The 42,116-nt window shown below is 64.6% G+C and carries 44 protein-coding genes (1 of these 44 running past the window's edge); 18 read left to right on the forward strand and 26 right to left on the reverse strand.

Translation table 11 applies throughout. The features are described from left to right. The 3 genes from ACMV8A_RS05340 to ACMV8A_RS05350 form a co-directional block, all read left to right on the forward strand. A protein-coding gene (locus ACMV8A_RS05340; RefSeq protein WP_495324716.1) for a divergent polysaccharide deacetylase family protein crosses the window boundary here: on the forward strand, positions 1-690 show its 3' portion. Its footprint begins 105 nt before the window's first position; 690 of the gene's 795 nt are visible here — the last part of the coding sequence; its start codon lies beyond the left edge, outside the window; its stop codon occupies positions 688-690. Beyond that, positions 636-1,187, forward strand: coding sequence for a DJ-1 family glyoxalase III (locus ACMV8A_RS05345; RefSeq protein ID WP_495324717.1), 552 nt, complete (start codon positions 636-638; stop codon positions 1,185-1,187). Before ACMV8A_RS05340 ends, ACMV8A_RS05345 begins: the two co-directional genes overlap by 55 nt. A gap of 70 nt (positions 1,188-1,257) precedes the next feature. Further along, the gene (locus ACMV8A_RS05350) at positions 1,258-1,575 is read left to right on the forward strand and encodes a c-type cytochrome (protein ID WP_495324718.1); all 318 of its coding nucleotides are present in this window, start codon (positions 1,258-1,260) and stop codon (positions 1,573-1,575) included. 55 nt (positions 1,576-1,630) lie between these two features. Here ACMV8A_RS05350 and ACMV8A_RS05355 read toward each other — a convergent pair whose 3' ends face one another. The 11 genes from ACMV8A_RS05355 to ACMV8A_RS05405 form a co-directional block, all read right to left on the reverse strand. After that, entirely contained in the window at positions 1,631-2,191 is a 561-nt protein-coding gene (locus tag ACMV8A_RS05355; RefSeq protein ID WP_495324719.1) for a DUF3299 domain-containing protein, read from the reverse strand. Positions 2,192-2,193: 2 nt separating this feature from the next. Then, a complete protein-coding gene (locus tag ACMV8A_RS05360; RefSeq protein WP_495324720.1) occupies positions 2,194-3,450 on the reverse strand; it encodes an ABC transporter permease in 1,257 nt (418 codons plus the stop codon). A gap of 3 nt (positions 3,451-3,453) precedes the next feature. Beyond that, positions 3,454-4,152, reverse strand: coding sequence for an ABC transporter ATP-binding protein (locus ACMV8A_RS05365; protein ID WP_495324721.1), 699 nt, complete (start codon positions 4,150-4,152; stop codon positions 3,454-3,456). Positions 4,153-4,186: 34 nt separating this feature from the next. Beyond that, a complete protein-coding gene (locus ACMV8A_RS05370; RefSeq protein WP_495324722.1) occupies positions 4,187-4,768 on the reverse strand; it encodes a DUF2796 domain-containing protein in 582 nt (193 codons plus the stop codon). A 62-nt stretch (positions 4,769-4,830) separates the two neighbouring features. Next, positions 4,831-5,862 carry a hypothetical protein gene (locus ACMV8A_RS05375; RefSeq protein WP_495324723.1) on the reverse strand — a complete coding sequence of 344 codons (1,032 nt, stop codon included), beginning with the start codon at positions 5,860-5,862 and terminating at the stop codon, positions 4,831-4,833. Between the two features lie 198 nt (positions 5,863-6,060). After that, the gene (locus tag ACMV8A_RS05380; protein WP_495324725.1) at positions 6,061-8,697 is read right to left on the reverse strand and encodes a cation-translocating P-type ATPase; all 2,637 of its coding nucleotides are present in this window, start codon (positions 8,695-8,697) and stop codon (positions 6,061-6,063) included. A 57-nt stretch (positions 8,698-8,754) separates the two neighbouring features. Continuing rightward, on the reverse strand, positions 8,755-9,570 hold the full coding sequence (mutM, locus tag ACMV8A_RS05385; RefSeq protein WP_495324726.1) for a bifunctional DNA-formamidopyrimidine glycosylase/DNA-(apurinic or apyrimidinic site) lyase: 816 nt from the start codon (positions 9,568-9,570) through the stop codon (positions 8,755-8,757). Positions 9,571-9,595: 25 nt separating this feature from the next. After that, positions 9,596-10,447 (reverse strand): hypothetical protein, encoded by an 852-nt coding sequence (locus tag ACMV8A_RS05390; protein ID WP_495324727.1) that lies wholly within the window; start codon positions 10,445-10,447, stop codon positions 9,596-9,598. Positions 10,448-10,470: 23 nt separating this feature from the next. After that, on the reverse strand, positions 10,471-11,856 hold the full coding sequence (locus ACMV8A_RS05395) for a GldG family protein (RefSeq protein ID WP_495324728.1): 1,386 nt from the start codon (positions 11,854-11,856) through the stop codon (positions 10,471-10,473). Between the two features lie 9 nt (positions 11,857-11,865). Beyond that, the gene (locus tag ACMV8A_RS05400; RefSeq protein WP_495324730.1) at positions 11,866-12,627 is read right to left on the reverse strand and encodes an ABC transporter permease subunit; all 762 of its coding nucleotides are present in this window, start codon (positions 12,625-12,627) and stop codon (positions 11,866-11,868) included. Then, a complete protein-coding gene (locus ACMV8A_RS05405) occupies positions 12,624-13,562 on the reverse strand; it encodes an ABC transporter ATP-binding protein (RefSeq protein ID WP_495324731.1) in 939 nt (312 codons plus the stop codon). The genes ACMV8A_RS05400 and ACMV8A_RS05405 overlap by 4 nt, the downstream gene beginning before the upstream one ends. 145 nt (positions 13,563-13,707) lie before the next feature. Here ACMV8A_RS05405 and ACMV8A_RS05410 point away from each other — a divergent pair, with 145 nt between their 5' ends. Together ACMV8A_RS05410 and ACMV8A_RS05415 are read left to right on the forward strand one after the other, a co-directional pair. After that, positions 13,708-14,790, forward strand: a complete 1,083-nt coding sequence (locus ACMV8A_RS05410) for a GGDEF domain-containing protein (RefSeq protein WP_495324733.1) — start codon at positions 13,708-13,710, stop codon at positions 14,788-14,790. Positions 14,791-14,870: 80 nt separating this feature from the next. Continuing rightward, positions 14,871-16,835: a hydantoinase/oxoprolinase family protein gene (locus ACMV8A_RS05415; protein WP_495324734.1), complete on the forward strand. Its 1,965-nt coding sequence runs from the start codon at positions 14,871-14,873 to the stop codon at positions 16,833-16,835. A gap of 185 nt (positions 16,836-17,020) precedes the next feature. Here the strand turns inward: ACMV8A_RS05415 and ACMV8A_RS05420 are convergent, their stop codons facing one another. Continuing rightward, complete coding sequence (locus ACMV8A_RS05420; RefSeq protein WP_495324736.1) at positions 17,021-18,259, reverse strand: EAL and HDOD domain-containing protein; 1,239 nt, start codon at positions 18,257-18,259, stop codon at positions 17,021-17,023. 249 nt (positions 18,260-18,508) lie between these two features. Between ACMV8A_RS05420 and ACMV8A_RS05425 the strand changes: the two genes are divergently transcribed. Then, positions 18,509-19,678, forward strand: coding sequence for a DesA family fatty acid desaturase (locus tag ACMV8A_RS05425; protein ID WP_495324737.1), 1,170 nt, complete (start codon positions 18,509-18,511; stop codon positions 19,676-19,678). Between the two features lie 65 nt (positions 19,679-19,743). Here the strand turns inward: ACMV8A_RS05425 and rpmG are convergent, their stop codons facing one another. The 3 genes from rpmG to radC all read right to left on the reverse strand — a co-directional run bounded on the left by rpmG (position 19,744) and on the right by radC (position 20,906). Next, positions 19,744-19,911, reverse strand: coding sequence for a 50S ribosomal protein L33 (rpmG, locus tag ACMV8A_RS05430; protein WP_495324738.1), 168 nt, complete (start codon positions 19,909-19,911; stop codon positions 19,744-19,746). 11 nt (positions 19,912-19,922) lie between these two features. After that, on the reverse strand, positions 19,923-20,159 hold the full coding sequence (rpmB, locus tag ACMV8A_RS05435; protein WP_495324739.1) for a 50S ribosomal protein L28: 237 nt from the start codon (positions 20,157-20,159) through the stop codon (positions 19,923-19,925). Positions 20,160-20,231: 72 nt separating this feature from the next. After that, positions 20,232-20,906, reverse strand: a complete 675-nt coding sequence (gene radC, locus ACMV8A_RS05440; protein ID WP_495324741.1) for a RadC family protein — start codon at positions 20,904-20,906, stop codon at positions 20,232-20,234. A 132-nt stretch (positions 20,907-21,038) separates the two neighbouring features. On the opposite strand from radC, the gene coaBC reads away from it, so the two are divergent. From coaBC to slmA, 5 genes are all read left to right on the forward strand, one after another. Then, entirely contained in the window at positions 21,039-22,247 is a 1,209-nt protein-coding gene (gene coaBC, locus ACMV8A_RS05445) for a bifunctional phosphopantothenoylcysteine decarboxylase/phosphopantothenate--cysteine ligase CoaBC (protein ID WP_495324742.1), read from the forward strand. A 9-nt stretch (positions 22,248-22,256) separates the two neighbouring features. Then, positions 22,257-22,712 carry a dUTP diphosphatase gene (dut, locus tag ACMV8A_RS05450; protein WP_495324743.1) on the forward strand — a complete coding sequence of 152 codons (456 nt, stop codon included), beginning with the start codon at positions 22,257-22,259 and terminating at the stop codon, positions 22,710-22,712. 26 nt (positions 22,713-22,738) lie between these two features. Then, entirely contained in the window at positions 22,739-23,983 is a 1,245-nt protein-coding gene (locus tag ACMV8A_RS05455; protein WP_495324744.1) for a hypothetical protein, read from the forward strand. An 81-nt stretch (positions 23,984-24,064) separates the two neighbouring features. After that, entirely contained in the window at positions 24,065-24,952 is an 888-nt protein-coding gene (argB, locus tag ACMV8A_RS05460; RefSeq protein ID WP_495324745.1) for an acetylglutamate kinase, read from the forward strand. Continuing rightward, positions 24,952-25,536 (forward strand): nucleoid occlusion factor SlmA, encoded by a 585-nt coding sequence (slmA, locus tag ACMV8A_RS05465; RefSeq protein ID WP_495324746.1) that lies wholly within the window; start codon positions 24,952-24,954, stop codon positions 25,534-25,536. The genes argB and slmA overlap by 1 nt, the downstream gene beginning before the upstream one ends. A gap of 203 nt (positions 25,537-25,739) precedes the next feature. On the opposite strand, the gene ACMV8A_RS05470 is transcribed toward slmA, so the two are convergent. Beyond that, a complete protein-coding gene (locus ACMV8A_RS05470; protein ID WP_495324747.1) occupies positions 25,740-26,381 on the reverse strand; it encodes a DUF4124 domain-containing protein in 642 nt (213 codons plus the stop codon). 82 nt (positions 26,382-26,463) lie between these two features. Here ACMV8A_RS05470 and ACMV8A_RS05475 point away from each other — a divergent pair, with 82 nt between their 5' ends. Continuing rightward, positions 26,464-27,219, forward strand: coding sequence for a sulfite exporter TauE/SafE family protein (locus tag ACMV8A_RS05475; protein WP_495324748.1), 756 nt, complete (start codon positions 26,464-26,466; stop codon positions 27,217-27,219). Positions 27,220-27,411: 192 nt separating this feature from the next. Here ACMV8A_RS05475 and ACMV8A_RS05480 read toward each other — a convergent pair whose 3' ends face one another. Then, a complete protein-coding gene (locus ACMV8A_RS05480) occupies positions 27,412-27,666 on the reverse strand; it encodes a YkgJ family cysteine cluster protein (RefSeq protein ID WP_495324749.1) in 255 nt (84 codons plus the stop codon). 3 nt (positions 27,667-27,669) lie between these two features. After that, complete coding sequence (gene pyrE / locus ACMV8A_RS05485) at positions 27,670-28,314, reverse strand: orotate phosphoribosyltransferase (protein WP_495324750.1); 645 nt, start codon at positions 28,312-28,314, stop codon at positions 27,670-27,672. A gap of 176 nt (positions 28,315-28,490) precedes the next feature. Here pyrE and ACMV8A_RS05490 point away from each other — a divergent pair, with 176 nt between their 5' ends. Next, positions 28,491-29,228: a BPSS1780 family membrane protein gene (locus ACMV8A_RS05490; protein ID WP_495324751.1), complete on the forward strand. Its 738-nt coding sequence runs from the start codon at positions 28,491-28,493 to the stop codon at positions 29,226-29,228. A gap of 9 nt (positions 29,229-29,237) precedes the next feature. Beyond that, positions 29,238-30,017 (forward strand): exodeoxyribonuclease III, encoded by a 780-nt coding sequence (locus ACMV8A_RS05495; protein ID WP_495324752.1) that lies wholly within the window; start codon positions 29,238-29,240, stop codon positions 30,015-30,017. A gap of 103 nt (positions 30,018-30,120) precedes the next feature. On the opposite strand, the gene ACMV8A_RS05500 is transcribed toward ACMV8A_RS05495, so the two are convergent. Both ACMV8A_RS05500 and ACMV8A_RS05505 read right to left on the reverse strand, forming a co-directional pair. Continuing rightward, the gene (locus ACMV8A_RS05500) at positions 30,121-30,750 is read right to left on the reverse strand and encodes a ferritin family protein (protein WP_495324753.1); all 630 of its coding nucleotides are present in this window, start codon (positions 30,748-30,750) and stop codon (positions 30,121-30,123) included. Positions 30,751-30,839: 89 nt separating this feature from the next. Then, the gene (locus ACMV8A_RS05505) at positions 30,840-32,318 is read right to left on the reverse strand and encodes an MFS transporter (protein WP_495324754.1); all 1,479 of its coding nucleotides are present in this window, start codon (positions 32,316-32,318) and stop codon (positions 30,840-30,842) included. A 70-nt stretch (positions 32,319-32,388) separates the two neighbouring features. Here ACMV8A_RS05505 and ACMV8A_RS05510 point away from each other — a divergent pair, with 70 nt between their 5' ends. Next, positions 32,389-33,075, forward strand: a complete 687-nt coding sequence (locus ACMV8A_RS05510) for a sulfite exporter TauE/SafE family protein (protein WP_495324755.1) — start codon at positions 32,389-32,391, stop codon at positions 33,073-33,075. A gap of 81 nt (positions 33,076-33,156) precedes the next feature. Here the strand turns inward: ACMV8A_RS05510 and ACMV8A_RS05515 are convergent, their stop codons facing one another. The 5 genes from ACMV8A_RS05515 to ACMV8A_RS05535 all read right to left on the reverse strand — a co-directional run bounded on the left by ACMV8A_RS05515 (position 33,157) and on the right by ACMV8A_RS05535 (position 37,916). Beyond that, on the reverse strand, positions 33,157-35,127 hold the full coding sequence (locus tag ACMV8A_RS05515) for a dynamin family protein (protein WP_495324756.1): 1,971 nt from the start codon (positions 35,125-35,127) through the stop codon (positions 33,157-33,159). 120 nt (positions 35,128-35,247) lie between these two features. Then, positions 35,248-35,541 carry a DUF167 family protein gene (locus ACMV8A_RS05520; protein ID WP_495324757.1) on the reverse strand — a complete coding sequence of 98 codons (294 nt, stop codon included), beginning with the start codon at positions 35,539-35,541 and terminating at the stop codon, positions 35,248-35,250. Further along, positions 35,538-36,119 (reverse strand): YggT family protein, encoded by a 582-nt coding sequence (locus ACMV8A_RS05525; RefSeq protein WP_495324758.1) that lies wholly within the window; start codon positions 36,117-36,119, stop codon positions 35,538-35,540. Before ACMV8A_RS05525 ends, ACMV8A_RS05520 begins: the two co-directional genes overlap by 4 nt. Beyond that, the gene (proC, locus tag ACMV8A_RS05530; RefSeq protein ID WP_495324759.1) at positions 36,116-36,946 is read right to left on the reverse strand and encodes a pyrroline-5-carboxylate reductase; all 831 of its coding nucleotides are present in this window, start codon (positions 36,944-36,946) and stop codon (positions 36,116-36,118) included. The genes ACMV8A_RS05525 and proC overlap by 4 nt, the downstream gene beginning before the upstream one ends. A 265-nt stretch (positions 36,947-37,211) precedes the next feature. Next, positions 37,212-37,916: a YggS family pyridoxal phosphate-dependent enzyme gene (locus ACMV8A_RS05535; RefSeq protein ID WP_495324761.1), complete on the reverse strand. Its 705-nt coding sequence runs from the start codon at positions 37,914-37,916 to the stop codon at positions 37,212-37,214. Positions 37,917-38,004: 88 nt separating this feature from the next. On the opposite strand from ACMV8A_RS05535, the gene ACMV8A_RS05540 reads away from it, so the two are divergent. From ACMV8A_RS05540 to ACMV8A_RS05550, 3 genes are all read left to right on the forward strand, one after another. Beyond that, positions 38,005-39,042 (forward strand): type IV pilus twitching motility protein PilT, encoded by a 1,038-nt coding sequence (locus ACMV8A_RS05540; RefSeq protein WP_495324762.1) that lies wholly within the window; start codon positions 38,005-38,007, stop codon positions 39,040-39,042. 15 nt (positions 39,043-39,057) lie between these two features. Then, a complete protein-coding gene (locus tag ACMV8A_RS05545; protein ID WP_495324763.1) occupies positions 39,058-40,215 on the forward strand; it encodes a PilT/PilU family type 4a pilus ATPase in 1,158 nt (385 codons plus the stop codon). A gap of 92 nt (positions 40,216-40,307) precedes the next feature. After that, on the forward strand, positions 40,308-41,825 hold the full coding sequence (locus ACMV8A_RS05550; protein WP_495324764.1) for a hypothetical protein: 1,518 nt from the start codon (positions 40,308-40,310) through the stop codon (positions 41,823-41,825). Positions 41,826-41,848: 23 nt separating this feature from the next. Here the strand turns inward: ACMV8A_RS05550 and ACMV8A_RS05555 are convergent, their stop codons facing one another. Then, complete coding sequence (locus ACMV8A_RS05555) at positions 41,849-41,971, reverse strand: hypothetical protein (protein WP_495324765.1); 123 nt, start codon at positions 41,969-41,971, stop codon at positions 41,849-41,851. Positions 41,972-42,116 lie beyond the last annotated feature (145 nt).

Here is a 42,116-nt window from a genome sequence, read left to right on the forward strand (position 1 = left end):
TACGGCCGCCGTGCGCTGGAACTGCCGGGCGCGCTCACCTACTCCATCCTGCCGCATACCCCCTATGCCCGTCACTTCGCGCTCCTGGCCCACCGCCAGGGCCGTGAGGTGATGCTGCATCTGCCCATGCAGGCGGAGACCGGCAATCGCCTCGGGCCCGGCGGTGTCACTCTGGAGATGAGCGAGGAGGCGTTCCGCCGCACGGTGCGCGACAATCTCGCGGCGGTGCCCCATGTGCGCGGCATCAACAACCACATGGGCAGCCTGCTCACCCGTCATCCCGGCCACATGGACTGGCTGATGAGCGAGATGAATGCGCAGGGCGGACTATTCTTTGTGGACAGTGTGACCACCGTGCGCACGGTAGCGGCACACGTGGCGCTGGAGCATGGCCTGCCGACCACGCGGCGCGATGTCTTTCTCGACGCCGCCACGGACACCGACAGCATCCGCCGCCAGTTCGCCCGCCTGCTTGCGGTGGCGCAGCAACAGGGCAGCGCCCTGGCCATCGGTCACCCCTATCCGAGCACCCTGCAGGTGCTGAACGAGGTGCTGCCCCAGCTCGATGCGTTGGGCGTACGCCTGGTGCCGGTATCGCATTTGATCAACGCAAGACAGGAGAGGAATCCCCAACTATGGCGCGCGTCCTTGTCCCCCTCGCCCCCGGCTGCGAAGAGCTTGAAGCCGTAACCATCATCGATCTGCTGCGCCGTGCCGGAATCGAGGTCGTTTCTGCCGGCCTCGACGCCGGACCTGTCAAGGCCTCGCGCGGCGTGGTGTTGCTGGCCGACACCACGTTGGACGAGGCGCTCAAGCACGACTATGACATGGTGGTCCTGCCCGGCGGCGGCCCCGGCGCCGACCGGCTGGATCACGATCCACGCATCGAGTCCCTGCTGAAGAAGATGGCCGCCAGCGGTAAATACACCGCCGCCATCTGCGCCGCGCCCAAGGTGCTGGGGCGCCTCGGCCTGCTCGCCGGCAAGCGCGCCACCTCCTATCCTGGTTTCGTTGATAAGATGCGGCTGCCCGATGTCACCTACCTCAGCGATGCGGTGGTGCAGGACGGCAAGGTGATCACCTCGCGCGGCCCCGGCACCGCCATGGATTTTGCCCTGCACCTGGTTGCCGTGCTGGCGGGCAGTGCCAAGCGCGATGAGGTCGAGGCTGGATTGGTGCGCGGTTGATCGCGCCGCACGCTTTGCGTTTGGCAGCGCTTTGCGGTGAAATGAAGTTTCCGCTCAGAGGAGGACAATAATGAAAACTGCACTGCGTACGTTTAGCTTCATCTCCGCCCTGTTGCTCGCCGGCCCGGCCCTGGCCGATCAGGCCCTGGCTTTGCAGAATGGGTGCATGGGGTGCCACAAGCCGGAGGGCCCTTTGGTGGGGCCGGACTTCAAACAGATCGCCGCCCGCTACCGCGACAACCCCGATGCAGTGGAAGTGCTCACTGCGAAGGTGAAGGCCGGCAGCCAGCCGGGTGAGCCGCTGAACTGGGGCCAGATCATGATGCCGGCCAGCCCCGGCAATCCGGATGATATCCGCACCGTCATCCGCTGGATGTTGACGCACTAAGTGGCCCTAACCACCGGTAGGGTGGGCCAGGTGTCCGCCGGCCCATCCTGGCGGGTTAATCGTAGGGCTCGACCTTCAGCGCCTCGATGGTGTAACCCGCCTGCGCCATCGGCGTGCTGCGCGCCACGGCGCGCAGCTTGCCGGTGACCCACACCGTATCGAACAGCCCCCGCACTTCCCCGCCGCCGGGGATGGTGACGTATACCGTCTGGTTGGCTGGCGGCGGCGGCGCATGCACGCAGGCGCCGTAATACGGCACCAGGATGAAGGACTCCACCTTACGCCCATCGCCTTCCAGCGGCACCACGAAGCCCGGCAGCTTCACCAGCAAACCGTCCAGCGCCTTGATCACCGGCGCCTTGTCCCACTCCTGACGGATGCTCGCCATGGCCGCCGCCACGCGCGGGTCTTCGTCGTCCATCTCCTCCAGTCCCAGTCCGGCAAAGGCGGCTTCGGGTTGCCAGTCATCGGGTACCAGTTCGTACCACTCCAGCTGAAATGCGTGGCTGAGGTCGACGGCTGGCGTCGTCATCGTCGACGCTGGCGCCGGTTCGTCGCTGCATGCGCCGAGCAGCAGTGCCATGCACAGCAAGGCGATTAACGAAATCTGTTTCATGATCAAATGCGTACCGTCAGGCCGTCGGCCAGTGAATAGCGATAGGCGCGCCAGGCCGGAATGGCCCCCACCAAGGCGCCTGCGCCGGTGATGATAGCCAGCAAAACCCATTCGCGCAGCGCCAGCGGCGTGATGGCAAGATACAGCCCCCATTGCGCCTCGATGAGCGGGCGGCCCAGCCACAGCGCCGCATAGAGCAGCACCACGCCCAGCGCCGCGCCCAGCACGACCAGCAACAGGGCCTCGCTGATCAGCAGCGACGACACCTGCCAGGGACGTGCGCCGACCGCGCGCAGGATCGCCATTTCGCGTCGGCGCTCGTTGAGGCCGGAGAGGATGGCGGTGAGCATGCCCAGCAGACCCACGCCCACCACGCAGGCGGAGATGGCGAGCAGGGTGCGCTCCGCCACCCCCATCAGGTCCCACAGTTCCTGCAAGGCCACGCCGGGGATCACCGCGCTGAGCGGTTCACGCGGGTAGTCGTTGATCTCGCGCTGCAGGCGGAACACGGCGAGACGCGACTCCAGGCCGAGCAGCACGGCAGTGATGGTCTTCGGCGTCAGGTCCATGGCGCGCACGGTATCGGCCGACAACGCCTGGCGCGGCGCCGCGCCCCCTTCCCAGCCCACGTGCACCGCCTCGATGCCGGCGAGGCTGACGTGCACAGTACGATCCACCGGCGTGCCGGTCTTGCGCAGGATACCGACCACGCGAAACGGCAACGTGTCATGTTGCGCAAAGCTGACGCTGCCGGTGCCATGACTGATGACGATGGACTGCTCCAGCGCATAGCCCAACTGCTGTGCCACATCGAAACCGAGCACGGCGTCGAACAGATCGTCGAAGGGGCGGCCCGCGGTGAATTCGAGCGTGCGGCCACGCCCGTAGCGATAATGGGTGAAGTAGTCCGCCGTGGTGCCGAGCACGCGATAGCCGCGATGCGCATCGCCCAGCACCAGCGGTACGCTCCAGGCCACCGCCGGGTGACGCGCGATGTCCTGATAGCTGTCCCAGCGCATGGCGTTGGTGGGATTGCCGATGCGGAATACCGAGTACAGCAACAGTTGCACCGGACCGCTGCGCGCGCCCACCACCAGATCGGTACCGGAGAGGGTGTGGGCAAAGCTATTGCGCGCCTCCACGCGCAGGCGTTCCACGCCGAGCAGCAGCGCCGTGCTGAGGGCGATGGCGCACAGCGTCAGCAGCGCCGTGTAGCGGCGGTTCCACAGGCTGCGCAGGGTGAGGCTGAACACGGCCATGGTTTAGCTCGCCCCCGCCCGGTTGATTTCCAACAGGCACAGCGCGCGGTGAAACAGCGGCTCCAGCGCGCGATCATGGCTGACGAACACCAGTGTGCTGTCCTGCGCCGCACATTCGCCCAGCAGCAGCTCGACGAAGGCAGCGCGATGATCGGCATCCAGTGCCGAGGTGGGTTCATCGGCGATGATCAGTTCCGGCGCACCCAGCAACGCCCGTGCTGCAGCCACGCGTTGCTGCTGGCCCACGCTCAATTCGGTGACGGTGCGCTGCGGCAGGTCGCCGCCGAGACCGAGGTGGGCGAGCAGGCGCAGCGCCTCTGTTCGCGGCGCGCCGCGTGCGGCCACGCGTTGCGCCCGCGCGCTGGAAAAGCGGCAGGGCAGCAAGACGTTGTCCAGCACCGACAGATAGGGTATGAGGTTGAACATCTGGAAGATGTAGCCGATGTGATCGGCGCGGAAGGCATCACGTTGCACACCGCGCAAGGTGTGCAAGGCATGGCCCAGCACCTCGACAGTGCCGCGTTGCGGCACGCTCACGCCGCTGAGCAACGCCAGCAGTGTGCTCTTGCCGGCGCCGGAGGGGCCACGCAGAAACAAGCGCTCGCCGCGCGCCACCGTGAACTGCGCCATGTCCAGCACCAGCGGCCCCTGCGGGCGCCAGCGGAACTGTACGTCGGTGAGCTGGATGGCGGGTGCGCTCATGCGGTGGCCATTGCAGGAGGATTGTGCGCGGCTGTCATTGCCGCAGCCTCAGGTGCGGCGCCGCCGCGGTCACCTCGCCCGCACGCGCGCCGTCCGGCAGCACCGCCTGCCAGCGCAGCGTGCCGAGCGACTTGTAGTGCGCAAACAACTTCAGCTCGATCCGATCCAGCGCCTGCGGCTGACGGCAGGTGTAGCGGTAGACGGCGTGATACTCGGCGTGCACATGGGCGTCGTGTCCCTCGCTGCCGTGGGTGTGTGCATGGTCGTGATTATGCGTATGGCCGATGGCCTCCATCTGCTCGCCATCCACCTCCGCAGCCACCAGCTTGCAGCCGGCCGCTGCCGGCAGGACGAATTGCCGCTCGGCCTTGGTCAGCTCGGCCGCCACGCGCCGCACCGCCATGCGCTCCTTCACCGTCGCCGGCAGGTGTTCGAAGCCGACGATGTCGCCCGCCGGCACCAGCAGTTCCAGCATCAGTGCGTTGCCGTCCAGCACGACATTGAACTGGCCGACGCCGTGTTCATGCGGGCCGAGGGAGAGGCGCTGTGTTTCCGCCTGTGCCATCGTGGCGGTGAAGGCCAGCGCAAGAAAAACAAATCGTAAATACCGTGTCATGTGCCATCGTCCTGCAGGAAACGAACATCCGCTATGGACGCATGAGGCCCACCAAGGTTCCCTCATGCTCCTGCCTCGCCCAGGCAGGCCGCAACTGCGTCGCTGCTCAGGCTGTCATAGGCCGCGCGGTTGAAGGTGACGATGGCGCCGGCCATCTCCGACCAGGTGAAGCCGGAACTCCACGGCGGCGGCGCCACCTGGCCCTGCGGCCGGCGCGGAAACAGCCAGGCGTGGCCGGGGCGGTAGAGCAGGCTGTAGGGCGTGGCGCTGCGGTGCAGGGCGGCGATCGCCTGCCAGGCGGGGTCGCGCTCACGGAAGGCGTGGCACGGCGCCGGATAGGGAACGTCGCCGCCGTTATGATGCCAGCGCGCGTCCTCCACCGGCAGCGGTGCGCCGCCCACGTAAAGCTGAAAGTGCAGATGATTGACCGAGGCGAAGGCGCCGTAGCTGTTGTAGCCCAGGCCGGCGCCGGGCAGCGTCGCGCCCAACTGCTCCACCACCTGCCAGGCGTAGTCGTGATACTGCCGCTGCAAGTATTGCGGCAGGCACTGATCGCGCTCCGGCACCAGCAGGGTGTGCAGCTCGGCGAAGGGATACTTGTTGTAATACAGGTCGACGTCGCGCCCGCCCAGCTCGCCGCGCCAGAACACCTCGTGCTGCATGAACGGCTTGTTGAAGTGAAACGCCCGCTCCTCGAACGGTGCGCTGATCCCCTGCGGCGGCTGCTGGCTGATGCGCTTGGGGCGGAACGAGCGCAGATGGTTGAACTGCAAGTCCCACGGCCCCTCCCTGCGCGTCTCGGTGGCTTGCAAGGCCTCGAAGTCGATGGCGGCGATCTTGAGGAACACCAGCAGATCCTCTTCCACCTCGCTCAAGGGCAGGCCCGCGGCCAGCGCCTCGCGGAAGCGCGCCAGCAGCGTCGCATACTGCCCGCGCAGCTCCGGGCCCAGCGCCGCCAGCACCGGCGGGTCGAAGGTGGCGTTGGCCGCCACCAGGATGAAGGCGCCGAGCGACTGCTGCGCCAGCAAAGGCCGCAGGCCGATGATGAAGGCATCGCGCCATTGCGCGGGGGAGTGGAAGGGATTGGAGGTCATGGCGCGCCATGATACCCGACGGGCATGCCGCCGAACGAGTCCTGGGGAAGGTCTGAATAAGTCCATCCTGGACTTCTCAGCCCACGCGAATCGAAACATGTGATGTTCGATTCGCTTCATGTTCCAACGACTTATGGCCGTTGGAACATGGCGGCACATCTCTGTGCCGCGGAAGCTCTGAACTTATTCAGAGCTTACTTAGGCGAACAACCGTTGCAGCAGCTTGCGCGCCTCGTCCAGCAACAGGATCGAGGAGGCCACGGCGGCGGCGAGCAGCCAGTGCTCCCAGGCGAGGTCGGTGGTGCGGAACACCTGTTGCAGCGGCGCCCAGTGTACCACCAGGATTTGCATCAACAGCACGCCGGCCAGGGCCAGCCACAGCTTGCCGTTGCGGAAGAAATTGCCGTTGAAGGCGCTGCCGTATTCGGCGCGGGCGTTGAACACGTTGAACAGCTGGAACAGCACGAAGGTGGTGAAGCCCAGAGTGAGGGCGTAGCTGACGGCGTGGTGCTGAATGGACCAGTACAGCACGCCGAGGGTGCCGACGGTCATGGTGAGGCCGTAGGCGAGCAGGCGGCCGAAGCGGCGCACGGTGAGGATGCGCGCATCGCGCGGGCGCGGCGTTTCCTGCATCAGGCCGCGGCGTGCCGGTTCCAGGCCGAGGGTCATGGCCGGCGGGCCGTCCATGATGATGTTGATGAGCAGGATCTGGAGCGGTGTGAACGGCATCGGCAGCCCGGCCAGCGGCGCGCTGAACACGGTGAGGATGGCGCCGATGTTGGTGGAGAGTTGGAAGCGCACGAACTTGACGATATTGTCGTAGATGGTGCGTCCTTCCTTCACCGCGCCGACCAGGGTGGCGAAATTGTCGTCGGTGAGCACCATGTCGGCGGCTTCTTTGGTCACTTCGGTGCCGGTGCGGCCCATGGCGACGCCGATGTCGGCGTTTTTGATCGCCGGCGCGTCATTGACGCCATCGCCGGTCATGGCCACCACCTCGCCCCCTCCCTGCAATGCGCGCACGATCTGCACCTTGTGTTCCGGCGCCACGCGCGCAAACACGGAGGCGCGGCGGATGGCTGTCACCAGCGCCTCGCCCTGCAACTGATCCAGTTCTGCGCCGGTGATCACCTCACCGCGGAGACCTAGCTCGCGCGCCACGGCGCGGGCAGTGACGCGGTGATCGCCGGTGATCATCTTCACGTCTATGCCGGCGGAGGTACACAGCGTGATTGCCTCGCGTGCCTCGGGCCGTGGCGGATCGATGATGCCGATGAGGCCGACGAAGGTGAGGTCGCGGATGTATTGCTTCAAATCGTTGCCGGCGTTGAAGCGCGCCGCCGGTAGGCGGCCCCTGGCCACGGCGAGGACACGCATTGCTTCTGCGGCCAGCGCCTCGTTCTCTGTCGCCAGCGCCGCACGCTCCGCAGTCGCCAGCGCCGCGTCGCCGTCCGCCGTCAGCGTACGGCTGCAATAGTCCAGCAGCACGTCTGGCGCACCCTTGACCCAGATGTCGACCTGATCGCCCTCCAGATGGAAGGTGGCCATGAACTTGTGTGCCGAGTCGAAGGGCAGCTCGGCCAGGCGCGGGTAGCGCCGTGCCAGTCGCTCGACGTCGAGGCCCTGCGCGCTGGCCAGGGTGATCAGCGCGCCCTCGGTGGGATCGCCAATGACGCGGCCGTGATCCAGGCGGCTGTCGTTGCACAGCACTGCCGGCAGCAGCAGCTCATCGAGACGGTCGGCGTAATCATCTTTATCCAGCGCGATGCGGCGGCCACGGAAATACACCGCGCGGGCGCGCATCTGATTGAGGGTGAGGGTGCCGGTCTTGTCGGAACAGATCACCGTGGTACAGCCCAGCGTCTCCACGGCGGCGAGGCGTTTGACGATGGCGCGCTTCTTCGCCATGCGGTGCATGCCCACCGCCAGCGTCACCGTCACCACCGCCGGCAGACCCTCGGGAATGGCGGCCACCGCCAGGGCGATGGCGGTGAGGATGCTTTGCACCAGCGGCTGCTCGCGCAGCAGGCCGAGGATGAAGATCAGCAGCACCACGCTGCCGGCGATGAGGGCCAGGCGCTTGCCGACGTGATCGAGCTGCACCTGCAGTGGTGTCGGCTGCTCCTCTGCCGCCTCCATCAGCCCGGTGAGGCGGCCCATCTCCGTCTGCATGCCGGTGGCGGTGACCAGCAGCTCGATGCGGCCGCGTGTCATCACGGTGTTCATGTAGGCCATGTTGTCGCGTTCGGCCAGCGGCACGTCGGCGTGGGTCAGCGCCGCGCTGGACTTGCCCACCGGCAGCGACTCGCCGGTGAGCGCAGCCTCGCCCACCTCCGCATTGTGTGCCTGCACCACGCGGCCATCGGCGGGGACGCGATCGCCGGCCTCCAGCAGGACGAGGTCGCCGGGTACCAGTGCCTCGGCCGCGATCTCCATCACGTGGCCGTCGCGGCGCACGCGCGCCTGGCGCGACAGCATCTGGCGCAGCGCAGCGAGGGTCTGTTCGGCGCGGTATTCCTGATAGAAACCGAGCAGGGCATTGAGCAGCAGCACCACGAGGATCACCGCCGCATCCAGCAGTTCGCCGATGGCGGCGGCGAGCAGTGCGGCGCCGAACAGCACGACGATGAGCAGATTGCGGAACTGTGCCAGGAACAGGGCGACGGGTCCCGGCTTGGGCTTCTCGGCCAGGCGGTTGGGGCCGTGCTGTGCCAGCCGCGCCGCCGCCGCCCCGGCGGAGAGTCCGTGCATGGCGTCGCTGCCGAGCTGTGCTACCGCCTGCTCGGGGGTGAGCTGGTGCCAGACGACAGGTTCGCTGTGGCGGGGCTCGTTCATGCGGAAGTCACGCGGTTATGGTGTTGCACACGGTTTCGTGCCGCGTTGGCGCAAGGCTCAGCGCTGGCAGCGCGGGCAGTAATAGGTGGAGCGCTGGCCCTGGCGCGTTTGCTTGATGGTAGCACCGCAGGCGGTGCAGGGCGCGCCGGCGCGGCCGTAGACGCGCAGTTCCTGCGCGAAATAGCCCGGCTTGCCGTCGCTGCCGGTGAAATCGCGCAGCGTGGTGCCTCCCTGCTGGATGGCCTCGCGCAACACCGCGCGGATGGCGCTGACCAGGCGCGCGCAGCGCTCGCGCGACAGCGAGCCGGCGGCGCGTGAGGGGTGGATGCCGGCGCGGAACAGTGCCTCGCTGGCGTAGATGTTACCGACGCCGACGACCGTCTTGCTGTCCATGATGAAAAGTTTGATCGCCGTCTTGCGTTTGCGTGAGGCGCGATACAGATAGTCGGCGTCGAACTCCGCCTCCAACGGTTCGGGGCCGAGGTCGCGCAGCAGCTCGTGCTGCGCCGGGTCGTCCTTCGTCCACAGCACGGCGCCAAAACGGCGCGGGTCGGTCAGGCGCAGCGCCTGGCCGCCAGCGAGCACCAGGTCGAAGTGATCGTGCTTGCCTGCGGGTGTGGCGGCATCTACCAGACGCAGGCTGCCGGACATGCCCAGGTGCAGGATCAGCGTGCCATGCTCGAAGCGCAGCAGCAGATACTTGGCACGCCGTTCCACGGCCTGCACCACACGGCCGTGCAGCTTGCCGGCCAGGCCGCGAGGCACCGGCCAGCGCAACTGCGGGTGACGCACGACGACGGCGGCGACGGTGTGACCGGCGAGGTGCGGCGCGATGCCGCGGCGGGTGGTTTCGACTTCCGGAAGTTCGGGCATGGCTGCAACGGCGCGACCGCAGTGCCTAGTGATCGGCAGCCGGACTCGCCAGCTCCAGCAGCTCCTGGGCCTGGCTGGCGACGAGATGATAGGCCAGGCCAAGGTCGGGCCGCACCAACACCAGGTCCGGCTCGCGTGCGGCGATGATGAAACGCACGGGCTGTTCCTGGCCACTCAGATGCAGGTGGACCTCGTCGCCGTGCACCGCGTCCTTGTGCTCCTGCACCTCCAGCGCCTGTACGTTGAGCCAACGCTGCGCCAGCGCGGTGGCGGCGTCGGCGGACCACTGGTTTGGTTTCGGCTCCGGCAGCCAACTGCCCTCCTGGTTCACCAGGGTGAGCTGCGGCAGGTCGATGCGTTCCAGTGCCGTGCCCTCGTCCAGCAGACGCAGGCTGAGATAGCCGGTCCAGTGGCCGATGAGCTGGTAGTAGCGCAGATCGGGGATCAGGTGCAGGGTGTCGCCGACACGCACGTAGCGGCGGTTGTCCAGCGGCGTGCTGCCGCCGAAATCGATGAGCGTGTCATCGAGCCACAGCCGTGCCTTGGGCTCGGCCAGGCCGTAGGCGGCGAGATCAAGGCCGGCGATCGCCTGCTGGCTGAGGCTTTCGATGGTGGCGATGTTGGCGATGGTGTCGGCGCGGATGCTGTTGGCCGGTGCCGTGACGGGCGCGCTCAGTCGCCAGCGAGCCTCGCTGCGCACCATCTCCACGGTATCGTTCGGTCGCTCGATGCGGATGCGCTGCACCGTCGTGGGGTCCAGCGCGGTGATTTTCACCGGCGCCGGCGCTGCGTCCTTGCCCGGCTCCAGCCAGGCCAGCAGGCCGAGGCCCGCCACGGCCAGTAACAACACCAGATTGACCAGATTGCGTTTGTTCACGTCGAGACCCCAATGAAACGGGTTTAGCGTTTGCGGCGCTTGAGCCAGATCACCACACCGGCAACGACCAGGCCGCCGGGGATGATGATCAGGAAACTGAAACCGATGAGGCCGGAGAGCAGCGGCGTCAGTTCCAGGCGCGTGTCGGTCGCCGCCTTGGGCGGGATGTGCATCAGCGTGTCGTCGTGGCTGAGCCAGTTGATCAGGCGTTCGCCCAGCTCCAGGTTGGCGCCGTTGCCGAGATAGCTGTTGGCGAGGAAGTCGCCGTCGCCGATCACCACCACGCGTTGCTGCGGCGCGTCGTGTTCATCCGCGGCCGCATCGCCCTCGCCCGGCCGCGGCCGTTCCAGGGCGATGCCGACGTTGAGCGGACCCGGCACGTCGGCGCCGGCGTCGTAACGGATCGAGCCCTGCAAGGGGCCGGTCTCCGCCCAGCTGCGCGGCACGGTTTGCAGCAGCGGAGTGGCCTGCCACGGCTCATCCACCAGCGTGGCATCGAGGGCGGTGGCATAGGGGAATAGGGTGACGCTGGCCAGGCCCCGGGTGACCGCATGGGGCGGATAGTCCACCACCACCGAGAAGGCGGCGTTGTCGATGCCGAGCAGTTGGGTGGTGGGATCGACCACGGTGCCGGGATGGAACGACAAGCCCAGTTGTGCCGCCAGTGGATCAAGCTGGCGACGGCCGTCCGGCTCCGCCAGCCACAGCAGGTTGCCGCCCTGCTCCACGTAGTTCTGGATCAGGCGCACCTCGCCGGGGAACAGGTCCACCTGCGGGCTGGCGATGACCAGTAGCGCGGCATCGGCCGGAATGTCCGGCGTCGCCGTCAGATTGAGCCGCGTGATCAAGAAGCCCTTGTTGCGCAACTGCTCGCCGAAGGCGCCGTAGTCGTGATTGGCGCCACCGTCGGGATTGCGTTCGCCATGTCCCTCCAGGAACACCACCTTGCGCTCGCCGGCGCGCGCGAGCTTGTGCAGGGTGTTGGTGAGGGCCTGTTCGTTGATCTGCTGCACGTGCAGCTTGCGGCCCTGGTATTCGACGACCATCTCGCCGTCGAAGCTGATGCCCTCGGCGCGTACCCGTTCCGGCTCCATGTCCGGGTCGACGAAGCGCAGGTTGAGGTCGGCCTTGTGGCGCTGATAACGGCCGACCAGATCGCTGATCTGGCGTCGCGTTGCCACCAGCTCACTCTGGCGCGCAAAGGCCGTGATCTGGAGCGGGTCCTTCAGCTCCGCCAGCAGGGCGACACTGGCCGGCGCCAGCGTATGGCGGCCGGCGGCGGTCCAGTCGGCCTGGAAATGGTAGCGCGTGCTGAGCCAGGCGACGAGGCCCATGCCGGCGAGAAACAGCACGGCGAAGGTGGCGCCTTGCAGGCGCAGGATGCGGCGGTTCTTTTTGTTCGCTTCCATGGGGATGACTCAGTGTTGCAGCCGGTCGGCGTCGAGGCGCCGCACGGAGAAGACCAGAAATACGGCGATGAACAGCAGGTAGTACACCAGGTCGCTGCTGTCGAAGATGCCGCGCAGCAGCGCCTCGTAGTGCTGTTGCAGTGACAGCCAGGCAAACAGGCCGCGCGAGCCGGAATCGTCCACTGCGTTGCCGGCCAGGTTGATTACCCACAGCAGCAGCAGCGCGCCGAAGCTGGCCACCGCCGCCACCGTCGGTTGCGCGGTGAGGGTAGAGATGTACAGGCCCAGCGCGGCGAAGGCGGCCAGCATCAGGAACAGGCCGAGCAGGGCGCTGGCGAACTGGCCCAGGTCCAGGCTGCCGGCGAGCAGTAGCGACAGCGGCATCAGTGCGATGAGGCCGAGCATGATGGAAAGAAAGGCCATCACGCCGAGATACTTGCCGAGGATGATCTCGGTCATCGACACCGGCGCGGAGAACAGCAGCGGCAGCGTGCGCGCGCGGCGCTCGTCGCTCACCAGGCGCATGGTGATCAGCGGCACCACCAGCAGCATGACGATGCCGGCGCTGCCGAACAGCGGCGCGACGATCACCTCGGCGAGGCCGGGCGGCGCCTGCATCAGTGCGATCTGTGGTTGCAGGCGCACGTACTGATCGAGCTGCGACAGGAACAGCCAGGCGAGGATGAACTGCACCACGGCGAGGATGCTCCAGGCCAACGGCGAGAGAAACAGGGTGCGCAATTCGCGCGCGGCGATATGTCCGATCATCATGCCGCCTCCTCCATGGGTTCGTTGCGCGTCAAGTGCACGAAGATGTCCTCCAGCGAGGCGTGCTCCGGCGTCAGTTCCAGTAGCCCCCAGCCATGATGCACCGCGGCGGCGGCCACCGCCTCGGCCGGGTTCACCTCCGGCGCATGGTGCAGGCGGAAGCGGCCCTCCTCCAGCGGCTCCACTTCCTGCACGCCCTCAATGGCCTGCAGCTGGTCCACGTCGGGCGGGAAGCGCAGCGCGACGCGCAGCGCGGCGTTCTGCATGCGCCGGCTCAGGCCGTCGATGGTGTCGGTGAGCACCAGTTCGCCCTTGTTGATGATCTGCACGCGGTCACAGGTGGCCTGTACCTCGGGCAGGATGTGGGTGGAGAGGATCACGCTGTGTTCCGCCGACAGCTCACGGATCAGGGCGCGGATCTCGCGGATCTGGATCGGGTCGAGGCCCACGGTGGGTTCGTCGAGAATCACCACCGCCGGGGAGTGAATGATGGCCTGGGCGATGCCGACGCGCTGCTGGTAGCCCTTGGACAGATTGCCGATCAGGCGGCGGCCCACGTCGGCCAGGCCGCAGCGTTCGCGTGCGCTGCCCACTGCCGCGCGCACGCGCGGGCCGGGAATGCGGTTGAGGCGCGCGCAATAGGTGAGGTATTCGTCCACCGTCAGCTCGCGGTACAGCGGCGGCTGTTCCGGCAGGTAGCCCAGCGCCGCCTTGGCGCGCAGCGGTTCGTCGAGCAGGTCGATGCCGTTGATCAGCACGCGGCCCTCGCTGGGGGCGAGGTTGCCGGTGATCATCTGCATGGTGGTGGACTTGCCGGCGCCGTTGGGGCCGAGGAAGCCGAGCACCTCGCCGCGCCGGACCTGGAAGCTGAGGTCGTGCACGGCGCGGTGGGTGCCGTAGTAACGGGTCAGGTGCTGAACATCGATCAGGGTATCCATATCCATGGTTTCTTGGTCGGTTATTGCTTTATCGCAGAATTAGTTTATCATTCCGCGCGGTTATTCGGTCCAGCCAAACACAGGCGGCTGCATTTTGCTGCCAAAGACACTATAAACGGGCCGTAAGTTCACACCACAATACGCCATGAAACAAGAAACCGTAGCCACCACGGAGGGGACCGGGGTCATTTGTGCGCGCTATGGCTTTGATGCCGCGGCGCGCGCGCATCGGCTGGCGCTGTTGGAACTGGGCGAGGCCGACCACGTCTGGGCAAAGCGCCTGCAGCAGGAGGTGATCGCGCCGCAGGTCGACGCGTTGGTGGAGCGGTTCTACGCTTTCCAGCAGCAGTTCCCCGAGATCATGCAGGCCATCGGCAACCGCGACAACCTGGTGCATCTGAAAGATACCCAGCGTCGTTATCTGCTCAGCCTGGGAGCCGACTTTACCAGCGAGACTTACTTCGGTGAGCGTCTGCGCGTCGGTGAGATACATGCCCAACGCAATATTGCCCTCTCCCTGTATCAGGCATCCTACCGTCATCTGCAACAGCTGTTGATCGATGCCATCCCCGCCGCCATTGCGCCCGGCGGTGCCGATCACCTGGCCTTGTGCCGCTTCATCAGCAAGATCACGGCCTTCGATATGACCCTGGCCATCGAAACCTATCATTCCGTGCGCGTGTCGACCCTGCGTGAAGCCGTGGACAACCTGCAACACGAACACTGGCGCCTGCATGAAAAGGTGGGGCGTGACGCCCTCACCGGCCTGGCCAATCGCGAGGCGGTGCTGAATGAACTGGATGCAGCGCTGGCGACGGTGGGCGAACGCAACACCAATCTGTGCCTGATCATGGCCGACGTGGATCATTTCAAGCACATCAACGACACCTACGGCCATCTCGCCGGCGACAAGGTGTTGCAATGCATCGCTGCGAAGTTGCAGCAGTTGTTGCGCGAGTTCGACATCGTCGGCCGTTTCGGCGGCGAAGAGTTCATCATCATGCTGGAAGACACGCCGCTGCCCATCGCCCGCAAGGTGGCCGAGCGTCTGCGCAGTGGCGTGGAACACGAGCTGGTGCAGTGTGATGAGCAGAATATCCGCCTCACCATCAGCCTGGGGCTGACCCAGGCGGCGGCACGCGATGATGTGCGCGGCCTGATCCGCCGCGCCGACGATGCGCTGTACCAGGCCAAGGAAGAAGGCCGCAATCGGGTGGTCGTGATCTGAGCGCGACTCTCCGCGGGCGCAAAAACGGCGTCGGCGCCGTACAATAGGCCGCGTTGTCACTGTACGGACCTCTCCTCACCATGCTGTTCCTCGGCGTCGATACCGGCGGCACCTTTACCGACTTCGTGCTCTACGACGACGGCGCGCTGCGCATCCACAAGGTGCTATCCACCCCGGACGCGCCGGAGCGCGCCATCCTGCAGGGGATCCATGAACTGGGCTTGCTGGGTCGTCTGCACGAACTGCATCTGGTGCACGGCTCCACGGTCGCCACCAACGCCGCCCTGGAGGGCAAGGGCGTGCGCACCGTCTACATCGGCAACCGCGGCCTCAAGGATCTGCTCACCCTCGGCCGTCAGGCACGTGCCGAGCTGTACAACCTGCAACCCGCCCCGCTGCCGCCGCCGGTGCCGGCCGAACTGTGCGTGGAGACCGGTGGCCGCCTGGCGGCGGACGGCAGCGTGGTCGAAGACCTCACCGACGATGACCTCGCCGCCCTGCGCCGCACCCTTGAGCGGCTGGCGCCGCGCGCCGTGGCCATCAACCTGCTCTACTCCTGGCGCGACGACCGCTTCGAGCGCGCCATCGAGCAGGTGCTGACACAGGATTTGTTCATCTCCCGTTCCTCCGCCGTGCTGCCGGAGATCCGCGAATACGAGCGCGGCATCGCCACCTGGCTCAATGCCTGGGTGGGGCCGCTGGTGGAAGGCTATCTGCATCGGTTGAAGAGCGCCTTGCCGCAGGCACAGGTGGCGGTGATGCAAAGCTCCGGCGAGACGGTGGACGCAGCGCAGGCCGGCCGCCAGGCGGTGCGCATGCTGTTGTCGGGGCCGGCCGGCGGCCTGGTGGGGGCGCGCTTCGTGGCCGCGCAGGCCGAGCGCGGGCAACTGCTCACCTTCGACATGGGCGGCACCTCCACCGATGTGGCGCTCATCGATGGCGAATTGCGCCTCACCAACGAGGGGCGCATCGGTCCCTGGCCGGTGGCGGTGGCGCAGGTGGACATGCACACCATCGGCGCCGGCGGCGGTTCGCTGGCCTGGATCGACGGCGGCGGCCTGTTGCAGGTGGGGCCGCAGTCGGCCGGCGCCGACCCGGGCCCGGCGTGTTATGGCCGCGGCGGCACCCAGGCGACGGTGACCGATGCCAATCTGGTGCTGGGGCGGCTGTTGCCACAGGCCTTTCTTGGCGGCGGCATGCGCCTCGATACGCAGGCGGCACAGGCGGCGCTGTCGCGGCTGGGTGAGGCGTTGGGCCTCTGCGCCGAAGAGGCCGCCGCCGGTATCGTGCGCCTGGCCGACGAACACATGGTGCGGGCATTGCGCGTGATGTCGGTGCAGCGCGGCGTCGATCCGCGCATGCTGACCCTCGTGTCCTTCGGCGGCGCCGGCGGCCTGCACGTCTGTGCCCTGGCCGAGAGCCTGGGCATGCGCCAGGCCCTGGTTCCGGTGCATGCCGGTGTGCTGTCGGCGCTGGGCATGCTCGCCGCACCGCGCGGCCGCCAGCTGTCGCGCACCGTCACCGGCCTGCTGTCGGACATGGATGCCGGTGCGCTGGAGCAGCACTACACCGAACTGGCGCGCGATGGTGAACAGGCGCTGGTGGCGGAGGGGGTGGCGGCAGAAACCCTGCAGGCGCAGCGCAGCCTGGATCTGCGCTACCGGGGCCAGTCCTACACGCTGAATATTCCGTGGCGCGACGGCGCCGACGCCATCGAGGCCTTTCACCTGGCCCACCAGGCGCGTTTCGGCCATCGCCTCGCCCTGCCGGTGGAACTGGTGAATGTGCGGCTGGTTCTCACGGCCCCGGCATTGGCGCTGCGTTTGCAGGCGACACCCCATATGGCGGCAGAGGCCGTGGGCCGCAGCGCGCTCTACGGCATCGGCGAGGAGGCCACGGTGTGGCAGCGGGAGACCTTGGCGGCCGGACAGGTCATCGACGGGCCGGCATTGATCACCGAGCGGGTGTCCACCACCTATCTGGCGCCGGGCTGGCGTTGCCGGGTGGACGCGGTGGGCAATCTGGTGCTGGATTATCGCGGTTAAGGAAGCTCTGAATAAGTTCAGAGCTTCCGCGGCACAGGGATGTGCCGCCATGTTCCGACGACGATAAGTCGTTGGAAAATGAAGCGAATCGAAAATCACACTTTTCGATTCGCGTGGGCTGAGAAGTCCAGGATGGACTTATTCAGACCTTCCTTAAGGAAGCGCTGAATCAGTTCAGACCCTTCTTAACCAGCACGCGCATCGCCCAGGCTGGTGGCGTCCTTGCTCATCACCGTAGTGAGGCTGTCGCCAGCCCAGCGCACCGCATCGAGATAGGCCTGGCGGTAGGTTATGCTATCGAGGCTGTTGCATAATCGATCCCAGGCACCCCACTCGTACAGCAGCACCTGTTCGAGCACGTGGCCCAGATGGCCATCGCGCGTGCGCAGCGCCGCCTTGACCTCCTCCACCAGCGGCAACTGATCCAGCACCTCCTCCATCGACTGATCCATCAACGCATCCATGGCCGAGAGCAGGCCGACGGTGAAGAAGCGATCCAGGCCGTCGTGACGGTGTGCGGCGCCGAGCAGTTCGCACATGCGCGCGCGCACCAGGGCGGTCACCATCAGTTCACGCGGCTTGTCATCGAGGCGGGTGAACAGGATCAGGGTGATCCAGTTCTTGATGGTGTTGGCACCGATGATCACCAGCGCGCGGCGCAGTGACTCTACCTTGCGGCGAATGGCAACACACGGTGAGTTGACGTAGCGCAGCAGACGGTAGGTGAGCGCTGCATCCTGGGCCACCAGCTTTTCGAGCTTGTTGATGTCGGTTTCGGGGCGCTGCAATTCCGACAACAGGTTCATCAGCACCAGGCGATTGACCGGGCGGCTGCGGCCGCGCACCACATTGGGTTTGCAGAAAAAGTAACCCTGGAAGTAATCGAAGCCGAGTTGTTTGCAGCGTTCGAAATCTTCATGGCTTTCCACCTTCTCTGCCAGAAGACGCACCTTGCGTTGTTTCAGGTGTGTCACCCGTTCGCTCAATATAGCGGAATCGACACCGAGCACATCGAACTTGATGATGTGGGCGAGATCCAGCAGCGGCTCCAGTTCGGGGCGGTAGATGAAATCATCCAGCGCAATGATGTAACCGTTCTGCGCCAGCCGGCGCAGCGCATCGATCACAGCGGCATCGGGTTCGATGTCTTCCAATATCTCGAGCACCACGCGCTTGTGGGAAAACGGCAAGGGCTTGTCGCCGACGAGAAAACTGCGGCTGAGATTGATGAAGGCCGGATAGCGGCCGGAGATATTCTCCAGCCCCAGTTCCAGAAAGGCATTGAGGATCACCTCACCGGTGGCCTGGTCGCCATCGAGGAATTGCGCCTGGTTGTGCAGGCTGCTGCGGTACAGCAACTCGTAGCCGATGACTTCGAGTTTGCGGTTATAGATTGGCTGACGTCCGACGAAAATTTCTTCCATGTCTCTGACCGTCCATGCTGCCTTGCCTGGTCATGCGGCGCCGCCGCACAGCGGCAGCGACGGAGGCACACTATACCCACTTTCCATAAACGGGTACAAACCACGCGGCCAGTAAAAACCCTGGATATTGCCAGAGATATGGCGCACAACAATTACGCTGACTAGGCTTGCAACATTTTGGTTGCCGCACGTTCCAATGTGTGTGACGGCACCTTGTTCGTCCTTGTCATTCTTGAGGTTTTTCCCTGTATGAGTACGGGTTTGCTGAACCTGGGTACGTTCGGCGTCGTGGTCTATACGCTGCTGCTGACCCATATCACCATCGCGGCCGTCACCATCTTTCTGCACCGCCACCAGGCCCACCGCGCCCTGACGTTGCACCCCTTGGTGAGTCACTTCTTCCGTTTCTGGCTCTGGCTGACCACCGGCATGGTGACGCGTCAGTGGGTGGCGGTGCACCGCAAGCACCACGCCAAATGCGAAACGACGGACGACCCGCACAGTCCGCAGGTGCTCAGCCTGAAAAAGGTATTGCTGGAGGGCGCCGAGCTGTACCGGCGCGAGGCTGACAACCAGGCCACCCTGACCGTCTACGGCAAGGGCACGCCGGACGATGTCCTCGAGCGCCGCCTGTATAGCCGCCATCCCTATGCGGGCATCGTGCTGATGCTGGGAGTGAATGTGCTGCTGCTCGGACCCATCGGCCTTACCGTGTGGGCGGTGCAGATGATCTGGATCCCGCTGTTTGCCGCCGGCATCATCAACGGCGTCGGCCACTCTTTCGGTTACCGCACCTACGCCAGCCCCGATGCGGCCACCAATATCGTGCCCTGGGGCATCCTCATCGGCGGCGAGGAGCTGCACAACAATCACCACGCCTACCCCGGTTCGGCGAAGCTCTCAAGCCAGCCGTGGGAGTTCGACATCGGCTGGTTCTATATCCGTACCCTGGAGCGGCTGGGCCTGGCCCGGGTGAACAAGGTCGCGCCGGCGCCGGCCCGTCTGCTGGGCGTGGCCGCCCAGCCGGGGCTGGATACGCTGCGCGCCCTGGCCGTACATCGCATGCAGGTGCTGGGGCGTTACCGCCGGGTGATCAAGGCGGCCTGCCGGGCCGAACGGCGCCGCCTGGGGCGCGCGGGCGGCTGGCTGCGCCAGGCCCGTGCCCTGCTGCTGCGTGACGATACGCTCAACGACAGTTCGGCCCGGTGGCGCCTGCAACAGGTGCTGGCGCGCAGCGAGGCGCTGGCGACGGTATACCGGTTCCGTGAGCGTTTGCAGGAGATTTGGCAGAACGCCGCAGGCAGCCAGGACAAGGCCCTGGTGGCCCTGGAGCAGTGGCGGCGCGAGGCCGAGGCCTCGGGGGTGGCGGCCCTGCAGGAGTTTGCCCGCCGTCTGGGCGGCTGGCATACCGCCGGCTGAGGGGCAGCCCCCAAACAAAAAGCCCGGCATGAGCCGGGCTTCTTGTTTCGGAGGCGAGGAAGCGCTTACTTAATCTTCGCTTCCTTGTACGTCACATGCTTGCGGGCGACGGGATCGAACTTCTTGATCTCCATCTTCTCGGGCATGGTGCGCTTGTTCTTGGTGGTGGTGTAGAAATGACCGGTATCCGCGGTGGACACCAGCTTGATCTTGTCACGTGCGCCCTTGGCCATGGTTTATCTCCTTAGACCTTTTCGCCGGCGGCGCGCAGCTCGGCCAGAACGGCGTCGATGCCCTTCTTGTCGATGGTGCGCATGGCCTTGGTGGAAACACGCAGGCGGACGAAGCGGTTTTCGCTCTCAACCCAGAAGCGGTGGCTCTGCAGGTTGGGCAGGAAGCGACGGCGCGTCTTGTTGTTGGCGTGCGAAACGTTGTTACCGGACATCGGGCCCTTGCCCGTGACCTTGCATACTCTGGACATGTTTGTTGCCTCCGAACGGAATTCTTTCCCGCCTCCCGGCGAGGAGCCGCGTTTTATACCAGATACCGTGCCTCAGATCAAACCCCGTTCTGCCAGGGACACGATTTCGCCATCGCCGACGATGAGGTGATCCAGTACCCGAATCTCCACCAGGGCCAGCGCCTCGCGCAGACGGCGGGTGATGGATTCGTCGGCCCGGCTCGGCTCCGCCACGCCGGAGGGGTGGTTGTGGGCCAGGATCAGGGCGGCGGCATTATGGCTCAGCGCGCGTTTGACCACCTCGCGTGGATGCACCGAGGCGCCGTCGATGGTACCACTGAACAGTTCCTCGAAGGCGATGACGCGGTGACGGTTGTCCAGGAACAGGGCGGCGAACACCTCGTGGCCGTAACCGCGCAGACGTGCGCTGAGGTAGCGGCGGGTATCATCCGGCGAGGTGAGGGCATCGCCCCTTTGCAGCGTGGCGTACAGGTGGCGCCGCCCCAGCTCCAGCGTGGCCTGTAGCTGCACATACTTGGCCTCGCCCAGGCCCTTGTGGCGGCAGAAATTTTTGCAATCCGCCGCGAGCAGCGGGCGCAGGCCGCCGAAGTCGCTGATCAGCTGCCGCGCCAGGTCCACCGCGCTCATGCCCACCACCCCGGTGCGCAGAAAGATCGCCAGCAATTCGGCGTCGGACAGGGCCTCGGCACCCCGCTGCAACAGTTTTTCCCGTGGCCGTTCGGCCGCCGGCCAGTCCCTGATGGTCATGGTTTACCTCCATGTAAAACCTTGCGAGACACCAGAGATACTCGAGGCCCGGGGCAGGATGCAAGGGGTGGGCGGTGCAACGGGTGCGTCCCTCATATCTTGTCCCGCCTGCCTTTTGTATACTTCACGGCCATGAACGGGTTAGTGAACAGACACATACTCCTCGGCGTGACCGGCGGAATTGCCGCCTACAAGGCCGCCGAGCTGGTGCGACTGCTGCGCCGTGCCGGGGCGGAGGTGCGGGTGGTCATGACCCGCGGCGCCACGGAGTTTGTCACCCCCCTCACCTTCCAGGCCCTGTCCGGCCATCCGGTGCGCACGGAGCTGTTCGATGCCGCCGCGGAGGCCGGCATAGATCATATCGAGCTGGCGCGCTGGGCCGACCTCATCCTGGTGGCGCCCGCCAGCGCCGATTTTCTTGCCCGCCTCGTTGCCGGCCGCGCCGACGACCTGCTCACCACCCTGTGTCTGGCCACCGCCGCCCCCCTGGCCCTGGCCCCGGCCATGAACCAGCAGATGTGGCAGGCCCCGGTGACCCAGGAGAATGTGCAGCGCCTCATCGCCCGCGGTGTGCATGTGTTTGGCCCCGGGTGCGGCGAGCAGGCCTGCGGCGAGGTGGGGCCGGGGCGGATGCTGGAGTCGGCCGAACTGGCGCGCCTGGCGGGCGAGTTGTTTGCCTCCGGCCCCCTGAGCGGCGTGCGTGCCCTGGTTACCGCCGGGCCGACACGCGAGGCCATCGACCCGGTACGGTTCATCGGCAACCGCAGTTCCGGCAAGATGGGGTTCGCCGTGGCCGCGGCCCTGGCGACGGCCGGGGCCGAGGTGGTGCTGGTGGCCGGGCCGGTGGCCTTGCCGACCCCGCCGGGCGTGCGCCGCATCGATGTGGAGAGCGCCGCCGAGATGCTGGCGGCGGTGGAGCAGGAGCAGTTCGATCTGTTGGTGGCGGCGGCAGCGGTGGCCGATTACCGCCCGGCGGCGGCGGCACACACCAAGATCAAGAAGGAACAGGCAGCGATCACCGTCGAATTGACACGTAACCCGGATATTCTGGCCACGATCAGTGCGGCGCGGCCGGCCGTATTCACGGTGGGTTTTGCAGCCGAAACCGATGACCTGGAGCGTTATGCGCGCGGCAAGCTGGCGCAAAAGCGGCTGGATATGATCGCCGCCAACTGGGTTGGTGCCGGGCGTGGTTTTGAGACCGATGACAATGCCTTGCAGGTATTCTGGGCGGATGGTGGCGCAACCCTGGACGAGGCGCCCAAGGCCGATCTGGCGCGGCAGCTGGTCACCCTGGTGGTGGAGCGTTATGCTGCCAGTGGTAAGAAACAGAAGGGATAGGCGACGAATATGCGAAAAATTGAACTTAAAATTCTCGATCCACGCATCGGCAGCGAGTTTCCCCTCCCCGCCTACGCCACCGATGGTTCCGCTGGACTCGACCTGCGCGCCTGCGTCGATGCTCCGCTGGAGGTGAGGCCGGGCGAGTCCCACCTGATACCCACCGGCATTGCCATCCATATCGGCGACCCGGGCTTGGCCGCGGTGCTGCTGCCGCGTTCTGGCTTAGGCCATAAAAAGGGTATCGTGCTGGGGAATCTGGTTGGTCTCATCGACAGCGACTACCAAGGCCAGATTTTCGTCTCCTGTTGGAACCGCTCCAGCGATTCCTTTACCATCAATGCCGGCGAGCGCATCGCACAAATGATGTTCATCCCCGTGGTCCAGGCGGCCTTCGAGGTGGTGGACGACTTCGAGGCGAGCGCGCGTGGCAGTGGCGGTTTTGGCCATACCGGCCATAATTGAGCCGGCATACCAGGGAACCAGGCGCCGTGAAATCACTCTTCAAAAAATTCCGCAAAGACACCGACGAGGACGTTGTTCCGGTACCTGCCGGTGTAGCCCAGGAACCCAAAAAGCCAACCCGTGGCTTGAACGTCCGTGTGCTGGTGATGCCGCTGCTGGTCACCGGTATGGCGGTGATGATCGTGGTAGCGGCGCTGACCTATTTTCAGTTCGCCCTGGTGGGCCAGGAGCGGCGCGATGCCCTGACCCACGGCCGTGCGGATCGTATAGCGGACCATTTGGCGGGGCGTTTGCAGGGCTATACCGATGTCATCGCCGCCACCGGGCGGGCGCCGGCCGTCGTTGCCGCCCTGGCGACCGGTGACCAGGCCGCGCTGGACGAACAGGTCCGGCGCTTGCGTGAATTGTTCCCCTCCGTGTTGCGCATACGCTTTATCGCCGTCGGTGACGAACGGTTGGACGAGACCGCCGTTCCCCCCTTGAGTTATGCCTGCCTGGAGCTGGCTAGGATGGCCGAAGCCGGCCAGCTGCCGCCGGTGGAGGCGCACCTGTACGGCACCAAGGTGCAACATATCGATATGTTGCGGCCGGTGGTCGGGCCGCAGGGCATGGTTGGCAGCCTGATGGTTACCCTGGATGTGGCGGTGCTGCGCGAATGGCTGCGGCCATTGGTGCCGGCCGATGGCGGCTATGTGGAACTGCGTCAGTCCGTGGACGGCAAGCACCTGCTGCTCGGCGCGGCCGGTGACGCCAATCTGCAGGGCACCCCGGCGACTTATTCCGTGGCTGTCGCGGGCACTGCCTGGAACCTCATCTATTGGGCACCGGAGAGTATGCCGGCGGTGAGTGCCGTACAGCAGACTGCCTTTCTCACGGTATTCGGCGTCGGTCTGGCGGTATTGCTGGTGGCCTTCATTCTTTTCACCGCCGTGGCCGGCCGCATCGTCCGTGGTGACTTGGTGGCGGTGGTGAAGCAGGCGGTGGAGATGTGGAGCGGCCGGCGCCAGCACAACTTCGATGTCCGTCTGGCGGAGTCGCTGGACGTGCTGACGGCGCTGGAGCAGCACTTGGGCACCCTGCAGCCCAAAGCGGTACAACCGGATGCGGCCAAGGCTGCCGCCATGCAGAAGGACAACGGCATCATCGTCGATGAGCCGCCGGAAGGTGAGGACATGCCGTCCTCGTTGCTGTTTATGTCCCAGGACGCCGTGCAGGTGGAAGAGCTGGGTCCGACCGGCAGCAACAACGGCGGTAAAAGCGGAAAGAATTAAAATAGTCCCGCTGTTGCCGGGCAGTTCGGCGACGGCGGAAATTACAAACCATACAGCCCCCTGACCCGAACCTGAACTTCCATGACCCTGGACATCACTGCTGCGATGAACAACGCGCGTGTTCTCGCCGAAGCCCTGCCCTATATCCGCCGCTTCGCCGGCAAGACCATCGTCATCAAGTATGGCGGCAACGCCATGACCGAGGAGCGCCTCAAGCACGGCTTCGCCCAGGACGTGGTGCTGATGAAGCTGGTGGGCATGAATCCGGTGGTGGTGCATGGTGGCGGCCCGCAGATCAATGATCTGTTGAAGCGCATCGGCAAGCAGGGCGAGTTCATCCAGGGCATGCGCGTCACCGACCGCGAAACCATGGATGTGGTGGAGATGGTACTCGGTGGTCTGGTGAACAAAGAGATCGTCAATCTGATCAATCAGCATGGCGGTCGTGCCGTCGGCCTTACCGGCAAGGACGGTGGCCTGATCAAGGCGAAGAAGCTGCTGATGAAGAGCCGCGACAAGCAGGATGAGTTGATCGACCTCGGCCTAGTGGGCGAAGTGACGGCGATCGATCCGGCCCTGGTGGCCCTGCTTGATACCGAGGATTTCATCCCGGTGATCGCGCCGGTCGGTGTGGGCGAGGATGGCCAGTCCTACAACATCAACGCCGACCTGGTGGCGGGCAAGCTGGCGGAGACGCTGAAGGCGGAAAAGCTGATCCTGCTCACCAACACCACCGGCGTGCTGGACAAGGACGGCAACCTGCTCACTGGGCTCACCGCCACCCGCGTCGACGAGCTGATCGCCGATGGCACCATCAGCGGTGGCATGATCCCCAAGATCGATATGGCGCTGGAGGCGGTGAAGAACGGCGTCAAGTCCAGCCACATCATCGACGGCCGTGTTGAACATGCATTGCTGCTGGAAATCTTCACCGACGCCGGCGTTGGCACCCTGATCAGGAACGGATGATGAGTAACGACAAACCGTCGCGCCGCCAGCAGATCCTGGAGGCGCTGGCCCACGAACTGGAAACCAGCCCTGGTGAGCGCATCACCACCGCCAGCCTGGCGCGCGCCGTCGGCGTATCGGAAGCGGCGCTGTATCGTCACTTCCCCAGCAAGGCGAAGATGTTCGAGGGGTTGATCGAGTTTCTGGAGGACACGGTATTTGGTTTGATCAATCGTATCCTGGCCGATGAAAAGGATGTGGTGGCGCGTTGCGAAAAGATCATGGCGGTGTTGCTCGGCTTCTCGGCACGCAACCCCGGTATCACCCGCATCCTGGTGGGTGACGCGCTGGTGGGTGAGACGGAGCGCCTGCGCGTGCGTGTCGGCCAGTTTTACGACCGCATCGAAACTCAGTTCAAGCAGGTGTTGCGCGAAGGCGAGCTGGCCGGGCGCCTGCCTGCCGGTGCGCCGGCAGCGGCGATGGCGAGCCTGCTGGTGGCGGCGGCCCATGGCCGCATGGCGCAATTCGTGCGCAGCGGCTTCAAGCGCTCACCGCTGGAGCTGTGGGAGCAGCAGTGGCCGTTGTTGGCGCGTGGCCTGTTTTAAGGAAGCGCTGGATAAGTTCAGGGCTTCCGCGGCACAGGGATGTGCCGCCATGTTCCAACGACCATAAATCGTTGGAACATGAAGCGAATCGGAAACAACATTTTTCGATTCGCGTGGGTTGAGAAGCCCGGGATGGACTTGTTCAGACCTTCCTTAAAGAGACGTAATCAGCCGATCGGTCGTTGGGTCCGACACATTGCGCTTCAGCGCGGCCGCGTGCTCTTGAGTTCGCGGTAGCGCTGCAGGTCGCCCTCATATTTCTGCAGCAGTTGTTCCTTTTCCTGCTGTTTGTCTTCGATGTAATTCTTCTTGTCGTCGATCTGCTTTTCCAGCGAGGCCATGTCGCCCTTGAGCTCCTCAGGAATCGGGTTGCCGGCGCGCTCCAGTCCGGCGGCACGGCGTTTCAATTCGTCCAGTTTGCGATTGAGCGATGTGATGGTGGCGCCAGTGATCTCGATGGTGGCATCGATGGCACCGCTGGCGCGGTCGCGCGAAGCCAGCAGTTCCTGTTCCGTGGTGAAGGTAGACAGCAGCATGCGATCATAGGCGGCCTGCTCCTGTCGGCGTTTCTGCTCTTCTGCAACGCGCCGTTCTTCGGCCTCCTTGGCCGCACGCTCCTGTTCCAGCTCCTCCGCCGTCTTGGCGCGCTCCTTCACCTCCACGGTGATGCCGCGCGGGTTTACCGTGCGTGTTTCCTGCTGTGCATACTCCGGCGGGACCACGTTGCCACACTCGCGTACGCCGTCCTTGTTGGTCCAGCACTTGATGGCCGCCAGGGCGCTGCCGGGCAGCGCCAGGCTCAGGGCAACGAACAGCGCCGGCAGGCGCGGAGCACGGAAAGACATGGTAGTAATTCTCCTGGTAGCCGCAAGCAACATATGTCTACAGTATACTGCCACACCCCCATAGCGTCATTTGAACTCCGTCGTGGATCTGTCCGCTCACCTGCTGCTGTTCGTTATCTCCTTCATCGCCAACGCCTTTTCCGCCTTCGCCGGCGGCGGCGCGGGGTTGCTGCAACTGCCGGTGCTGATCTTCCTCGGCTTGCCCTTTGCCATTGCCCTGGCCACCCACAAAATCGCCAGCGTCGCGCTGGGGGTCGGCGCCACCCTGCGTCATCTGCGCAGCTCGCACCTGGAGCGGCGCTTCGTGCTGTTCATTCTTGGCTGCGGCCTGCCCGGTGTGGTCATCGGTGCCAGCCTGATCCTGCGCGTACCGGATCGCAGCGCCCAGGTGGCCCTGGGTCTGCTCACCATCGGCCTGGGCGTGTATTCGGCGCTGAAGCGGGAGCTGGGGCAGGAGTACGCGCCGCGCCACCGCGGCGGTACCGCACTGTGGCTGGGCGGCCTGGGACTGTTCGCCATCGGCGTGCTCAACGGTTCGCTCACCTCCGGCACCGGCCTGTTCGTGACTCTGTGGCTGGTGCGTTGGTTCGGCCTCGACTACCAGCGGGCCGTGGCCTATACGCTGGTGCTGGTGGGGGTGTTCTGGAACGGCGCCGGTGCTCTGGTGCTGGGCACTCTGGGAGAGGTGCGTTGGGACTGGCTGCCGGCCTTGCTGCTGGGGTCGTTGCTGGGCGGTTACATCGGCGCCCACCTGGCCATCGCCAAGGGTAACCGCTGGATCAAGCGGGTGTTTGAGGGGGTGACGGTGCTGGTGGGGTTGAAGCTGTTGCTTGGTTAAACGGCGGAACACCGTCGAGTCCGCAAATGAACGCGAATAGGCGCAGATTTAAGCAGCAACCCAAGGCCGTGGGGTTGCTGCACCGACCCGCCTTCCGAGTGAGCGGGTTGTCCAGTGTGCCGCCACGAATATTCGCGTCTATTTGCGTTCATTTGCGGACCGGTTGCACTTCCGGTCGCGGCGGAGCGGCTCCTAGCGGGCTGTGAGGCGCTCCAGCTCGGTGAGCAGGTACAGTGCTGCTGCAGTGCTGTCGCCGCAGGCGTCGGGGTGGGGCGGAAAGCCGCCACACACAGCGGGCCGCAGCGGCGAGCCGAACAGGTGACAGCGGTTGTCACTGTCCAACTGGGTGCAACGCACCCCGGCGGGTTTGCCGCCGGGCATGCCGGGGATGGGCGAGGAAATGGACGGTGCGATGCAGCAGGCGCCGCAGCCGGGGCGGCATTCCACGCGTTATTTCACCCCGTATTCGGCGCGGTAGGCGCGCACCGCGTCCAGGTGCTGGCCGAGGGCCGCATCGCCTTCCAGGAACTGCATCAGGTCGGCCAGGGTGATGATGCTGACCACCTGCATGCCGAAGTTCTGTTCCACCTCCTGAATGGCCGACAGTTCGCCTTTGCCGCGCTCCTGGCGATCCAGGGCGATGACCACGCCCGCAGCCTGGGCGCCGGCCTTGTCGATGATCTCCATGGATTCACGGATGGCGGTGCCGGCGGTGATCACGTCGTCGATGATCAGGATGCGGCCCTGGAGCGGCGCACCGACGATATTGCCGCCTTCGCCGTGGTCCTTGGCCTCCTTACGGTTGAAGCACCAGGGCACGTTGCGGCCGTGGTGCTCGGCCAGGGCGATGGCGGCGGCACTGGCCAGCGGGATGCCCTTGTAGGCGGGGCCGAACAGGGTGTCGAAGGCGATGCCGGAATCCTGGATCGCGGCGGCGTAATAGCGGCCGAGACGGGCCAATTGCATGCCGGTGTTGAACAGGCCGGCGTTGAAGAAATAGGGGCTGATGCGGCCTGACTTGAGGGTGAACTGGCCGAAGCGCAGCACCTGATTGTCGATGGCAAACTGAATGAATTCGCGCTTGTAATCCTGCATGACGCTCACCGGACGGGTAGGGGGCGCGTATTTTAACCCGTTTGGCCCCGGTCGTGTCTCCCCCCAAGGGCTGGTGCGGATCGTGCTGAACTGGAGGATAGGCGGCGCGGGCTGTCATTGTCAGGGCGGGTTGCTATGCTTCGCCGCAGCAACGACCACACTCCAGGGAGGCAGGTATGCAGACGCAGAGCGTAAATTTCGACAAGGGGTTGGCTTGGTATGGCGCCGGCTGGGCAATCTTCATGCGCAATCCTGGCATGTGGATCGTATTCATGATCCTGCTGTTCGTCATCGCCATCGTGCTCAATTTGGTGCCGGTGCTAGGATCGCTGTTGTTTGCGTTGATCATGCCCGGCCTGCTTGGTGGTGTGCTGTATGCGGCGCACGAGGCGGCGGAGCAGCGTGAAATGGACATCAGCCACCTGTTCATCGCCTTCAAGGAAGACGAGACCCGCAATGCGGTACTGGTGCTGGGTGCCGTGATGCTCGGTGCCAATATCCTGTTCATGCTCATCACCCTGATACTCATCGGCAGTAGCATGGGCATGGCCGGCATGATGCAGGGCAATGGCCACGACGCGATGGCGGCAGGTGTGGGTGTGGGTATATTGCTGGCGCTGCTGTTGCTGTCCGTGCTGGGGTTGTTGCTGTCCATGGCGTTTTTCTACGCTGTGCCGCTGGTGATGTTTGGCGCGGTCAAGCCGGTGGACGCGATGAAGAAGAGTTTCAATGCCTGCCTTGCCAACATCCTGCCGCTGTTGTTGTTCGGAGTGGTTTACATCGTGCTGGCCTTGATCGCTGTCATCCCCTTTGGCCTGGGCCTGCTGGTGTTGCTGCCTGTGACTGTGGGTGCGATCTACGCCAGCCACTGTGACGTATTTTCGCCGGCGTCTTCGCTTTCGACTTTTTCATAGAGAGGTTACATGCGCATCATTACCGCCAACCTGAACGGTATCCGCTCCGCCAGCAGCAAGGGATTTTTCGAGTGGATGACGGCGCAGCAGCCCGATGTGGTCTGCGTGCAGGAGACCAAGGCCCAGGAGCATCAACTCGATGTGGCGGCGCATTACCCGCAGGGCTATCACGCCCACTTCGTCGATGCGCAGAAGAAGGGGTACAGCGGTGTTGCCATTTACAGCCGGCGCAAACCGGATCGGGTGCTCACGGCGCTGGGGGCCGGCTTCGAGGACATGGACGCGGAGGGGCGCTATATCCAGGCCGATTTTGGCACACTCAGTATCGTGTCCCTGTATCTGCCGTCCGGTTCATCGGGTGAGGAGCGGCAGCAGGTGAAGTTCAGTTTTCTGGATCGTTTCGGGCAGCGCCTGCAGCAGATGCGGCAGCAGCCGCGTGAGTGGGTCATCTGCGGCGACCTCAATATCGTGCACAAGGAGATCGACATCAAGAACTGGAAGGGCAACCAGAAGAACTCCGGCTGTCTGCCCGAGGAGCGTGCCTGGCTGGATCAGGTGTTCGGGCCGTGGGATTTCGTCGATGCCTTCCGCGTGGTCGACCCGCGCGCCGAGCAATATACCTGGTGGTCCAACCGCGGTCAGGCCTGGGCCAAGAATGTGGGTTGGCGCATCGACTATCAGGTGATCACGCCGGGCCTGCGCGACAAGGTGCGTGCTGCCGAGATCTATAAGACCCAGCGCTTTTCCGATCACGCGCCCCTCACCATCGATTACGACTACCCGTTGTAGACCCTGAAAAGAATCAGCCCCCGCTCCGCTGGCCGGCGGGCGGGGGCTGGAAGGCCTGAGGGGCCTTCAGGGGACGTCCACCAGGGGACGTAGTGAAACCGGTTCAGGCGGCGAGTTGCCGGCGCAGGCGCGCGATGCGTGCCGGTACCGAGCTTGCATGATTGCCGGCATGGTGCAGTGCGTCGGCAAAGGGTTCCGTCGCCTCGACCAGCGCCTGATTCAGCAGCTTGTCGAAGATGGCGTTGATCTCGCTGCGCTCCAGCTCTTCGGTCAGCTGCAGGGCCTGATCCAACGATAGCGTATGCAGCTCGGTGCGCAAGTGGCGCAGGCGCCGCAATAAGGCTTTGATCTCGGCGTCCTGCAGCCGCGGCACGAAGTGGAGGGTGGTGCCGAGCATGATGGTGTAACGGCACAGCTGCATCAGGCGGGCATGTTCCTCCTCTTCCTCACTCAAATCCCGAAACAGTGCCGCGGCCTCCGGTTCGAAGGCGAAACGCTGGGCCAGCGCAGCGTAGAAGCGGGCCATACGCAATTCCAGCAGGGCGGCCAGACGGTAGGCGCGGCCCAGCTCACCGGGCATGGGATAGCCGTGTGCAGTGAAATGTTCGGTGAGCAGTTGCAGCAGGCTGGTCCTCTGCTGGAGCAGCGCGGCTATAAACACGCCGGCGCCATAGGTGCGCAGGGTATGGGCTGGATGTTGCAGGCAGTGATCGCGTCCGGTCAGCAGGGGCATGGCGGATTCCTCGCTTGCGTTTGTAGCGAATGTTAGTCCGCTGCGGGGAGAATGCCAGGGAAAATACTTCGATTAGTGACGATCGCGCGTTAACTTGCCTTACCGCAATTTTTTGCCGCCGCATAGGTGAGCATGCGCGCCACCCAGGGCAATAGCAGGAAGGCAGGGAAGCCGAGGAAGAAGGTGAGCAGGAAGTAGTCGGCATAGCCCATGGTTTCCGCGCCGAAGCCGCCGGCCCAGCCGGCCACCGAGCGGCTCAGGGCAAACACCGAGGACAGCAGGGCGTACTCGGTGGCGGAGTGGCGTTTGTCGACGATGGCCATGAGGAAGGCGAGGAAGGCGGCGGTGCCAAGGCCGCCGGTGAAGGACTCCAGTCCGCTGGCGGTATACATCAACATCTGATGCTGCAGCGGAATCAGCGCGGTATCGGTACCCAGGGGGATGACCGAGGCGGCCCAGGCATAACCGAGGTTGGAGAACGCCTGGCACAGGCCCAGCACCCACAGGGCGCGAAAAATGCCGACGCGATCGGTGAACCAGCCACCGGCAACGCCACCGGCGATGGACAGGATCAGCCCCAGGTTCACCGATACCAGGCCGATCTGGCTGGCGGAGAAGCCCGCGTCCACCCAGAACGGCTTGACCATGAAGCCCATGGCGGCGTCGCCCAGCTTGAAGATCAGGATGAAGCCGATGATCGGCAGCATGTGGGGCCGGGCCAGCATCGCCAGCAGGGTGCCGAACATCGGTCCCTCGGTGAGGGCGCGGGCGCTGCCGTTGCCGTTGCGCTGGTGACGTACCAGGCTAATGAGCCAGAGCAGTGTCGCCGCGCCGAAGGCGTAAAGCCAGAACTGCTCATGGTATTGCGACCAGCGCGTGGTGCGATCGATGAGCCACAGCGTGCCGAGCAGGAACAGCAGCGCGCCGGCGAAGGGCAGGGGGTGAACCAACAGGCCGCGCAGTTCGGCGCGCAGGGTCAGACCATGCACCCGTTCCACCACCCGCTCCTTGGGGGCGCGCAGGCAGGCGAAGGCGAGCAGAACGAACAACAAGGCCGCAGCGATATAGGTTCCGGTCCAGCCGATGTAGTCGCTCAGGATCAGCACGAAGCCGGCTGCCAGCATGCCGACGCGGTAGAAGCCGATGCGCAGGCCATTGGCCAGGCCCAGTTCGCGCTTGTCCAGCAGCTCGATGGTGTAGCCGTCGATGGCGATGTCGTTGGTGGCGGACAGCAGCGTGAATACGCCGATGGCAATCCAGGTCCAGGGGCCGAAGCCGGCGTGGATCGCCATGGCCAGCATCACCGTACCCATGCCGAGGTCCACCAAGGCCATCCAGCGGCGGTGGTGGCGGTAGTGATCCACGGCCGGCGCCCAGAGGAATTTGAGGGTCCAGGCCAGGCCGAGCAGGCTGAGAAACCCGATTTCGGACAGGTTCACGCCCTGTTGGCGAAAGTGTACCGGGAACACGTCGAAGAACACGCCGAGCGGAAAACCCTCGGCAAAGTACAGCACGCCCACCCAGAACATCTTGGATTTGAGCAGAGTGGGTTTATTTTCCGCTGGCATGGTGTTGGGGCAGGAATGATGAAGAGGCTATGATACACGCCTGAACCTTCTGTTGCCGGACGCACCGCCCATGCATGCCGAGATTTCCTATATCGCCGCCTTCTTTGTCGGACTGTTCGGCGGCGTACATTGCGTCGGCATGTGCGGCGGTATCGTCGGCGCCCTCTCCTTCGGTCTGCCGGAGACAGTACGCGGCCGCGCCACGCAATTTCTGCCCTACCTGTTCGGCTATAACGGCGGCCGCTTGCTCAGCTATGCGGTTGCCGGCGCATTGATGGGCGGTGTCGGCATGCTGGCCGCCAACATGGGCGCATTGCATGAAATCCGCGTCGGTATGCTGGTGCTGGCCGGCCTGTTCCTGGTGGCCATGGGGCTGTATCTGGGGGGCTGGTGGTTCGGCCTGGCCAAGGTGGAGCGCGCCGGTCATTTGGTGTGGCGTTTTCTGGAGCCCATCGGCCGCCGTTTCATCCCGGTGCGCTCGCCGCTCAACGCCTTGGCGCTGGGCCTGGTGTGGGGCTGGCTGCCCTGTGGTCTGGTCTACAGCACCCTGATTTGGTCGATCTCGTCCGGCAGCCCGCTGGACGGCGCCCTGCTCATGCTGGCCTTCGGTGTCGGCACCCTGCCCAACCTGCTCACCATGGGGCTGGTTGCCGGCAAGCTCGCCGCCTGGCTGCGCCTGATGTGGGTGCGGCGCACGGCCGGTGCCCTGGTAATGGGATTCGGGATCTACATGCTGGTGGAAGCGGCGCTGATATAACCCGAAAAACCTGGGTGAGCTCTCGCCAGGCTTGTCTGGCGAGAGTAACAGCTGTTACTGGAGGTTCAGCGTGAGTCCGGCTCAACTGGCCTTGGCGGCCGGCTCGGTTTCCTCAACCAGTTCCAGCGGCTGATTGATGGTGTTGAGGATGCTGCGCACCTCGGCGTACTGCTTCAGCAGCGAGGCATTGGATTTTTCCAGCTCCTCGATACGCGATTGCAGTGTGTCGCGCGAATCGTTGATCTTGCGCAGATTCTCCAGGCGCTGCTCCATGGTCTCCTTGTGTTCCTTGATTTGCTTGACCAGGGGCGACATCACCGCCTTGCTCCAGGCTTCGGCATCGCGCTGTGCCTTGAAGAAGATGTTGCGCGCGTGGCTGACCAGGGAGATGAAGAATTTCTTGATGACGTAGTGCTGCTCGGTCATCGTCGTCACCGGGCTGGTGCGAAACGCCTCGGCTTCCTGATACAGCTGCTGGAATTCCTGCTTGTACTTGGTGAGCGAATACAGTGCCGGCTTGATTTCGGCGATGCCGTGCTCCTGGTGGAAGGTGCGGTAGATGGTAATCACCAGGCGGTTGAGCTGATCGGCAAATTCCGACACCTCCGACAGGCGTGAGTTGATGCCGTCGAAGAAGGTCTTCATGCCGGCCTTGAGACCGTGGGTGGTCCAGCTGTCGGACATGGTCTTGCGCGTGTCTGCCACCAGCTGATCCAGCGAGGCGAGATTGATGGTGTCGCTCAGCTTTTTCGACTGCTCCTGGATGATGCGCTTGTTGGCCTGGAAGCTTTCCACATTCTTGTAGTAGGCCACCTGCTCATCGCGCGTCTTCTTCATCAGCAGTTCGATGACTTCGTTGTTCTTGCCGGACAGTCCCTTCAACTCATCCAGCTGCTTGCGCGCCGAGGCCAGACGGGTGGCGAGGATGTCGTGCGACTCCTTCACCATGGCGCCGATGCTGCTGAGGATGTGCTCGCGCACCAGGCTTTGCTTGTAGGGCAGCACTTCGCCGGCGAGGATGTTTTCCAGCGCCAGGATATTGCTGCGTGCCAGCAGATCCTTGTCGTGACGGATCTTGGCCAGCAGCCCCTTCTGCGCCGAAGCTGGGTAAATTTGATCGGCCTCGATGCCCAGGGTCTGGGCGGCGCGCTGACACTGATCCTTCACGGTCTTTTCGATATGGGCCGGGCTCTTCAGTTCATCCCACAGGGTGTCGACCTTGTTCAATACCACGAACAGGCCCTTCTTGTGACCGCTGCGCAGCGGCTTCACGTTGTGCTGCCACATCTCCAGGTCGGACTTGGTGACGCCGGTGTCGGCGGCCAGCACGAATACCACGGCCTGGGCGTTGGGCAGCATGTTGAGGGTCAGTTCCGGTTCGGAACCGAGGGCGTTGAGGCCCGGCGTGTCGAGGATCACCAGCCCCTGCTTGAGCAGCGGGTGTGGGAAGCTGATCAGGGCATGGCGCCACAGGGGGATGTCGATCTTGTCCGGCAGCTTGCCGTTTTTCATGTGCATGTGCGCATCGGCGTCGCTGTACAGCCCCAGCTTGCGCGCCTCGTCCAGGGTGGCCTGCTTGACCTTGACGATCTCCTGGAAGGCCTCGGCCATGTTGTCGGGCGAGGACAGGTCCAGCTCGATGTGGGTCCAGTTGATGGGTTCCAGCTTGTATTCGGCGATGGAGGTGTCGCTAAGACGCGTCTCGATGGGCAACAGGCGCACATAGGCCTTGTCGCTGTTGCTGTCCCAGAACAGTTCGGTGGGGCACATGGTGGTGCGGCCGGCCTCGGAGGGCAGCAGGCGACGATCGTATTCGGAGAAGAAGATGGCGTTGATGAGCTCGGTCTTGCCGCGGGCGAACTCCGCCACGAAGGCGATGGTCAGGCGGTCGGCGCGCAGCGCCTCCAGGACCTCGTAGATGCGCAGCTCATCTTCGGCCTCGCCCATCTTGTTGCCGTCCAGCCAGCGCTGATAGCGCTCGATACCGGCGAGCAGCGCGGTTTTCCACTGGCCATAGGCCTGCATTTGTCGGTCGAAGCGTTGGTTCGCCATGGTGGTCTTCTGTCCTTATTGTCCGCCCGGAAGACGGTCGCTTGTCCTAGCTGGGCGCTTGGAGACACTTATCGTATGACCAATATATCGAAAATTCTAGCAATGACAATGAGTAGTGGCTCAAATTGCAGGTTGAATCATAGCTTCGGGGGGGAGGCGGTGGGGGGTATCGATGCGCAGCTGTTTGCTGCGGGCGCTGTCGCCGCTGACCAGGGTGACCTGGCTGCGGGACACGTCGAAGGCGTCGGCGAGGAATTTGACCAAATGGGCATTGGCCTGGCCTTCCACCGGCGGGGCGGTGATGCGGATCTTCAGGGCATCGCCGTGGGGGCCGACGATCTCGTCCCGGCTGGCGCGCGGTTGCAGGCGGACGGTGAGCAGCAGAGCCGTCCCCTGCCAGCGGTACCAGCTCATTGCGCCAGCGGTCCGGCCCCGGTCAGCATGCCGAACAGCGGCATCACCAGCATGCGGATCACCTGCAGGCCGAGGATGGCCACCAGGGGCGACAGGTCGAAGCCGCTGACCGGCGGGATGAGGCGGCGTACCGGCCGCAGCACCGGCTCGGTGAGGCTGAACAGTACCGAGGTCACCGGGTTGTAGGTGCCGGGGGTGATCCAGCTGAGGATGGCCTGGATCAGGATGGCGAAGATGAACACGCTGAAGGCCAGGTCCACCAACTGCGCCACGGCAATGATGACCAGGTTGAGCGGGTCGATGCCGCGGCCACCGAGCATGAAGATCAGCCAGACCGACAGCATTTGCAGCAGCAGCATCAGTACCACGGAGGCGATATCCACGCCGGCCCAGCCGGGAATGATGCGGCGCAGGGGACGCAGGGCCGGGGTGGTGATCTTGACGATGAACTGGCTCAGCGGGTTGTAGAAGTCGGCCCGGGTGAGCTGCAGCAGAAAGCGCAGCATCACCGCCAGGATGTACAGGCTGACCACGGTGGAGATCAGAAAGGTCAGCGGCGAGGAGAGATAGCCGTTCATTGCGCACCTCCCAGCAGGGTCGCCAGTTCCTGGGAGCGGTCACGGGCGCCGCTGAGTGCCTGGGCAAACAGTCCCTCCAGCCCCCCTTGTTGCAGGATGCCGATGGCACGTTCGGTGGTGCCGCCGGGGGAGGTGACCTGGCGGCGCAACACGGCGGCGTCCTCGCGCGACTCCAGTGCCATCTTGGCGGCGCCGAAGGCAGTCTGCAGGGTGAGCAGGCGGGCCATGTCGGCCGTCAGCCCGAGCTGGACGCCGGCCTGCTGCATGGCCTCCATGACCAGGAAGAAATAGGCCGGGCCGCTGCCGGACAGGGCCGTAACGGCATCCATCTGGCCTTCATCTTCCAGCCACAGGGTCAGTCCCACGGCGCGCATGATGCCCTCGGCCAGTTCGCGCTGCACCTTGTTTACCCGCGGGGTGGCAAACAGGGCGGTGGCGCCGCTCTGCACCAGGGCCGGGGTGTTGGGCATGGTGCGCACCAGGGCCAGCTCGCCCCCCAGCCAGCGTTGCAGGGCCTCCAGGCGCAGACCGGCGGCGATGGAAATGACCAGCGGCTTGCGTTGTTGCACCCGCGGGGCGATGGCAGCGCAGACCGCCTGCATCTGCTGGGGTTTGACTGCCAGCACCAGGGCGTCCATGGCCGCCGCGAGCTCGGTGTTGTCGGCGGTGATGTGTACCCCGAACTGGGCCGCGAGGGCCGCGCGCCGCTCCGCATCGGGTTCCGCCACCCACAGCCGATGCGGCGCCACGCCGTCGGCCACCAGGCCGCCGATGAGGCTGCGCGCCATATTGCCGCCGCCGATGAATCCGATATTCGCGTCTTTCATGGTCGAAGAATCCGTGCCTGGGCCGAAAGGCCACAGAGTATACCGTCGAAACCCTTGCACCGCAGAGGCTAAGGAAGCTCTGAATAAGTTCAGAGCTTCCGCGGCACAGGGATGTGCCGCCATTTTCCAACGACGATAAGTCGTTGGAAAATGAAGCGAATCGAAAATCATACTTTTCGATTCGCGTGGGCTGAGAAGTCCAGGATGGACTTATTCAGACCTTCCCTAAGGAGAACACCTGCTACCCGTCTGTGACGGGAGCAGATTACCGTTTTGCCGGCCGCGCGCCGAAGATGGCGCTGCCGATCCGTACCAGGGTGGCCCCCTCGGCGATGGCGGCCTCCAGGTCGTCACTCATGCCCATGGAAAGGGTGTCCAGAGCCAGACCGCTGGCATTGAGCTGTTCCAGCGCCTGGCGCAGGCGGCGAAAGGGTAGGCGCTGCTGCTCCAGCCCCGTGGCGGGGGCCGGGATGGCCATCAGGCCACGCAGTCGCAGTCCCGGCAGGGCGGCCACCGCCCGCGCCAGGGCCGGCAACTCTTCCAGACGGCAACCGGACTTGCTCGCCTCGGCGCTGATGTTCACCTGCAGGCAGACGTTGAGCGGCGGCAAGCCCGCCGGTCTTTGGGCGGACAGCCGTTCGGCCAGCTTGAGGCGGTCGACACTGTGTACCCAGGCAAAATGTTCCGCCACCGGCCGCGTCTTGTTGCTTTGCAACGGGCCGATGAAGTGCCACTCCAGGTCGAGGTCGGCGAGGGCGGCCATCTTGACCAGCGCCTCCTGGAGATAGTTTTCGCCAAAGCGGCGCTGGCCGGCGGCGGCGGCCGCACGGACCACATCCGCCGGCTGGGTCTTGCTCACCGCCAGCAGCGTGACCGCGCCGGCGGCGCGGTCGTGGCGTGCGGCGGCGGTGCGGATGGCGTCGTGTACGGCGGCCAGCCGGGCAGAAAGATTGTCAAGGTTGTGTGTCATGCGCGGGCGTTATACTTTAGTCGCATCCGGCGCCCGAACCACACCGCAAGCGGGCGAATAACGACGATATTTCTGGTGGGGGAACAATATGGATATTACCGAACTTCTCGCCTTCGGGGTCAAGAACGGCGCGTCAGACCTGCATCTCTCCGCCGGTCTGCCGCCGATGATCCGCGTCGATGGCGACGTACGCCGCATCAACGTGCCGCCGCTGGAGCACAAGACGGTGCACGGCATGGTGTACGACATCATGAACGACAAGCAGCGCAAGGACTTCGAGGAATTCCTCGAAACCGACTTCTCGTTCGAGATCAAGGGCCTTGCCCGCTTCCGCGTCAACGCCTTCAACCAGAATCGTGGCGCCGGCGCGGTGTTCCGTACCATTCCCTCCAAGATCCTCAGCCTGGAAGAACTGAACTGCCCGCCCATCTTCAAGGAGATATCCGACAACCCGCGCGGCATCGTGCTGGTCACCGGCCCCACCGGTTCGGGTAAATCGACCACCCTGGCAGCCATGGTCGACTACAAGAACAACATCGAATACGGCCACATCCTCACCATCGAAGACCCGATCGAATTCGTGCACGAATCGAAAAAGTGCCTGGTCAACCAGCGCGAGGTGCACCGCGATACCCTCGGCTTCAACGAGGCCCTGCGCTCGGCGCTGCGTGAAGACCCGGACATCATCCTGGTGGGTGAGTTGCGCGACCTGGAAACCATCCGCCTGGCGCTGACCGCCGCCGAGACCGGCCACCTGGTGTTCGGCACCCTGCATACCAGTTCCGCGGCCAAGACCATCGACCGTATCATCGACGTGTTCCCGGCAGCGGAAAAGGACATGGTGCGTTCCATGCTGTCGGAGTCGCTGCGCGCGGTCATCTCGCAGACGCTGTTGAAGAAGGTGGGCGGCGGCCGTGTGGCGGCGCACGAAATCATGATCGGCACCCCCGCCATCCGCAACCTGATCCGCGAGGACAAGGTGGCGCAGATGTATTCTGCCATCCAGACCGGTCAGCAGTTCGGCATGCAGACGCTCGACCAGTGCCTGACCGATCTGGTGCAGCGCGGCCTGGTCAGCAAGCAGGAAGCGCGCCTGCGCGCCGCCAATAAGGAAGCCTTCAAGTAATCAGAGGACGCAGGCATGGACTTCGATCAACTGCTCAAATTGATGGTGCACAAGAACGGTTCCGACCTGTTCATCACGGCCGGTATCCCGCCCAGCATGAAGGTCAATGGCCAGATCGCGCCGGTGGCCAAGGCCAGCCTGACACCGGACCAGGCCAAGCAGATCGTCTACAGCATCATGAATGACGAACAGCGCGAGACCTTCGAGCGTACGCGCGAATGCAACTTTGCCCTGTCGCGTTCCGGCATCGGGCGTTTCCGCGTCAACGTGTTCCAGCAGCGCAATCAGGTGGGCATGGTGCTGCGTAAGATCGAAACCAAGATACCGACGTTCACCGATCTCAATCTGCCCCCCATCCTGGCCGACATCGCCATGACCAAGCGCGGCATCGTGCTGTTCGTCGGTGGTACCGGCTCCGGTAAGTCCACCTCGCTGGCGGCGATGGTCGACTACCGCAACAAGAACAGCCACGGCCACATCATTACCATCGAAGACCCCATCGAGTATGTGCATCAGCACGCCGGCTGCATCGTCACCCAGCGCGAGGTGGGCATCGACACCGACAGCTTCGAGGACGCCCTGGTCAACACCCTGCGCCAGGCACCGGACGTGATTCTGATCGGCGAAATTCGCCACCGCGAGACCATGGAGCACGCCATCGCCTTCGCCGAAACCGGCCACCTCTGCCTGGCCACCCTGCATGCCAACAACGCCAACCAGGCGATGGACCGCATCATCAACTTCTTCCCGGAAGACCGCCGCTCGCAGTTGCTGATGGACCTGTCCCTCAACCTCAAGGCGGTGGTGGCGCAACGTCTGATTCCGCGCGCCGACGGCCAGGGCCGCCGCGTGGCTGTGGAAGTGATGATGAACACGCCATTCGTCGCCGATCTGATCCTGAAGGGCGAGGTGCACTTGCTCAAGGAGCAGATGAAGAAGGGTGCGCAGTCGGGCATGCGCACCTTCGACCAGGCGCTGTACGAGCTGTATCGTGGTGGCCACATCACCATGGAAGAGGCGCTGCGTAACGCCGACTCGGCCAACGAAGTGCGTCTGATGATCAAGCTGGGCGACATCGAAACGCCGGAAGAGCTTACTTCGGGTCTGGAAGGCCTGTCGCTGGAAGTATCCGAGGACGAAAAGATCCCGGCGGGTGCCAAGCACCGGTATTGATACAGCCGATGCCGTAGGAGCCGATTGATTTCGGCGCATGCCAGACCGGGCCTGGCGCCATCTCGACCCGTAGCGAAAGGAAATGCGGCAGCATGGCCAAGGTAATGTGCAAGTATCACCCCCAGCGCACCGCGCGCTGGGCCTGTGAGCATTGCCGGATCAATTTCTGCTCTTCCTGCCTTTCCAAAGAGAATCCCGGCGGCCCGCCGTCCTGCCCCCTGTGCCGTAGTCCGGCGGTGGAGGTGGGGGGCGAGGATTTGGTGCCGCCATTCTGGACACGCCTGCCCAGTTTCTTCACTACGCCATTCCAGACCCAGCCGCTGGTGCTGCTGGTGGTGGTCACCCTCCTCAGTGCCCTGGTCGGTTACCGCTCCCTTACGGCGCTGCTGGTGCAGTTGGTATTGCTGCTGGCGTTCTACAAATATGCCTATACCCTGCTGTCCCATCGCGCCCGCGGTCATGATGAGGCGCCCGCCGTGATGCAGGCCTTGAGCGGGCAGGGACTCGACCTGGCGCTGAAGCAGTTTGCCGTCTTCGTGATCCTGTTCGTTCCCCTCGGCGTCATCGGCTCCATGCTCGGTCCTGTTGCCGCCATGGCGTACTACACCGTGGTGATGCTGTGTCTGCCGGCCAGCATCATGGCCCTGGCAGTGGAACACAGCATCGCGGCGGCGGTGAACCCGACGGTGCTGTTTGGCATGATCAGCCGTATCGGACTGCCCTATCTCGCCCTGTTCTTCCTGCTCGGCATCCTCTCCAGCGGCCCCAACGTGGTGCTCGAATGGTTGGCCACGTCCCTGGGCCGCGATTTCATCGCCCTGCAGCAAATGGATGCGAGCGCGGTCGACCCGGAAGAGGCGGCGCGCCTTGCCGAGGATTTCATGGACACGGTGTTCGGGGTGATCATTCCGGCGGGCGTTCTGCTCAACGGCTACTTTACCCTGGTGATGTTCACCCTCATGGGTTATGTGTTGTTCCAGTACCATCATCGCCTCGGCCTGGCGGTGGATGTGGACGTGGAGGCTCTGGCCGCCACCGACCCGGCGCAGGCGCGGGAACATCCGCTGTTGGGCGATGTGGAGGCGATGATTCAGGAGGGGCGGCTGGAGCAGGCGGTGACGGTGCTGCGCGCACGCGTGCTGCAGAACCGCACCGATCGGGTACTGCGCGATCGCTTTCACCGCCTGCTGGCACTGACCGGCGACGTCAAGCGCCTCACCGGTCACGGCGCCGAATATATCGGCATGCTGTTGAAGGGGACGGACCGCGCCAAGGCGGTGCAGGTGTGGCGTGACTGCATCAAGGCCGAGCCGGAATTCAGACTGGACAGCCCGGATCAGGTCTATCCGCTGGCGCAGACCATGTTCAGCATCGGCGATTACAAGTCTGTGGTGGCGCTGGGCAACGGTTTCCACAAGCGCTATCCGGGTCATGCCGACATTCCGCGTCTCTACCTGCTGGTGGCGCGCGCCCTGAGTGAAGGGATGAATCAGGAACAGAAGGCCCTGCCGATACTGCAATTACTGGCGCAGCATTACGCCGATCATCCCATCGCCGCTGAGGTGAAACAGTACCTCACCACCGTTACCGCTCTCACCGCGCGGACCTAGGCACAGAACACAAATCCTGTCGTTTATCCCAACTCCAATAAACCGCGGGCAACGCGTGCCTCGTCGGCCGTCGGGAAGTGGGTGACGAGGGTGCGCAGGTAGGCGCCGGCACGTTCCTTTTCGCCCTGGCGGGCGAGCAGCAGCAACGGCGCGCCGAAGGGGTCACGCCGAAGGGGTCACGCCGAACGCCGAAGGGGTCACGCCGAACGCCGAAGGGGTCACGCCGAACGCCGAAGGGGTCACGCCGAACGCCGAAGGGGTCACGCCGAACGCCGAAGGGGTCACGCCGAA

This window comes from Sulfurivermis sp. (assembly GCF_059410345.1).

Coding starts and splice junctions, on each gene's coding strand:
- argB (WP_495324745.1), top strand. CDS start 24,065: ATGACCCTGGACATCACTGCTGCGATGAACAACGCGCGTGTTCTCGCC.
- ACMV8A_RS05365 (WP_495324721.1), bottom strand. CDS start 4,152: ATGAGCGCACCCGCCATCCAGCTCACCGACGTACAGTTCCGCTGGCGC.
- ACMV8A_RS05500 (WP_495324753.1), bottom strand. CDS start 30,750: ATGCCCCTGCTGACCGGACGCGATCACTGCCTGCAACATCCAGCCCAT.
- ACMV8A_RS05425 (WP_495324737.1), top strand. CDS start 18,509: ATGAGTACGGGTTTGCTGAACCTGGGTACGTTCGGCGTCGTGGTCTAT.
- ACMV8A_RS05400 (WP_495324730.1), bottom strand. CDS start 12,627: ATGATGATCGGACATATCGCCGCGCGCGAATTGCGCACCCTGTTTCTC.
- ACMV8A_RS05410 (WP_495324733.1), top strand. CDS start 13,708: ATGAAACAAGAAACCGTAGCCACCACGGAGGGGACCGGGGTCATTTGT.
- rpmB (WP_495324739.1), bottom strand. CDS start 20,159: ATGTCCAGAGTATGCAAGGTCACGGGCAAGGGCCCGATGTCCGGTAAC.
- ACMV8A_RS05415 (WP_495324734.1), top strand. CDS start 14,871: ATGCTGTTCCTCGGCGTCGATACCGGCGGCACCTTTACCGACTTCGTG.
- ACMV8A_RS05495 (WP_495324752.1), top strand. CDS start 29,238: ATGCGCATCATTACCGCCAACCTGAACGGTATCCGCTCCGCCAGCAGC.
- ACMV8A_RS05375 (WP_495324723.1), bottom strand. CDS start 5,862: ATGACCTCCAATCCCTTCCACTCCCCCGCGCAATGGCGCGATGCCTTC.
- ACMV8A_RS05420 (WP_495324736.1), bottom strand. CDS start 18,259: ATGGAAGAAATTTTCGTCGGACGTCAGCCAATCTATAACCGCAAACTC.
- coaBC (WP_495324742.1), top strand. CDS start 21,039: ATGAACGGGTTAGTGAACAGACACATACTCCTCGGCGTGACCGGCGGA.
- ACMV8A_RS05510 (WP_495324755.1), top strand. CDS start 32,389: ATGCATGCCGAGATTTCCTATATCGCCGCCTTCTTTGTCGGACTGTTC.
- ACMV8A_RS05345 (WP_495324717.1), top strand. CDS start 636: ATGGCGCGCGTCCTTGTCCCCCTCGCCCCCGGCTGCGAAGAGCTTGAA.
- ACMV8A_RS05350 (WP_495324718.1), top strand. CDS start 1,258: ATGAAAACTGCACTGCGTACGTTTAGCTTCATCTCCGCCCTGTTGCTC.
- rpmG (WP_495324738.1), bottom strand. CDS start 19,911: ATGGCCAAGGGCGCACGTGACAAGATCAAGCTGGTGTCCACCGCGGAT.
- ACMV8A_RS05535 (WP_495324761.1), bottom strand. CDS start 37,916: ATGACACACAACCTTGACAATCTTTCTGCCCGGCTGGCCGCCGTACAC.
- slmA (WP_495324746.1), top strand. CDS start 24,952: ATGAGTAACGACAAACCGTCGCGCCGCCAGCAGATCCTGGAGGCGCTG.
- ACMV8A_RS05525 (WP_495324758.1), bottom strand. CDS start 36,119: ATGAACGGCTATCTCTCCTCGCCGCTGACCTTTCTGATCTCCACCGTG.
- ACMV8A_RS05370 (WP_495324722.1), bottom strand. CDS start 4,768: ATGACACGGTATTTACGATTTGTTTTTCTTGCGCTGGCCTTCACCGCC.
- ACMV8A_RS05520 (WP_495324757.1), bottom strand. CDS start 35,541: ATGAGCTGGTACCGCTGGCAGGGGACGGCTCTGCTGCTCACCGTCCGC.
- ACMV8A_RS05540 (WP_495324762.1), top strand. CDS start 38,005: ATGGATATTACCGAACTTCTCGCCTTCGGGGTCAAGAACGGCGCGTCA.
- radC (WP_495324741.1), bottom strand. CDS start 20,906: ATGACCATCAGGGACTGGCCGGCGGCCGAACGGCCACGGGAAAAACTG.
- ACMV8A_RS05405 (WP_495324731.1), bottom strand. CDS start 13,562: ATGGATACCCTGATCGATGTTCAGCACCTGACCCGTTACTACGGCACC.
- ACMV8A_RS05515 (WP_495324756.1), bottom strand. CDS start 35,127: ATGGCGAACCAACGCTTCGACCGACAAATGCAGGCCTATGGCCAGTGG.
- ACMV8A_RS05490 (WP_495324751.1), top strand. CDS start 28,491: ATGCAGACGCAGAGCGTAAATTTCGACAAGGGGTTGGCTTGGTATGGC.
- dut (WP_495324743.1), top strand. CDS start 22,257: ATGCGAAAAATTGAACTTAAAATTCTCGATCCACGCATCGGCAGCGAG.
- ACMV8A_RS05545 (WP_495324763.1), top strand. CDS start 39,058: ATGGACTTCGATCAACTGCTCAAATTGATGGTGCACAAGAACGGTTCC.
- ACMV8A_RS05355 (WP_495324719.1), bottom strand. CDS start 2,191: ATGAAACAGATTTCGTTAATCGCCTTGCTGTGCATGGCACTGCTGCTC.
- ACMV8A_RS05505 (WP_495324754.1), bottom strand. CDS start 32,318: ATGCCAGCGGAAAATAAACCCACTCTGCTCAAATCCAAGATGTTCTGG.
- proC (WP_495324759.1), bottom strand. CDS start 36,946: ATGAAAGACGCGAATATCGGATTCATCGGCGGCGGCAATATGGCGCGC.
- ACMV8A_RS05470 (WP_495324747.1), bottom strand. CDS start 26,381: ATGTCTTTCCGTGCTCCGCGCCTGCCGGCGCTGTTCGTTGCCCTGAGC.
- ACMV8A_RS05380 (WP_495324725.1), bottom strand. CDS start 8,697: ATGAACGAGCCCCGCCACAGCGAACCTGTCGTCTGGCACCAGCTCACC.
- ACMV8A_RS05395 (WP_495324728.1), bottom strand. CDS start 11,856: ATGGAAGCGAACAAAAAGAACCGCCGCATCCTGCGCCTGCAAGGCGCC.
- pyrE (WP_495324750.1), bottom strand. CDS start 28,314: ATGCAGGATTACAAGCGCGAATTCATTCAGTTTGCCATCGACAATCAG.
- ACMV8A_RS05360 (WP_495324720.1), bottom strand. CDS start 3,450: ATGGCCGTGTTCAGCCTCACCCTGCGCAGCCTGTGGAACCGCCGCTAC.
- ACMV8A_RS05550 (WP_495324764.1), top strand. CDS start 40,308: ATGGCCAAGGTAATGTGCAAGTATCACCCCCAGCGCACCGCGCGCTGG.
- mutM (WP_495324726.1), bottom strand. CDS start 9,570: ATGCCCGAACTTCCGGAAGTCGAAACCACCCGCCGCGGCATCGCGCCG.